Here is a 57,631-nt window from a genome sequence, read left to right as displayed (position 1 = left end):
TCCGGAACCGGACGCACGACCTGCCGACGTCGAACCGCTTCCCGGTCGCGCGGTACGCGGCCTCGAATGCCTCACGGGTCGCCTCCGACATGTAGATGCCGGTGAGGTACACGGCCATGTGGTTCTTCTGTGAGGCGAGCGCCGCGTACATCAGCGGCTGCCCGTTGTACGTGTCCGGGTACCGTTCGAGCGGAACCTGGTAGGCGATCATCCCCCAGTTCATCGCTTCCTCGTAGCCCTCGGGGAGGTTCTCGAGGATCGTCTCCCTCACGGTCTCGAGGGCCGACCTGCGATCCTCCGGCAGGTCGGACAGGTACTGTTCCACGGTCAATGCATCGGAGCGCATCGGGCTCCTCCCACTCAGGAGTCGGTCCGGGCACCGCTCTCCTCGCCGGGTGCGTCGCGTGGCCCGGCGATAAGGCGCTCGGTGAACTCGAGTCTCTCGTTGAAGTCGGCGGACCGTTCCTGAAGGGCCAGGATCTCTTCCTGGAGCTGCTCGACCGCGTGCTCGAGCCGATCCACGGCGTCGGGGTCGCCGGCCTTCTTCAGGCGTTCCTCGTGCCTGTACTGCATTCGCTGCCCGATCAGGATCGCGCCGGAGATCCCGACGAGGAGCATGGCCAGAAACAGGATCACAGACGGCGGCATCGACTCCTCCGGCTACGTGATGAGATCGGTCCGCGCCAGATCGGGAAGCCCTCCGCTCGTCCGATCAGCCCGGCCACAGCCACCCAAAGGCACCGGCCGTGAGGAGCGCGTAAATGAAGCCGTCGAAGGTGTTCTTGAGCGTGGTGCTCCAGGCGCGGCGATACCAGATGGATGCCTGCCACCCGGCCACCGTGTAGCAGAAGAACGCCGTCGCCCCGGAGAACCGGAACACGTCGAGGTACTCGGGGCTGGCGCCCACCGCCCGGCTGGTGATGTACGCCGCGAAGACGCCGACGATCAGGCTGTACACGAACCACTGGAAGAGCTGGCCGCCCATCTTCGGCGGCCCGGAGGGCAGCACGGTCATGAAGGCCATCGGGCCCTTCTCCATCTTCGCCACGAATTCCGGCTGGCTCATCTCCTTCATCGAGTGGGCCTTCGGCATCACGTACTCGCCCGGGGGAAGGTCGAAGGGCCGCAGGGCGTCCATGACCGCATCCTCGTTCGGCACCCCCGTGAAGTCCCCGGCATGGTATCCGAGAACCATGTGGATGAGGGAGCTGGCCACGAATACGAGAACGGCGGCCACGAGGATCGGGAGCCAGAGGGACAGGATCGGTACCATGGTGCCTCCTGGGAACGGGTCGCAGGCGTCCGACCCATCGTAACCAGAAATCCCGTGAACGAAAGGCCGCCGGGCCGCAGCGGTTGACGGGACGGGCAGACCGTGGTTCCCTTCCATTGGAGCCGAGCCGGGCCCCGGCCCGGTACACGCAACGCCCGAGAGGTACTCCCGTGTCGATCGCCTTTCTCGCCCTGCAGTCCGCGCCGCGACTGGAGATCCCTTCCTTCGTGGACCTGCTCAACGGCCTCCTGAGCCTCACGCCTTCCGCGGTCACGCTGATCCTGATCATCGGGCTCGCCGTGTTCCTCAGACGATGGCTCGAGAGCGGGGCGGGGCAGACCTCGGGGCACAAGATGCGCAACCAGCTCATCCTTCTCGGGGTCTCCGCCACCGGCCTCGTCCTCGTCGTCCTCCTGCTCCCGATCGGAGATGCTCTCCGGGGCCAGATCCTCAGCCTCATCGGCATCGTCCTGAGCGCCGGGATCGCCCTCTCCTCGACCACCTTCCTGGGGAACATGCTCGCGGGCATCATGCTGCGGGCGGTTCGTAACTTTCGGATGGGCGACTTCATCGGGGTGGGAGATCACTTCGGGCGGGTCTCCGACCGCGGCCTGTTTCACACCGAGATTCAGACGGAGGAGCGCAACCTCACGACCCTGCCGAATCTTTACCTGGTGACGAACCCCGTCACCACGGTGAGGGCTTCGGGAACGATCGTGTCCGCGACGGTGTCGCTGGGATATGACGTGCCGAGAAGCCACATCGAGCCGCTCCTGCTCGAAGCGGCCGAGAGGGCGGATCTCGAGGACGCGTTCGTGACCACCGTCGATCTCGGAGATTTTTCGGTCACCTACCGCATCGCGGGCCTGCTCACCGAGGTCAAGTCGCTGATCACGGCCCGTTCACGACTGCGGGGCGAGATGCTGGACGCTCTCCATCGGGGGGACGTCGAGATCGTGAGCCCCACCTTCATGAACACCCGACCGCTGTCACCGGAACAGAGGTTCATTCCCGATCCGACGCCGCGCGCCCCGAAGCGCAAGTCCGAGACCCACACGCCCGAGGAGATCCTGTTCGACAAGGCGGAGGAAGCCGAGGAAGCGGAGACCCTCAAGCAGAGGGCGGACTCCCTGGCGGAGCGGATCGACGAGCTCCGAACGCGGGTCAAGGAGGCGGCGGAAGAGGCCGGGCCGGAGCTGGAAGCCGAGATCGCCCGGCTCGAGGCCGAGCGGGAGCGACTGGTCAGCAGGGCCGAAAAGACGCGGGAAAACCTCGCGGCGGAGGGTGAAGGCGCCGGCGCCTGAATGCGGGGGTGCAGCGGCGACCGGTCGAACCGTCAGCCTCCTGAGCGCTTTGCCTCGAAGCCCCGTCGAACCAGCTCCTCGACCAGCGCATCGCGGTGGTCGCCCTGGATCTCGATCGCCCCCTCGCGCACGGTCCCGCCCGACCCGCACTTCTTCTTCAGCTCCCTGGCCAGAGAAGCCAGTTCGTCGGGTGGAAGGGGCAGACCGTTGATCACCGTGACGCCCTTTCCCTTCCGCCCCTTCGTCTGTCTTCCGACCCGGACCTTTCCGTCACCGACCGGTACGCTGCCGGCCGCACTCCGGCAGCGGCACTCGCCCACCGGTCGTCGGCACCGGGGACAGGTGCGCCCCGAATCCGTCGAGTACACGAGGCCACGGTTCCGGGTCATCGGCTCTCCCACATCGCGGCGGCGATCGCTCGTACGGCCTCCAGTTCGTCCTCGTTGACCGTGTGCCCCATACCGGGGTAACGGCGTAGCTCCACTGACGCGCCCATGCCCTCGAATATGGCCGCCGTCTCCTCCACACGGGTCCACGGCACGTGCGGATCCGGGTCGCTGGACCCGAGGAACACCGGCGTCCCCGCGAAGTCGCCCTCGTAGTCCCGCGGCGTGTCATCCGGCCCGATCAGGCCACCCGTGAGCACGGCGACTCCACCGAACCGGGTCGCATGGCGGGCCGCGAACTCGCTCGCCAGGCAGGCCCCCTGGGAGAATCCCGCGATCAGGACGCGATCCGGCGGGATCCCCTCGGACTCGAGGTCGCGGAGGAGACCCGACAGCATCGAGAGCGCCGAAGACAGGCCGGGCTCGTTACGCTCGATCGGGGCGAGGAAGCTGTACGGATACCAGGTGGAGCCCGAGGCCTGCGGGGCGACGCACGCCAGGTCCGGAAGACCCAGCTCGCCGGCCAGCGTGAGAATGTCTCTCGCCGACCCGCCCCGCCCGTGTATCAGGATCGCGGCGGCGGGAGCTTCCCCGGGTGGCGGTCCTACCCTGATCACAGGCCCCCCGGCATGCGGATCGCCGGAGGCAGGATTCGGGGCCGTCACGGCCCGACCGTCAGGGCGGGAAGTGACCGCTCGATGGTCGCGCGCTGGGGCTCCAGCCACTCCGGCAGTTTCAGTCCCGTACCCAGCTCCTCGGCGCTCTCGTCCACGGTGAAGCCCGGGGGGTCCGTGGCGATCTCGAACAGCACACCGCCCGGCTCCCGGAAGTAGATGGAACGGAAGTAGTTCCGATCGAGAACCGGGGTGACGTTCATGCCTCCCGCCAGCAGGATCTCGCGCGTGGCCCGCTGATAGGCGTCGGTCTCGACCCGGAAGGCGACGTGGTGGACGGTCCCCCCGGCCACGATGCCGGTGGGAGCATCCGGTGAGCATTCGAGGTCGACGACCTGTCCCGCCCCCTCCTCGCCAGCGTGGAAGCGAAACCGGTTGCGCTCCTCGCCGGACGGATCGAATCCCAGCCGGTGAACGAGGAGCTCGGCCGTGGCTTCGTATCCTTCCACGCACAGCGTGACGCCGTGAAAGCCTCGAATCGCGTGCTCCTCGGGCACCGGCCCGCTGGGCCAGGCGGGCAGCCCGGCTGCCTCGGCGCGGGCCACCAGCTCCAGCTGGAGTCCGTCCGGGTCGCGTACCCGGATCCCTTCCTCATCGAACCGGTTCACCGTGCCCCCCACCTCGGCGCCCGCCGCCTCCAGGCGATCCGACCAGTAGCCGAGCGAGCCTTCCGGCACGAGGAAAGAGGTGACCGTCGCCTGGCCCGTCCCGTGGCGTCCCGGGCGGATTCCGGGCCACGGGAAGAAGGTCATGATGGTGCCCGGTCGTCCGAGCTCGTCGCCGAAGTACAGGTGGTACGTCCCGGGATCGTCGAAGTTGACCGTCCTCTTGATCAGCCGCAGCCCCAGGGGGCCCGTATAGAAATCGACGTTCGTCTGCGGATCGCCGGCGATCGCCGTCACGTGGTGGATTCCGAGGACCTGTGCGTTCATCGTCACTCTCCGCATTCGGGAAACCCGTCCATTTCCCGAAGAACATAACGCTCCACCGGATGGGTGCGCGCCCGGGCACCGTTCCGTAATGCGTGCCGTCAGGGCGCCGCGATGTCCGTGGGCGTGTTCGCGAGAATGTAGAAGCCGATGGCGATCAGCAGGAAAGGCACCAGCGGACGGGCGATCCGGGTCACGCGGTCTCCGAGCGCGGTGTTGTGCACCAGGTACCGGGCCCCGATGCCCATGCCCGTCGCGCACGCCACGGCGGCCGCGAGAATCACGAGGCCGAAAGGAAAGCGCGTGTCGGCGAACAGCGCCGCGTAGGTCGCGAGAGAATCCATGCCGGTCGCGAGCATGAGGACCGCGACGCCGGTCGCGCCTCGCGTCGGAAACAGATCACCGGACGTATCGGGTTCGGACACCTGGCCGCGCGACAGGCGGACCAGTTGCCACGATCCGAGGGCCATGGGGATCAGTCCGAGATACGCGACCGCTTCGGCCGGGGCCCGGTGCGCAGCGACTGCCAGCAATCGCCCGACCACGACAATGGCCGCCACGGCGCCCACGTACCCGACGAGGATGGCGCGGGGCCGGTGTGTGCGTCCTGCATACAGCCCCAGGAGCAGGAGAAAGTTGTCACCGCTCGTCGCCACGAAGGCCGCCGCGCCGAGCGCGGCGGCCGTGAGCACGGCCGTGGTGGTCGAAAGCATGGCATCCACCTCAACGCGTCCATCGATCGCCGGAGCACTCCATCCCGAGCCGCATTTCGCGCGCCCGACCGTCGCAGTCAGACAATGAGCACGATGCGCTTCAGTCCCGTGACCATCGCGTGAACCAGGTACTCGAAGAACACCATGTCCCGTTCCGCGCAGGCATATTCGATCTGGCCGTCCCTCGGCTCACCATCCGGCTGCCCGGGATTGCTCGTCCGCACCGCGACGTTCCCGATGAAGCCGAGGACGGAGTGCCAGGCCATCTCCTTCCCGCTGTTCCGGTCCATGAGCCTGAACTTCAGGTCCCGGTAGCGCATGTGAATTCTCCCCGTCGCCTTTCCCGCCCGGGATTCGAGCTCGAGCCGCAGGCTGTCGAGTCGTCCTTCCTGGACCTCGACACCGGTCACGTTCGTGGCGAAGCGGTTGGCGGGGAGCAGGGACATGGCGCCGACCGAGGCTTCCACATCGAAGTCGAGCGTCGGAGAGAGGAGGGGGTACCGAACGATCGCCGAGACGGGGGCCTCCCCGTACAACAGGCCGTCGAGCCGCGCGACCGCAGGCGAAGCTACTGTCATCCGCTCCGGATCGTTGGTGAGGTTCGTGAGGAGGGCGTTCACCCCTTCGAACACCAGCTCACCGGGGCGCTCGGACCCCTTCGCCAGCTCCGAGTACCGGATTCGACCGCTCCGGACCTCGATCGTGTCCACGCGAAACGGGATCGGGATGTCCGCGAAACCTGCGTGGTACTCGCAGGGACGCGCCCTCGGCCCCCAGTCCAGGGCGATGTCGCTGTACACGTGCACGTCGACCGAGTCGAGATCGATGCGTCGCACGTGCACGGCCGCATCGCGCACGTAGTCTCGGAAGTCGATTCCCTCGACCCGTATGGGACCGGCGGTCACGCTGAGCCGATCGGCCCGCTTCGGGAGTCTCCCGAAGAACGGGGCCGCTTCGAGGGTCGGTGTGAACCCGACCGAGCCCACCTCGACCACCGAATCGCGGCTGTCTGCCCGGACGTCCGCAGCGGCCACGAAGTAGAGGCTGTCGTCGAGCACGTGATAGACGGTGTCGAAGGCGAGGGTCACCCGCGAGTTCGCGAGCGCGGCCACCGGGTCGGCGAGGGACACGGAATCGATCCGGATCTCCGTGAGGGTCAGGTCGAGGTCGCGGAGAACGGAAGTGAGGACCCCGAGTCTCGTGACCCGTTTCACGTCGATGGCACCGTCGCGAATGCGGACCCGTCGCAGGGTGGTCTCGGGCGGCTCGAACGCCTGCGCCGGGGCCTCCTCCGTCCCGGCCGTTTCCCCGGCGCTCGAGGGCGTATTCCCGGCAGCTTCCGGGAAGTCGAGATAGACCGTGGGCTCTTCGAGGTCCACGGAGGCCACGTAGACCCCTTCTCCGCGAAGCAATGGGAGGAGTCGCAGCCCGGTCACACGGACCCTGGAGAAGTGGGCGTGTCGCACCAGCGCCGGCTCCGCCATCTCGGTCGCTGCCGAGGTGTCGGCCGACACGTCGAGATCGCCCACGCTCACCCCGTTCAGGGCGAAAGCAATGTCGAGGTCGCCGACGGTGACCGAGTAGCTGGCCGCATCGCGTCCACCGACCGCCTCGGCGATCGCGCCGGGCAGCAGCTTCGTCAGCTGCCGATCCGCCACGTACCGAACCGCTCCGTATACCGAAGCGATGCCTGCGACGGCCAGGGTCACCCAGATCGCTTTGCCAGCTTTGCCCTTCATTCTGGATCTCCCGTCTGCTCAGCAAACCTGAAGTGGCCGAGATCGGGCCGACACAAGCGCCCGGGCCCCCTCTTATCGATTTCGCTCTCTATTCCACCCAGCCGAGGACGTTTCGGATGAGCGACCACCGAGGCACCCGTCGTTCCGGCGGGTCCTCGCCCATGATCCAGTAGGAGAAGAAGCGATCGACGGTGCCATCCCGCGTGGCCATCTCCAGCCACGCATCGACGTAGCCGTGCAACGTCGACGATGAGGGATCCATCGCGAAGACCAGGGGCGCCTTCCACTCGGGAAACGGCACCGCCACCGAGTATTGGGGATAGACCAGCGTCCAGGCGGCCGCCTCTTCGGCGCTCAAGAGGAGAGCGTCCACTTCCAGCTCGCCGCGGAAGAAGGGCCGTGGGCTGGTCACGGTCACGATCTCGGCATTGGGAAGGACCCTTCCGAGGTCGCGCCGATAGCGGGCCCCCGGGAATGCGCCGATGCGAAGCTGCTCCCGCTCCGCGAGCTCGGTGCGGTCCGCGAACTCCTGACGCAGGTAATCGCGCACGGCCAGCGCCGCCGTGATGTCCATGTAGGGAACGGAGTATCGAACCACCCGGGCCCGGTTCGGCGTCATGACGAGACCGGACATCACGAGGTCCACCGCCCCCTGGTGGAGTGCGCCGATCGCTTCATCCACCGGGAGGCGGACGAACTCGACGCCCACCTCGAGATCCGCGGCCAGCCCGCGTGCCAGCTCCGCGTCGAGGCCGACCACCGATCCCGCCTCGTTTCGGAATATGTAGGGCAGACGGTCGGGCACGTAGCCCACGCGCAGCCACCCGCGGGCCCGGATCACGTCCAGCCGATCGGAGTCCCGGTCCGCCGGAGAGAGGGCCCGTGCCTGTTCGGAGTCTCGTTCCGGTACGCTGTCGAGGATGGGCGATCGCTCGACCAATGTCCGGTAGCCCACGTATTCCTGGTCGATCGCCAGGCCCATCACTGCCCTCAAGCCGGCGACCGTGGAGAGCATGATGAGGGCGGAGATGGCGAAGGCACGGCCGAGCGGGCCCAACTTCAGTCTGGCGACGCCGGCCAGAGCGGTCACGACGATCAAAGACACGACGACGAGCTGCAGGGCTGCCGCGAGGACCGAGAACCGCCCCGTGATGACGTCCACCAGCGGGTAGAGATCGAAGATGTCGGCGGGAAGTCGGAAGACGTCGAGCAGCGCGGGAATCGCGATCGTCCATCCCCCGAAGGCGGTGACCACGGACAGCGACGCGAACGCCGGGTACTGGCCCGGAGCGAGCGGAGAGCCGACCAGCCAGGCGCCGAACAGCACGAAGCTCATGGTGAGGAGCATGCCGACCGACGGCAGGTTGAAGGCCGTCGGCAGGACGACGTCGACCATGGCCTGCTCGTCTTCGCCATCGATCCCTCGCTCCCTGAGCAACCTCTTGGCAGCCGTCGAGAGCAGCGGCAGCACGACCAGTAGACTTCCGGTCGCGAATCCGGTCACCAGGGCATCGCGAGTGGCGGCGAATACCTGCCGGAACCGGATTCCCGTGATCAGGCCGATCAGCAGAGGCAGGACGCCGAAGACGAGCACCAGCGACATGGCGACGTACCCCCACACGTACACCTGCAGGGCTTTGAACTGGTCCACCCGTATCGTTCCGGCTGCCGCCGCAGCCAGGGCGAAGATCCCGATCGGCGCCGTCTTCACGACGAGGCCGGTCAGCCGCATGACCGCGTCCGCGAGGCTGCCCAGAACCTCGAGGAGCGTGCCCTTCCTCTCCACTCCCATCAGCGCCACACCGAGCAGGATGCAAAAGACGACCACCGCCGGTACCGTGGCCTGGCTCAGGGAAGCGAAGATGTTCCGGGGGATGTAGAGCCCCAGCAGGTCGAGCTCCGGTGGCGGCTGCACGAGCGCCCGGGTGAAGAAGTTGGCCGCTATGCGGTCCGGGTAGCTCAGCGGCATCAGCAACATGGCGCCGACGCCGACCGCCCAGACGACCAGCACCGTCACCGCTCCGACCCCGGCCAGTCGCCTGGCCGTCGCGGGTCGAAGCCGACCGAGACCGTAGACGATGGAGATCACCACGTACGGGAGCACGGTCATCTGAAGAAGCGCGATGTAGGCTCGACCGATGGGAGCGAGAAAGCCGACGGTCTCTCCGAAGAACAAGCCGACGACCACGCCCAGGCCGAGGGCGATCAAAACCAGAGCCGACAGAGACGGCCGGCTCCGTCTGCTTGCTTCGACCGGACTCAGCTGGCGGCTCGTCGGCATGTGCCCCCCGCGTTCGACGCTCTACGGCCCTCAGGGGGCAGCCTCCGGCAGGCCCTCCGCTCCACGCTGCGGGACACTCCAAGCGTGGTCAGGACCCACCCAACGGGAAGAGGGTCTGTACCTGAAGGCGCCACTGCCAGTCGGGGCCCACATCGGGTTTCACCGCGTAATAGTAGCCCTGCGTCTGAACGTTGACCGGGAGCTTCCCTAAGAAGAAAAGCTTCCCGCCACCGGCCCCGAACGGCACCTTCCACTTCTGGCCCTCGTCCGCCTTCCAGTCCACCGTGATGATCGGAGCGCTGTTCAGGTACCAGCCCTCACCGAGCTGGTACACGATGAAGTACTGAACGAGGCCCTTGCTCACGTCCTGGCGGTCGGAGCTTCCGGCGTACGACCACACCTGGTTGGCCAGGATTCCCAGCGTCCAGTTGCCGGGCTGCTTCAGCGCGACACCTGACAGCCCGGCGCTCCATTTCTCACTGCCCCGCTCGGAGCCACCGCTCGGAAACTCGAACACCGGCCCCACTCCCCACATGAATGGTCCGCCTTCCGGCACGTAGAACGTGGTGAACGTGATGTCGGAAAGCCCGGACGAGTAGCGGCCGCTCTCGGCCGAGATGTCCGGAATCCATACGAATGGAAAGATGGTTCGGGTGATGATCTTGCCTCCCGCCAACGGCACGACAGGCTGAATATTCAGCACGCTGGAGTTTCGATCGTACGGTCCGAGCCCGAAGTCGTTGTTGAACTGCAGGGGCAGGCTCGCCATGTGCGCGATCGGGTTCGCCGCCTTCTCCGACAGCTCTTGCTTTCGGTCGCCCGCTTCCTGCGCCCGTAGGGCGCTCGAGCTCCCAATCAGCAGCATCAGTCCCAGCACCGTGGCTCTGTGCATCACGTCGCCTCCGGGCTCAGATACTCGAAATGCATCCGCTCGATCGCTCCGCCGAACGGGAACGGGGCTTCGTCGAAGTAGTCGTCGGCCACCGGGGAAGCGGTGTCGCGACCGATGTCGAAGGTCTCCGATGCCGTGAACGTACCCGGAATGGTGCGATCCACCGTGCCGCTCGCCACCTGCCGGCCATTGATCCAGAAGACGAGCTCGGCGGGGGCAGCGCGCTCCGGCGGGGTCCGCATTTCCATCTCGATCCGCACGTCGCCGGCAGGCAGGCGGCCCACATCGATGTGGGTCCGTCGGATCAGAAGCGAACTGTATTCGTAGCGAAGCTCCCCGTTCCAGACATAGAGCGTCACGCCGCCGGCGTATCCGCCCATGGCGAACAGCACTCCGTTCGCGTTTTGCGGAACGGTCGCATCGATCTCGACCCGGACATTCCCGTTGCGCACGTTGGGCGCCTCGGCTTCTGGAATCCTGATCGTCGGCTCGAAGAAGGTCCACTCCGTGTTCGTGCTCCGCTTCATCTCGGCCGGATTCAACGGAGCGAAGAGCCCTCCGCCGATCGGGAACACCTTGTTCTCCTCCGCCTCGCGCAGGAAGAGGTTCCTCAGTTCGGCAACCCTGTCGGGATCTTCATCCGCGAGGTCGTGAACGAGCGAGAAATCGGTTCGCGTGTCGAACAGCTCCCACGTGTCCTCGGCGGGATCCCAGGCCGAGATGTCCGGCACCTCCGCCACCCAGGGCGTCCGCGGACCGAACACGCGCGCGAACCAGCCCTCGGAGTAGATGCCGCGGCTGCCCATGATCTCGAAGTACTGGTGGTCTTTCCGTCCCGGCGCCGCCGGATCATCGAAGGTATAGGCGAAGCTCACGCCGTCGATCGGGTCCTGCTCGTGTCCGTCCACGACGTCCGGCGGGCGGATACCCAGGATCTCGTACAGCGTCGGCGCCACATCATTCACGTGCAGGAACTGGGACCGGGGCGTCCCGTCCGGAGCTATGCGATCGGGCCACGAAATCACCATGGGGGTCCGCGTGCCCCCGAAGTCCCCCGCGATCAGCTTCACGTAGCCGAACGGCGTATCGCCGGCCCAGGCCCAGGCCGAATGGTACATGTTGTCCATGCGCGGGCCGCCGACCGCCGAGAGCCCTCCGAGTTCATCGGCAACCGCGATGTGCTCGGAGACCGTGGTCGGGATGCCGTTCTGGGCATTGAGCTCCGCGACGCTCCCCTGCATGCCCTCGGCCGAGGCCCCGTTGTCCGATACGATGTAGATGAACAGGGTGTTGTCACGGATCCCCATTTCCTCGAGCGCGTCCACCAGCTTCCCGACCTGCGCGTCGGTGTGCTCCAGGAAGCCGGCGTATACCTCCATGAGGCGCTCCTGGAACGGGCGCTCGGCCTCGGGAATCTCGCTCCAGGCGGGCATTCCCTCGGGCCGCGGTGCCAGCTCGGCGTCCGCGGGGATCCATCCGAGCTCCTTCTGCCGCTCGAACACCCGCTCCCGCATGGCGTCCCACCCGTCGTCGAACCTGCCCCTGTACCGGTCGGCCCATGCACGGGCCACGTGATGCGGTCCGTGCACGGCGCCCGGGGTCCAGTACACGAGGAAAGGCTGATCGGGGTGAATGGCGCGGTGCCGCTGCATCCAGCGGATCGCCTGGTCCGCCATGTCCTCGGTCAGGTGATAGTCCTCGTAGTTCTCCGGGTGCGGCGTGGCGATGGGCGTCGTGTTCTCCCACAGGGTCGGCTCCCACTGGGAAGTCTCGCCGGCGATGAAGCCGTAGAAGTGGTCGAACCCGAGGCCGGTCGGAAAACGGTCGTATGGACCCGTGGCCAGGGCGTCCACGGGCGTGTTGTGCCACTTTCCGAACGCTGCCGTACCATATCCGTAGTAACGGAGCACCCTGGCAAAGGTGGCCGTTGACTTGGGAATTTCTCCCGTGTAGCCGTCCCAGTCGTTCGCGAGCTCCGCGATCTGGCCCGCCCCGACGCGGTGGTGGTTTCGTCCGGTGAGGAGCGATGCGCGGGTCGGTGAGCACATCGCCGTCGTGTGGAACGCGTTGTAGGCGATCCCCTCGTCGGCCAGCCGCGACAGCGTCGGGGTCGCGATGTCGCCGCCGAACGTGGACGGCTGTCCGAACCCCGCGTCATCCAGCATGACGATGACGATGTTGGGCGCGTCCTCCGGCAGGCGGTTGATCTGCTCACGCCATTTGTGCACGGACTGCTGCATCGTCGGGCCGGCCTCACCCCCCATCGGTGGAGGGTCGAAAGGCAGCACGGCGCCGACTTCCGGCGAAACTTGCGCGTCGCGCGGCTCCCCCGTGCAAGCGACCAGCGCCCACGTCAGGGCCGCCGTGGCCAGGAACAAGCTCGCGACCGTGGAAGATGCGCGAGCGTGCGAACCTCGGACTCGCCTCTCCATCAGACCCTCCTGCGACATGGATGGCAGGCACATCGGCTCCCCCGTCCGGGAGGTAGCAGAACCACGAACGGATCTTGCGAATGACCGCGGCGAGCGTCGGCGGGCGTGCAGCCGGAGGTGACACCGGCCGAGGGGGAAGTGCCGTGGACGCTGCCGTCGCAAGCTACGCCAGAATGCCGACTCCGACAACCGGCGATCCTCTTGCAGGCAAACGGCTTGGCCGGATGCGAACCGCTCCTCAGCCGCCCTTGCTCTCGTACCAGCTCCCGCCGACGCCGATGTCGACCCTGAGCGGCACGTCCAGATCGATCGCCCCTTCCATCTCCTCGCGTACGATGGCGCGGGTGGCTCCGATCGCGTCCTCCGGGACCTCCAGCAGAAGCTCGTCGTGCACCTGAAGGAGCATGCGCGCCCCGGCGCCGGTCTCCGCGAGCCTCTCATGCAGCCGGATCATGGCAATCTTGATCAGGTCGGCCGCCGTTCCCTGGATCGGCGAGTTCGTGGCCAGGCGCTCGCCGAACCCGCGCACCCCCGGGTTCCGGGAACGGATCTCCGGGATGTAGCGGCGCCTACCAAGCAGGGTCTCCACGTAGCCACGCTCACGAGCCTGTTCCTTCATCTCGTCGAGGTAGCGCCGGACTCCCGCGAAGCGCTCGAAGTAATTGGCGATGAACTCCTCGGCCTGGCCGCGGCTGATGCCGAGCTGTCCGGCGAGGGCCGCCGGTCCCTGACCGTAGATGGTGGCGAAGTTGATCGTCTTCGCCTGGTCCCGCATGCCGCCGCTCACCGCCTCGGGATCTACGCCGAAGATGCGGGCGGCCGTCTCGCGGTGGATGTCCCGGTCCGACCGGAAGGCCTCGACGAAGGCGGGGTCCTCCGACAGGTGCGCCAGAACGCGGAGCTCGATCTGCGAGTAATCCGCGGACAGGAAGCGGCAGCCCTCCGCCGGGACGAAGCCTTTCCGGATCTCCCGGCCCAGCGCCGTCCGTACCGGGATGTTCTGGAGGTTCGGGTCGGAAGAGGAGAGCCGCCCCGTCGCCGCCACCGTCTGGTTGAACGTGGTGTGGATGCGCCCCGTGTCCAGGTTCACCAGGGCGGGCAGTTTGGACACATACGTCCCATCCAGCTTGTCGAGCTCCCGGTACTCCAGGATGAGCCGCGGAATCTCGTGTCCCTGCTGCGCCAGCTCGGTCAGCACGCTCTCGTCCGTGGACGGCCCTGTCTTCGTCTTCCGGATCACCGGCAGCTCGAGACGCTCGAACAGGAGCTCCCGCAACTGGGGAACGGACCGCAGGTTCACCTCGCCCCCGGCGAGCTTGTAGATCTCCTCTTCGACCTGCTGGATCTCGCCGCGGAAGCGCTTGCCCAGCGCCTCGAAGAACGCGAGATCGATGCGGATGCCGGTGTTCTCCATGTCCGCCAGCACCGGCACCAGCGGCATCTCGATCTCTTCCAGCAGATCGAGCATCGCGTGTGCTTCGAGATCATCCCTGAGCCGGCCATACAGACGGAGCGTGTAGTCCGCGTCTTCGCCGGAGTAGGCGGCCGCCTCCTCGAGCCCGACCTCGGAGAACGGGATCTCCGAACGCCCGGACCCGGCCACATCCGCATAACTGGTCAGCTTTGTCTGGAACCGGTCGAGCGCCAGGATGTCCAGCCCGTGCTGCCGCTTGCCCGGGTCCAGTACGTACGAGGCGAGCGATGTGTCGAAGTGGACGCCGCCGAGCGACACGCCCGCCCGCTCGAGCACGCGCCAGTCGTACTTGATGTTGTGGCCGACCTTCCACACCCCCGCATCGGACAGCAGCTCGCGGAGCGGCGCCATCGACTCCGAGCTGATCGGCGGAAGGTTCGGCACCGGTGTCGTCTCTTCGAGCATGAGCACCGGGTTTCCCTCCGAGTCCGTCGCCGTGGACGGTGGCGTGTGCCCGAAGGGCAGGTAGTACGCAGTCCCCTCCATTCCGGACAGGGAAACGCCCACCAGTCGGGCGCGCATCGGATCCAGGCTCGTCGTCTCCGTGTCCACCGCGATCACCTCGGCGGCGCGAAGCTCGCCGACCATCTCGGGCACCCGCGTCGGGTCCGTGATCAGGGCATATACGGGACTCTCGGGTGCACCGTCGGTCGGCTCGCTCCCGGGGGTCTCCGGGTCGGTGACCACGGTGGCCTGTTCGGGTGCCGGCGTGTGGTCCGGCGCCCAGTCCCGAGCCAGCCCGTGGAACTCCAGCTCCAGGAAGATCCGGCGCAGACGCTCGCGATCCGGCTCGACGAGGGCCAGCGAGTCAAGGTCGAGCTGAACCGGAGCGTCCAACCGAATCGTCACCAGGTCCTTGGAAAGACGCGCCTCGTCCGGGTGCTCCAGGAGGGCGTTTCGAACCCTCTTTCCATCCATCTCCCCGGCGTGGGCCAGGATCGCCTCCAGGTCCCCGTACTGCTCGATCAGCGCGGGGGCCGTCTTCTTCCCGATCCCGCGCACCCCCGGAACGTTGTCCGACGAATCCCCGATCAGGGCCAGGTAGTCCGTCACGTGCTCGGGCGCGACGCCGAGACGCTCGGAGGCATTGGCCGGAGTGACGCGCTCCTCGTCCACCCCGGCGGGGCCTCCGCGCCCGGGATTCAACAGGTGCGTCATGTCGTCGATGAGCTGGTAGAAATCCTTGTCGCCGGACACGATCACCGTTCGGACGCCCTGTGGCGCCGCCTGCCGGGCCAGGGTACCGATCACGTCGTCCGCCTCCCACCCCTCGATCTCGAGCACCGGGATCCGGAAGCCTTCCACGATCTCGCGCACCCGGGGCAGGGAAGCGGCCATCTCCTCCGGCATCTTCTCCCGCGTCGCCTTGTATTCGGGGAAGACTTCCGTCCGGTAGCTGTCGCCCGCGTCGAGAACGAAACCCACGTAGTCCGGGGCATGGTCGTCGATCAGGCGGACGAGAAAACGGGCGATGCCGAACGGGGCCGAGGTGTTCTCGCCGCTCGAGGTGGTGAGCGGCCGGCTGATCATCGCGAAGAACGCGCGGTAGATGAGAGCGTGACCATCCAGGAGGAACAGCGTCGGCGTGTGCGGGGTGTCGGTCAAGACGGCGGCTCCGACGGAGTGAGTAGACCTCTCGATGCGCCGGCGCCCCGACCGATCCGGTCCGGGGCGCCGCTGACAGCTTCTAGTGGAGGCGGGGAGCTAGACCCGGGTGACGTTGGCCGCTCGCGGCCCCTTGTCCCCGTCGGTCAGCTCGAACTCCACCTCCTGACCCTCGGCCAGTGTCTTGTAGCCCTCGATGTTGATGGCACTGTAGTGCACGAAGACGTCCTTGCCGTCCTCGAGCTCAATGAAGCCGTACCCCTTGGCATCGTGGAACCACTTGACCTTGCCTCTGGACATTCGGTGCCCTCCTGAAGAAGAAACGACGGACGGCGGGACGCCGGGCGGCATCCCATGTCGTGAATCCTACCCGAGCGCAAAGTTGGAGTCAACCGGGATTTCCGCCGAGGCCGTAGAGCCTTGAATAGATGTATCGATAGGAGAGAATTGCCTTCACGTAACGGCGCGTCTCGGTGAACGGGATCCGGTCGATCATCAGGTCCGTGCTGGCCGAGAATTCCGGGAAGCGGCGCCACGCGGCATATCTGTGAGGCCCGGCGTTGTACGAGATCAGCGCCGGTACGAGCGCTCCATCCCGCCGCTCCAGCAGCTCCCGCAGGTAGCGGCTTCCGAGGGCCAGGTTGACCTCGGGAACCACGAGCTGCCGGGAGTGGAAGTCGCCGATCCGCAGGCGCCGGGCCACTTCCGCTCCCGTGGCTGGCATGAGCTGCATCAACCCGGTGGCCCCGGCGTGCGATACGACGTCCCGATCGAACTGAGACTCCCGCCGCGTGAGAGCGGCCACCAGGTTGGGGTCGAGGCGCTCCGCAGCCGCTCTCTCGAGCAGCACGGGCTCGTAGACAAGGGGGTACACCGCCCTGAGGAGGTCCTCGCTCCAGATCCCCGATCGCGCACGGTAGACGCCCCAGGCGATCGAGGTGCCCTGCCACGAGAACCCGCTCTCGTTGAGCCCGATGGCGAGCGCCAGGCGATCGTCCCGCGACTCGCGCGGACCGCTGCGGGCAGACAGCTCGCGCAGGGCCCGCCCCTTCCAGCCCAGTTCCCGCAGCTGCTTCATCCGCTTCAGCAGCGCCGCGTGATCCGGGCGCAGGGCGACCGGCGGGGTATCCCGCATCTCGATGTAGTCCCAGGCGTCTTCGCCCAGCCAGCCGGCCGCCTCGATTCCGTAGAAGCCGAGCGGATCGTCACCCAGAACCTGCCGGTAGAGGACTCGGGCCCGGGCGCTGTCCCCGGCGGCGTCCCGCGCCCGGGCAGCCCAGAAGTTGGCTGCTCCGTACCAGTTCCCGCCGGGAAACCTGCGACGGTAGCCGTCGAAGTGCAGCGCCGCCTCGTCGGGCTTCTCCTGGACGAGATCGATCATCCCGAGACGGATCAGGGCATGACCCGCGTACGAGGAACGGGGGAATCGCGCGACCGTCGCCTCGTACCCTTCCCGCGCGGCCTGCAGGCGACCGCGGTCGTGCTCGATATCGGCCAGCAGAAAGGATGCATACGGCCCATCCGGCGCGAGGGGATCGGAAGCCACGACTTGCCACAGAGAGGCCGCCTCCGTGCGCAGACCTCTCCTGTAGAGCGCCCGGCCGGCGAGAAAGCGCATGCGCTGTTCGAGGAGGCGATCCGGCCGGTCGGCCGGATCGTCGAAAGAGCCGTCGATCCAAGGTTCGAGCAAGCGCTGAAGCTGAGCATACTGGCGCTCCACGAACAGGGCCCCTGCGAGCTCCATCGTCAGCTCGGGCCGCTCGTCGTCCGTCGCCGCTCGCAGGGCCGCCCGGAGCATGTCGATCGCGCGCTCGGACCTTCCCTCCCGAAGCTCCACATCGGCCAGCCGCCGCAGGTTGCTCACGGACGAGTCCTGCAGGAGCAGGTACTCCGTCACGCCGGGGCCTACCCCGGAATACCGTATGGCGGACTCGGCTTCCCGCTCCGCCTCGGCGGAGTCCCCGAGGGCGACCAGTGCGGGCACGACCCAGTCGGCGGCCAGACGCGCCCGGGCCCGGCGGCTCAGCGAGTCCGCCATGGCCAGCCCCGTAGACGTGTCCGCGGCGACGAAGAAGGCTCGGGCCAGCTCCGAGAAGGTCGAATCACGCCAGACCGTGGGGTGCGAACCGAGCCCGTCGGCGGCCGCCGCCGCGCTGTCCGGGATACCGGCTTCGGCCCACGACTCGACGGCCGAGAGCCGGAGCCAACCGGAGAGGGCCGTGTCTCCCTCCGCCGCCTCGACGTACTGGCGCGCCGCATCGGCGGGGCGCCCGCCCCGTCTCAGCGCGCGGGCATAGGCCACGCGATCTCCGGTCGAGAGACGCTCCGAGCCGGCGTGCTCGTACTCGGAGACGGCGGCCTCCGGATCTCCCAGCTCCAGGTAGGCCCGGGCGAGAAGAAGGCGCCCGGCCCCCTCCCCGTCGGTGTCCAGCCACGATCGATCCTCCAGCAGCCGCCGCACCGCATTCCACGCCAGCATGTCCGCGCTGGCCCGCGCCGCGAGAAGGATCATCCGGGGAGTGGAGGCCCCCGGGTCGACCGACAGGCGACGGGATGCCTCCCGGGCCGCCGTGAGCGGAAAGCCTGCCCGCAGCTGTTCCTCGATCGACCGGACGGCCGGGTCGTCGAGGAAGACCGAATCCGCCGGCCCCTGCACTCCTTCGACCCGGGCCTCCGAAGCGGGACGGCCCGGGCTCTCCTGCGAGCCCGCGGGTCGCGGGACGAGCACAAGCAGGCCCACCACCAGCAGCGAGAAGCATCGGCCGGCCGACAGCCCTGGCCTGCAGCGATGCCCTGCAGCTGCTTCGTTCATGGATTGCGCGTCCGCGGATCCCCGCATCTTCCTCTTCAACGTAGACCTTGTGTCCTGCGATTCTTCGTCCGGTTCGGACCTCGACGTCTCCGAGCCTCGTCGCATGGACGAGCCGCGACCTCAAGTCCAGCCGGAAGACTCAACCTGCTCTCATCCACGTAATGCGGCATGGCCGTGATGGGAAGGGGGCCGACGGACTGCCGGGGGCCGCACGCACGGGCGGGGCGCCAACCCGAAGGTCGGCGCCCCGCGTGTCGATCGGCCGAGGGGCGGGTCTTACATGTTCCAGATGAGCCGCACGACGGAGTAGCGACCCATCTCCGGAACTCCCACGAAGCTCTGGTAGCTGTTGTTGAAGATGTTCCCGATGTCGAGCTGCAGCGAGAGCCCGCTCCGCCCCGGGAAGGTGTAGCCCACGTTGAGATCGAATACGGAATACCCTTCCACTTCGCCGACGTACACGCCCGAGGCCACCGGGAAGCCGTCGATGAAGCGCCCGCGGACGGCGCCGTTCAGGCCGGAGGTGGGTGAGCGGTAGCCCAGGGTCGCAGACCCCTTCCACATCGGCGCGTTGAGCGCGACGACGTCCCCCTCCTCCGTCACGAAGCTGTCCTTTTCCACCCAGGAGAGCGTGCCCCCCAGCTCCCAGCGATCGTTGAACACGTAGGTGAGCGAGGCGTCGGCGCCGAAGAAGTTGAAGTCGCCCAGGTTCGTGTACGTCAGGATGATCGGGGCCGCGGTCGTCCCGCCGGCCGTCGTCGGAACGATCGAGCCCAGGGGCACCTGTCCGATCTGGCCCGCGAGGACCGCCGCGGTGGCGCGAGCCGTGGCTTCATCCGGGAACGCGATTCCCACCAGAGGCAGGAACTGGTCGACCAGGTAGGCCTCGGTCTGGGCCGCGGGAAGGAAGATGTTCGGCGTGAACGGCTCCAGCGCCGATACGAAGTTGTCGACCTGCGTGTAGTAGGCGTTCGCGCCGAGCAGCAGGTTGTCGCCGAGCAGCAGACCCTTGTACCCGACCTCGAACGTCTGCCAGATCGTCGGCTCGAGGTTCGGCACGTTCCCGATCGTGCTCAGGTCGGTGATCGGCTTCACGAACTGCTGCGAGTCGATGTCCAGCGTCGCACCGATCACCGGGATGTCCGCGGCCGACGGCACGCCGATCTGGCTCAGAAGTGCTCCCGCCTGCGGGTTGGAGGCACCGACCACCGCCACGGCCTCCGACCACACCTGTTCGGTCGTGGAGGGCAGGAACTCGCGCTGGCTCCCCGGATTGGTCTGCCCGGCGCAGGATGCCGGGTTCGACAGGCAGACGAGCGGGTTGAAGGGCGACATGTGCATCGGCACGTCGTTGGCGTCCCGCATGAACGAGAAGCCATCGTTGTTCCCCTGTGCCCGGGCATCGTAGTAGAACGGAGAGTCATCGCCCAGCGGAATCGCGAGGGCGGAGATGTCCAGGAAGAGGTTCAGCGTATTGGGTGTCGAGAAGGCACGGTTGTAGCTCGCCCTCAGGCTGCGCTCGGGGGTGGGCTTGAACACGATCGCCGCCCGGGGCGAGAAGACCAGGTTGTCCAGGCGCGAGTGGTCGTCCAGGCGCGCGGCCGCCACGAGGTTCCACTGGTCCGTGAGACGGCCGTCGTACTGGACGTAACCGCCGATCTCCGTCACATCGTCGTCGTCCTCGTTCTGCCCGTTGATCGAGCTCTGGGACTGCGGCACCGTGTGGAGGAAGTCGAGGCCGTACGTGAGGCCGTTCCGCGGGTTGATGTCGAAGCCGTGCTGCAACTGCGCGACCGTCTGGTACGACTTGTCGGTCAGCGGTCGGCCGGAGCGCAGCAGGTACGTCTCATCGTTGTCGTTCTTGTTCCAGAACACCTGCGCGAACAGGCGCTTCCAGTTGAACCGGGCCTGCGCGAACCAGTACACCCAGTTCTGCACCTGCCCGGCCCCGATCCCCGTCAGGTCCACGCTGTTCACGGCATCCATCCGGCCGCCGGCCAGTACCAGGGAGGTCTCGGCGTTCGGTCGGAAATCGGCGCGCAGGTCGAGGCCCCAGCGCTGCAGGTCGTAGTCCCGGCCGCCGGCCACGTTGTTGACCCGCGTCTCGAGGGCTGCCTGGTCGCTCGGATTCGAACAGCCTGTCAGGGGATTACAGCTGGAGAGGTCGCCCGCGAAGTTGAAGCACGCCGGGTTGGACGCCGAGTAATCGGCCGCGATGCACGCGTTCGCGATCCCCTGCTGCTCCACTTCCGTCGGGTCGTTGTACACGTAGTCCGTGCCGCCGAAGTACTGCCCGGAGAGCTTGATTCCGAAGGTCTCAGCCTCGTTGGCCCACGCCACGCGCCCCTCGGCCTGGAAGGTGCCTTCGGTGGAGGACGGGACCGCATCCGCCGTGTTGGCGCTCTGATTCCGCAGTCCGCCGGTGAGCGCCAGGTTGATCCCCGGGTCGTCGATGGGGGACTGCGTCAGGTAGTGGATCACGCCGTTCGCCGCGTTGGGCCCGTACAGCGCGGAGCCCGGCCCCAGCACGACCTCGACCCGGTCGAGATCCGAGTTGGTCGTCGGGTTGAAGTGCGAGATGTTGACGCGCAGCGACGGAACACGGGAAATCCGGTAGTCGGTCAGGTTGAGTGTGGCGCCGGAGAAGATATTGTTGAACCCGCGCACGACGACGTAGTTCTGCTGCAGGCCCGTGTTGACGAAGTCGACGCCGGCCTGCTCCTTCACGTGGTCCACCGGCGTCACGGCCGGACGCTGGGCGATGTCCTCGCGCGTCACCACTTCCACGGCCGCCGGGGCCTCGAGCGCCTTCTCGACTCGCTTCGACGCCGTCACCGTGATCGGGTTCAAGTTGAAGCTTCGCTCGGTCATCGTGACGGTCAGGCTCGTCGTACGGCCCGACTCGATCGTCACTTCAGGGTCGCCCTCCGGAACCGTCCACCCCGGCAGAGAGAAGGAGACGGTATAGCTGCCCGCCGGAATGCCCTGCAGCCGGAAGGTGCCGCTGCCGGTCGTGAACCCTCCGATCGCGACGCTGCCGTCCGATCTGAGCACCTCGACCTGCACCGAGGAAAGGCCGACTCCGCTCGTGCCATCCAGCACGGTACCGGCGAGAGCTCCTTCCTGGGCGCTCGCGGGCAGAGCGGTGATGAAGAGAAGAGCGAGAGCGGGAACGATCGTCCACCAGAACCTGACCGGGTGTCTGCTCATGACGTCGCCTCGTGTGAAGTGAACGCCGGAGGGCCGTGCCTCGAGAGGCCCCGCAGTGTGGCGCGAAAAATCAACCCATACTCGACGATTCGCAAGTCGCCCCCCGACGTCGGCCGGGGAAGACGGCGTGGATGAAAAAAGGCCCGGGGCATACCCCGGGCCTTTCCATGAGTCTCGCGGCGGCTCGCCGTGAGGGGCACGTGCGGGTCAGACGCCCGTGCGCTCCACGGCGTGCACGGCATCGATCATCTTCTGCGCACTCTCCTCCATGTCGATCACGATGCGATCCACGCGGTCGACGAAGTAGTTGTGCGCAATGCTGATCGGAATGGCGATCGTAAGACCTGAAGCCGTGGTGATGAGGGCTACCTTGATCCCGCCGGCGACCAGTGTAGCCTCGACCTCGCCGGCGATCTCGATCGCCTGGAAGGCCTGGATCATCCCGATCACGGTGCCCAGGAAGCCGAGCAGAGGCGCCACGTTCGACAGGGTGGCCAGCCAGACGAGCCCTCGCTCCAGCTTCGAGACCTCGATCGCGCCCGCGTTCTCCACGGCCTGCGTGACTCGCTCGGTGCCCTCTCGATACCGCTTCAGGCCCGCGGACAGAATGTGCCCGGCCGGCGCCTTCGACTCCTCGCACAGCGCCAGGGCCTGGTCGAGACGCTGCTGAGCGATCATCCCGTCGACCTCGCTCAGGAGCTTCTTGTTGCCGAGCGCCTTGGACAGGAGGTCGAAGAACTTCCAGATGATGATCAGGATTCCGACCGCGAGGCAGAAGCCGAGGGGCCACATCATGAAGCCGCCGGCATCCCAGATCTCGTTGAGCTTGAGCTCCTGTCCCGCGCCGAGCGCCTGCGCATCCTGGAGCAGCATGAGGGCTGAAACGGTCAAGCTTGCCAAGGTGTCCTCCGCCGTAGTCGTTGTTCTCTGGGCCCCCCGGTCCGGTCTCAAGGCCTCCCGGTCGGGGGTGGGAAGCTACCCGCCCGTTCGCCGGAATGTCAAGGGAAAGCGCGGTGCCGGCCCAACCGCTCCCCACGTCCTTCCCGGCTGCTCATTCAGCCCCCCGCCTCCTCCGCATCGTGCTTCCACCAGCGGGCGACGTTCACCCAGTCGCCGCGCGAGTCCATCCGCAGCCCGAACACGCCCGAGCGGGCGAGCGCCACGCGATCCAGGTAGTACAGGAACGTATATGGCTGGTCCGCCGCGATGAGCGTGTGATACCGGTGAATCAGCGAACGCAGACGCTCGCGGTCCGCGGTGAGCGGGATCGAGTCGAGCACCGCGTCCAGCTCCGGGTTGCAGTAGCTCGTGAACTGGAACGGCTGTCCCAGCTGGTCGCACGCCCACAGGTCCACGTCGTTCAGCGGGACGTCCCGGACCCACCCGAGGATCAGGGCGTCGAACCGCCGGTCAGGCCCCAGGACCAGGGGCATGAGTGCCCCCGGCTCCCGGACGACGGGCTCGACCTCGACGCCGACCTGACCCAGGGAGGCCTGCACGAGCGTCTGGATCGCCGCCCGGTCCGGCCGCGGCGTGGCGAGGATCTCGAACCGGAAGGGCTCTCCGCTTCTGTCCCGAGTCCCGTCCCCGTCGGAGTCCGTCCACCCCGCCTCGTCCAGCAGCTTCGCGGCTTCCTCCGGGTCGTACGGAAGCGGCTGCCACGTGGAGTCGTAGGCCCAGTGCCACGGGCCGACGGGCCCCGTCGCCACCGTTCCCGCCCCGCCCAGCACCGCGTCCACCAGGGTCTGGCGATCGATCGCCATCGTCAGTGCCCGACGCACCGTCGGATCCGCGAACTCCGGGCGCTTGGAGTTCCACGCGATGAAGGCGTATTCCGGCGCGGCATATGCCGTGGAGTAGACGGACGAGTCGCCCTGCACCTGTTCGACCATTCCGGGAGAGGCATCCAGTACGACATCCGTCTCGCCCGTCCTCAGCGCCGCGGTGAGCGCGAAGTCATCCGCGATCGGCCGGTACACGAGGCGGTCCAGATACGGAGGCCCGCCCAGCTCCTCGGGAAAATCCGGGTTCGCCTCGAACTCCCACCGGTCCCCCGGTACCCTCGCCACGAAACGGAACGGCCCGCTTCCGACGGGGGACGTCGTCCCGAACGCGGCGGATTCGAGTTCTCCTGGCGGAACGGCGCCGAGAATGTGCTCGGGCATGATCGCCGTTCGGGTCCACCCGTACAGAGCGTCGGAGTGCGGCCGAATGTAGAAGCGTACCGTGACCGGGTCGAGCACCTCCACCGCATCCCAGGAGTCGAAGTAGGATGGGTTGGCGAACGGGACCTCGGGATCCTTGAGGCGTTCGAAGGTGAAGGCCACGTCGCGAGCCGTCACGGGCGCCCCGTCGTGCCACTCGAGGTCGTGTCGGAGGTGGAAGACGACCTCGCTCGTGTCCGCATCGAACTCCCACGACCGGGCCAGATACGGCTGCGGCTCGTAGTCCGCGTCGCTCGCCACGAGCGTGGCGAAGAGGACGTAGATCTGCAGCTGCACGCTCTCGTAGTCGGTCGCCACCAGTGAGTTCATGGACACCGGATCGTTGCGGCCCGCCACGACGAGCGTCCCCCCGTGGCGTTCCGTCTCCGGGACATCCGGCTCGACGCGAGTCGAGGGCGTCCACCCCGGCGTCGTCTCACGCTCCGGGGCCCGTTCCCCACAACCCACCCAGACCAGCGTTGCCGCCACGAGAATCGGAAGCGATCGCATGGACCTCGCCTGTCTCATTCGCTCTCCCCGATCGTCAGCGACGCCACGTCCAGGCGTCGTCCTCGTACCGACGCCTCTTCTTCTCTGCAGCATCGCGCTCATCCGCTTGCAGGCCCTCCCAGGCCAGGTCACGTCCCAGCTCTCGCGAGAACGCCGCTCCCAGCGCGTCGGCCAGTTCTTCCGGTCCGGGCACCGGCTCCACGAACTCCGCCAGACTCGAAGCCGGCACTTCGCGCACCGGTGCGCCACCGACCCTCAATTCCTCCACCGCGGCCTGGTCGTTGTGGAGGAGCAGCGAGCCGTGCTGCAGCAGCGCCCCTGTCTCCCGCCACTGCGCGCTCCCGATCAGCTTCCGGCCACCGGCGACCACTTCCCCCGGAAGCGGGTCCCGAAAGCAGGCGCGCGCCGTGGGCCCGGGAGTCGGCCCGGCCCGCTCCCTCGGCGCCACGGAGGCGGGAACGCCGAGATCCCGAAGACCGGCTGCCAGGGCCGAGTTGATCCGGTTATACGCATCCCGCAGCCCGCCCCACTCTTCGGCCGGTGCCGTCACGCTGTAGGTGATCTCCCTGTGGTGGAACACGGAACGGCCGCCGGTGGGCCTCCGGACTACATCGATGCCGCGAGCCGCAGCCCGCTCCGGGTCGTACTTCCCGCGTGCGCGCTGGTTGCGACCGAAAGAAAGGCAGCCGGGCTCCCAGCCGTACAGTCGGAGGGTCACCCGGCCGGCCCGGGCGGCGTCCATCAGAGCTTCGTCCACCGCCATGTTCCATGCACCGGGCGCCGGGTCGTGGCGGATGCCGCGCAGCCGGGTCTTCAGTCCTCGCCGTCCTCCGGAAAGCTCCACCTGAGGTCCAGCTGACGTGCCGCACGCCCCTCGTCCAGACGCCGTACCGGCGTGGTGTGGGGCGCCGTGGTCACCAGCTCCGGGTCGCTCTCGGCTTCGCGCGCAATCGACTTCATCGCTTCGGCGTAGCGCTCGAGCTCCTGTCGCGTCTCGGTCTCGGTCGGCTCCGTCATCAGCGCCTCGGGGACGATGAGCGGAAAGTACACCGTGGGAGCGTGGAACCCGTAGTCCAGTAAGCGCTTGGCGACATCCATCGTCTTGATGTCCGTGCGTTTCTTCAGAGACGTCCCGGAGAACACGGATTCGTGCATGCCCCTGCCGTACGGAAGGTCGAAGTCGTCCTCGAGGAGGGCCGTCAGATACGCGTTGTTCAGCACCGAGGCCTCGGCCGTCTCGCGAATCCCCTGGCGGCCGAGCATCCGGATGTACGTGTAGGCTCGCACCATGACCCCGAAGTTGCCGTAGAACCCGTGAAGCTTGCCGAAGGACTCGGGCCGGTCCCAATCGAGGCCGTACGACCCGTCGTCACGCCGCACCACCTTCGGAACCGGCAGGTACGGGGCCAGGTGTGCTTTCACGCCGACGGGGCCCGAGCCCGGACCGCCCCCGCCATGCGGGGTGCTGAACGTCTTGTGCAGGTTGAAGTGGACGATGTCGTAGCCCATGTCCCCGGGCCGCGTGACGCCCATCAGCGCGTTCAGGTTCGCCCCGTCCATGTACATGAGGCCACCCACCTCGTGAACGAGGCGAGAGATTTCCAGGATGTCGGACTCGAAACGGCCGAGCGTGTTCGGGTTCGTGAGCATGAGCCCCGCGACCGTCTCGTCGAGCCGCTCACGGAGCGCTTCGAGGTCGACGCGGCCCGACGGATCGGACGGGATCTCCTCCGCGTCGAAGCCCGCCATCGCCGCCGTCGCGGGGTTGGTGCCGTGCGCAGAGTCGGGAAACAGCACGCGTCGCCGGGTCTCGCCTTCGCCCCGGGCCTCGTGGTAGGCCCGCATGAGCAGAACGCCGGTCATCTCTCCCTGCGCTCCGGCGGCCGGCTGCAGGGTCACCTCGTCCATCCCGGCGACCTCCTTCAGCAGCTCGGCCAGCTCGTACATGAGCCGCAGGGCGCCCTGGGCGCTCGCCTGAGGCGTGAAGGGATGCAGGCCCGCGAAGCCGGGGAGGCGGCACGTCGCCTCGTTCACCTTCGGGTTGTACTTCATCGTGCACGAACCGAGCGGGTAGAGCGCTCTGTCCACGTGATGATTCTTGAGCGACAGCTCGGTGTAGTGCCGCACCACCTCGTTCTCTGGGACTTCCGGAAGCCGCGCCGGCTTCTCACGCAGGTAGCGCCCCGGAATGAGGTCGTCCAGCGGACGGGCATCCACGTCGCTCCGGGTCATCCGGGTGCCGCGTCGCCCGTGTTCGGACTTCTCGAATATGGTGGGCGTCGTCTCGCCCTTGAACGGAAAGCCGGCCATCGCCTGCCTCTCCTTCGTCAGAACTCGTAGCTGTCGCCGGGCTCGAGCACGACGACCTCGGCCCTCGGCTCCACCCGCCCCCGGAACTCCTCCGGGTCCTGTTCGATCAGCGGCCAGGTGCCGTAGTGAATCGGGATCACCACCCTCGGTCGGATCATTTCCACCGCGCGGGCCGCATCCTCCGGCCCCATGGTGAAGTTGTCGCCGATCGGGAGCAGCGCCACGTCGACCTGCCCCTCGAGCAGCGCCATGTCCGCGATCAGTGCCGTGTCACCGGCGTGATAGATGCGGCGCCCGTCGAGCTGCATCAGGAAACCCGCCGGAACGGTCGTGTATCCCTCCGCCCCCTCGCCCGCCACCTGCCCGCCGTGCAGGGCAGGCGTCATCTTCACCCGCCCGAACGGAAAGTCGAAGCCGCCCCCGATGTGCATCGGGTGGACCTTCTCGTGCCCGAGGACCTCCTGGGCGTACGAGACCACCTCGAAGGAGGCGATCAGGGTCGGATTCACCTCGGACAGCAGCGGCCACGCGTCGGCCACGTGGTCGTAGTGACCGTGCGTGAGCAGCACGTAGTCGAGCCCGTCGTGAAAGTGCTCGCGGCCGACGTCGGCCACCGGGTTGTCCGTCAGGAACGGGTCGACCAGGAGCCGTGTGCCATCGTCCGTGCGGATCTCGGTGCACGACTGCCCGTGAAAGATCAGCTTGCCCATCGGTCCCTCCTCATCCGGCTCATCCCGCGAGAACATCGATCAGGCGATCGATCTCCCCGCGGCTTCGCTTCTCCGTGAACGCGAGCAACAGTCCGTCCGGCGCCTCGAGCGACGGGAACCGGCTCAGCGACACCCCGGCGAGAACCCCGGCTTCAAATCCACGCTCCAGTATGGCCCGGGAGTTCTCCTCGGTGGCGACGGCGAACTCGCGGGCGAACGGGGTGTCGGGATAAAGCGGCGTCACTCCCTCCACCGACTGCAGTCGGTCCCACGCATAGTGGGCGTTGCGCACCGAGGATTCCGCCACCTCGCGCAGCCCCTCCCGGCCGAGGAGGCTGAGGTGAACCGTTGCGGCGAGCGCGTTGAGCCCTTGATTCGTGCAGATGTTGCTGGTGGCCTTCTCTCGCCGGATCTGCTGCTCTCGGGTCTGGAGCGTCAGCACGTAGCCACGTCGGTCCTCCATGTCGACGGTGGCGCCGACGATGCGCCCGGGCATCTTGCGCACCAGCTTCTCCCGGGCCGCGAACAGGCCGACCACCGGACCGCCGAAGCTCGGCGCGTTCCCGAACGGCTGTCCCTCGGCCACGACCACGTCGGCTCCGAGCTCGCCCGGAGACTTCAGGAGCGCCAGCATGACCGGGTCCGCCACCACCACGAGAAGCGCGCCCGCCGCATGCACGGCGTCCGCGATCGGTTCGAGGTCCTCGATGCAGCCGTAGAAGTTCGGGTACTGCACCATGACGCAGGCGACATCGTCCCCGAGGGCGGCGTCGAGCGCGTCGCGGTCGAGCCGTCCGTCAGCGCCCGGCGGCACTCTCTCCAGCTCCGCGCCGAGGCCCCACAGGTACGTGTCCGTCACCTTTCGGTAGTGGGGATGCACGGTGCGGGCAGCCAGCACCCGCTCCCGCCGCGTCACGGCACGGCACATCACGGCCGCCTCGGCGGCAGCGGAGGGCCCGTCGTACATCGAGGCGTTTGCCACGTCCATCCCGGTGAGCTCGCAGACCATCGTCTGGAACTCGTAGATCGCCTGCAGCGTGCCCTGCGCGACTTCCGGCTGGTACGGCGTGTAGGCGGTGTAGAACTCGCTTCGCCGCACGATGTGATCCACGGCGGCGGGCACGTGGTGGTCGTACTGACCGGCGCCGGCGAAGCACACGAGGCCACGGTTGGCCTCGGAAAGAGCGCTCAGCTCGCGCACCGCCTCCCACTCCGAAAGCGCCTCCGGAACCTCGAGATCCCGGTCGAGCAGGAGCTCATCGGGCACGTCGGCGTAGAGCTGGCGAAGATCGGAAACGCCGGCCCGGGCGAGCATCGCGCGTCGGTCGGCGTCGCTGTGTGGAACGAATGACATCGGTATTCCTGCCGTCGTTAGGGCCTGCCGGCACCCCGTGCAGGCTTCGGTCGGTTCGGCGTCGCGCCCCGCCGGACCGCGGGGCGCAGCGAGCCGGGCGGGCTGCCCGGGCGCGTCAGTCCTCGATCAGGCTGCTGTAGGCTTCCGGAGCGAGCAGATCGTCGAGCTCCGAGGGGTCGTTCGCCCGGATTCGAACCATCCACCCCTCACCGTAGGGATCCGAGTTCACCAGCGCCGGGTCCTCCTCGAGGGCCTCGTTCACTTCCACGATCTCGCCGGAGATGGGGCAGTAGAGATCGGATACCGCCTTCACGGCCTCGATCGTACCGAACACCTCCATCTTCTCGAACGAGTCGCCCTTGGCGGGAAGCTCCACGAAGACCACGTCGCCCAGCTCACCCTGGGCGTAGTCCGTGATACCGACCAGGAACTCGCCTTCCGCATCCGTCTCTCGGACGTACTCGTGTTCCTCGGTATACCTGAATCCGTCGGGGATCGCTGACATGGCAGTCCTCGCTGTCGTTCTCGCGTGGTCGCAGGCCGGCCGCGTTGCCGGCCGGGAGGGGAGAATACGGGGCCGCGGCCCGCCGCTCAAGACGAGGTCGCGGTCGTGCGGGAGGACGGGGCCGCGCGGGCCCTCCGGCAGCTCTATCCGTCCGATCCGCGCTTCAGCTGCCGGCGTTCCTTGCGCTCCAGCCGGCGACGCTGGCGAGCCTCCTTCGCCGTCTCGCCCGGAAGACGAACCGTCACCTCGACACCGCCCATCACGGCCATGCCCCGAATGACCAGGCGCGGAGCGTCGGGCTCGCGAGAGTCCCCCGCCTGGTCGAGGGCCTCGAAGCCCCCCATGAGGCCGAAGCCGTGCGTCTCCACCGCGAGGCCGGGAGGCACGATGATCTCGACGCCTCCCATCATGGCGAGGACGTTCACCTCCGTTTCGCCGGGCGGCATCCGTGCCTCTCGAAAGTCGAGGCCCGCACCGCCCATCAGGGCGAGCGTATAGAGCTTCCGGGGCGGGACCCAGGCGCCTTTCCGCTCGGACCCGCTCATGATCGCGATCTGGACGTTGAAGTTCCGCACCTGCTCGGCCGGTACGGTGGCGATGGGAGGGTGCGCGACGGCATCGCGTTCTCCGTCCGACCGGAGAGCCGGAAGGCCCGCGACGAGGGCATCCAGGTTTTCGAGGCTCGTCGCCGTGTACGCGGCGTCGAGACGTGCCTCGAATTCCTCGACCGTGAGGTTGTCGGCCGCATAATGATCGATGAGCCGCTCGATGGTCTGCTCGCGCTCCCTCTTCAGCGGCACGGGGACCTGGCCCGTACTGTCCGGCATCCACCGACTCCTTGGCTTCGCGTTCCTCCCGTCGCACGGAGAGTCGCCCCAAGATAGGCCGGTGCGCCACATCCCGCACCGAGACGTTTCGGCCTTCTTCGGCCCGTTGCGCGTCCGAACCACGGACGCGAGTTTCGGGAATGCCGTGCCGCTGCGGCGGACTCGGCACCGGTGTTGTGCCCGATGTCTCACTCTTCGAAGGGAGGTGATCCAGTGTCCAATAGACCCGAGCCTGGCTCGACATGGGCGAGCGGTCGCCTCGGCGTGAGCCGCTGAGGGAGCCTGGCTTCCTCCGCGCCTGCTGAGCGCGCGTATGCCTGACGAGCGGAGCCGCCGTGCGCCGCGTCGAGTCAGGTCGAAGAGAGGGCCGTGGACTCGAATCGGGTCCGCGGCCTTTTCCGTGAGAGCACGGTCGGGCGAAGCGCCCCTGCCGTGAAGCCGGTCACTCTGTCACGGAGACCCTGCCGTGGAATTCGGAAAGTATACGGGAGCCGGAAACGACTTCGTGATCACCGAGGCGCGCTGGCCCGACGAGGAAGGCTCGCCGGTGGCCCGCCACGTGTGCTCCCGGGAAACCGGAGTGGGCGTGGACGGACTGGCCCTCGTGTGGCGTCTCGGGGACGGTCGCGTGGGTGTCCGCTTCTTCAACCCGGACGGCTCGGCCTTCGGTACGTGCGGAAACGGCACGCGCTGCGCCGCCCGCTTCGCCGTGGATCGCGGCCTCGTCCCCGGCTCGCCCTTCACCATCGAGACCTCGGACTCCGAAATCCGGGCCGAGGTGGACCCAAAGGCGGACTGGGTGGACCTCGAGTACCGCATGCCCGTGGAGGTCGAGCGATCGATTCCGGTGGAGGGCCCGTTCGGGCCGGTCGAGGGGTGGCTGGTCCGGATCGGCGTGCCGCACTTCGTGGTCCCTCTCGACCGCAGGCCGGACGGATCGATCGAGGAGGTGTGCAGGCGAATCCGCCATGACCCGGTCCTCGGGCCCGAGGGAGCGAACGTGAACCTGGTCAGCCTCGAGAGCCCGGAGCGGGGCTCCATCCGGACCTTCGAGAGGGGGGTCGAGGGAGAGACGCTGGCGTGCGGCAGCGGGGCGATGGCATCCGTGTTCGCGCTCCGGGCCGCGGGTCTGTGCGACTCCGAACTGGACCTGCGGGTGATGGGAGGCTGCGACCTGCGAATCCGCGTCCCCGATGCTCCAGACCCGGACGGGGATCATCGCCTCCACCTCGCGGGCCCCGCCCGTCATCTGTTCGACGGACGCTTCGCCGAGTCTCAGCCCGGCCTGACCGCCTCGAGCGGCGGGGCACGGTGATCGAAACCGTGGCGACCGAGAGTTGACGGACCCGGTCCACGCGCTCCTCCGCTGGTTCGAAGGCCGCGAGCGGTTCGTTCCAGGACGAGGGGAGACGGATCCCTATCGCGTCTGGGTCGCCGAGGTCATGGCCCAGCAGACCCGCATTTCGACGATCATCCCGTACTACGAGGCCTTCCTGGAGCGCTTCCCCGGAGTCGAGGCGCTGGCCGCGGCGCCACTGGACGACGTCCTGAAGGCGTGGGAGGGAATGGGTTATTACGGCCGGGCAAGGAATCTACACCGGGCGGCGGCCCTGATCCGTGAACGGTACGGCGGTCGCCTCCCGGCAGACCCGGACGAGCTTCGGTCACTGCCTGGAGTGGGACCGTACACGGCCGGAGCGATCGCCAGCATCGCGTTCGATCGACCGGAGCCGGCCGTGGACGGCAACGTACGTCGTGTGCTGTGCCGGCTCCACGACCTCGCGGACCCCACACCGGCGCGTCTGGACTCCCTGGCCAGGGAGTGGATCGAGCGTGCCGGGGGGGCCGCGAGAGAGATCAACCAGGCGCTCATGGACCTCGGCAGCTCCATCTGCGGTCCCCGCGCTCCGCGGTGCGAAGAGTGTCCGCTGGCGATGGCCTGCGCCGCCCGGGAGCTCGGGACCGTTGCGCTGAGGCCGTCCTCGCGCCGGCGCCCCCCTCTCCCTCACCACGACATCGCCGCGGCAGTCGTGTGGCGCGGGCCCCGCCTCCTCATCGGCCGGCGACCCGAGGAAGGACTCCTCGGAGGACTGTGGGAGTTTCCCGGGGGCAAGGTCGAGCCCGGCGAGACGCCGGCCGAGGCGGCCCGCCGCGAGGTGAGGGAGGAGGCGGGGATCGACGTGCGTGTCCTGGGTCCGATCGGGGAGGTGCAGCACGCCTACAGCCACTTCCGCATCACCCTGCACCTGTTCCACGCCCGGTGGGTCGCCGGCGGCATCGACGACGTGCCGTCGGCCTCCCGGCGGTGGGTGCTGCCGGCGGAACTGAAGGACTACGCGTTCCCGGCCGCCAACCGTGATCTCATCCAGCGGCTGATTCGGGGGGAGGAGCGTCCTCCGGCCGATCCCGGCCCGGCATGAGACGCACCCACCCGGCCGCGACCGCGATCAACACTCCCCCGGCCACGAAGCCGAGCCCCGCACCGAGCGCGCCGTAGGCCCAGCCGGCTGCCACCGGTCCGATGACCCTCGCCAGCGCACTGGCCGACTGGTTCACGCCGAGCACCTGGCCCTGTTCGTTCGCCATGGCGCGGCGCGACACGAGGCTCTGCAGCGAAGGAGCGAGGAGGCCCCACCCGAGCCCGACCACGATCAGCGCGACCACCGTCGCGGTGATGACGTGGACCAGCCCCATCGCCACCACACCGACGGCCAGGAGGGTCCCGCCGATCATCGCCGTGGTTCTCTCCCCGTACCGTTCCACGGTCGGTCCGATGATGGCTCCCTGCACCGTCGCCGAGACCATTCCGACGAGGGCGAACATGCCTCCCGCGTGCAGGGCGCTGAGGCCGAGGGGGTTCTCCAGAAACAGCGGGAAGATCGTCGTGAACCCGGCGAACCCCATCGTCCCGACGAAGAAGACGCCGATCGGATCCCTCAGGCGCTTCCGTCGCAGCACCGCGGCCACGGCCCTCGCCCTGCCCGTGATCGCGGTGAGCGCTCCGGCGCCCTCGCGTGTGCGGTTCTCCGGCGCCAACGACTCCGGCAGCCACCGCCACGCCGCCAGCGCGGCGCTGAGGCTGAGTCCGGCGGCCACGAAACCGGGAAAACCGTATCCCCAGGGACTGAGACCGCCACCGATGGCCGGTCCGAAGATGAAGCCGAGTCCGAAGGCCGCTCCGATGAGCCCCATGCCGCGCGCTCGCTTCTCCGCCGTCGTGGAGTCCGCGATGTACGCCTGCGCTACCGGGATGTTGGCACCCATCACGCCGGCGATCACCCTCGAGAGCAACAGCACGCCGAGCGATCGGGCGAGCCCGAACACCACGTACGACGCGGCAGACCCGAACAGACCGACCAGGAGCAGCCGGCGGCGGCCGTATCGATCCGACAGGGAGCCCCACACGGGGGCGAAGAGGAACTGCATCCCCGAGTACGAGGCGATGATGAGACCGACCTGGAAGGGCGAGGCCCCGAGCTCCGTGGCGTAGAAGGGCAGCAGCGGCAGAACGATTCCGAATCCGACCAGGTCCAGGAAGACGGTGAGGAAGATGATCCCGAGCGCCACCGATCCGGCGCGGCGGCCCCGGCTCTCGCTCCCCGAGCCGTCATGCGACGGCGGCCCCGGCGGCATGCTCGGATCCCTCCCTGTCGAGCTCACGCTTCTTCGGGCTCCGCGATCGTGTCGTCGAGGCCGGGAAGCGGCGGCACGTCCTCGCCGAGCGCCCGCATGTGAACGAGGTGAGCCCGGATGGAGGCCCGCGCGGCGCCCTGGAGACCCCCGGTCAGGTCGCCGTATACCCTCCGGGTGAGCTCCTCCACGCTGCGGGCGCCGCCATGAAACGCCCGGGCGACCTCCGCGTGCCGCTCGAGGCGGTGGTTCCTGTATTCCTCCAAGCGCGCCACTCCATCGTTCACGGGGGGACCGTGTCCCGGATAGAGACGAGTCGGTCGAACGGACAAGACACGGGCAAAGCTCGCCAGGCAAGCCCCGACGTCGCCGTCCGGGTGCAGGACGGCGCTGCTTCCCGTTCCGAGGACCAGGTCTCCGGTGAACACGGCGCGCCCCGGCGTCAGCAGGAAGGCCGTGTGGTCGGAGGAGTGCCCGGGCGTGTGCAGGGCCCGGAGGTGTCGTTTGCCCCCATCGAGCGGGATCGTGTCTCCCTCGGCCAGCGTCCGTCCCCGCACCCCGATCCGCGCGAGGGTCGCAGCCGAGGCTGCCACGGGCGCGGCGAAATGCTCCGCGGCGGCCGGGGCCACGCCGGAATGGTCCCGGTGGGCGTGGGTGAGCGCGATCGCCTCGACCGGCCTCCCGGCAACCAGCTCGGACAGACGTTCCAGCTGCCCGGGCAGCGCCGGACCCGGATCCACGAGCACGATGCGTGATTCACCCGCCGCATAGCACCGGCTTCCGTCCAGCGTCAGGGGCCCCGGGTTCGGCGCCACGAGCCAGGCGACCGGCAGCGGGGGCGCCACGTCAGTCGGCCTCTTCGTACTCCGGATCGCCCGGAAGCACGGGACGCACGGAATCCCCCTCAACGACGAGCCGTGGCTCGATCGGCTCGGGCCGCCGGCCGTGGCATCGCCGGATCAGCTCGTCGAGATCCGGCTCATCGGCGAGGCTCTGTAGGGTGCGACGGGTCGGAAACAGCATCGGCAACTGACCGGCGGCGAACCGGCGAACCGCCTCCGCCGGCTCGAGCCACACGTACCCATCCAGCTCGTCGGTGAGCGTGGGGTCCGGTGCGGCATCATCGCCGAGCACCGTGAGAAAGAAGCGGGTGTCGTAGCGCCGCGCGAAACGGGCCGGCGTAACCCAGCGGGCAAGGTAGGCCGCGCGCAGCGTGTGGAAGCTGGCGTCGAGACTCTCGACCGCGGCTCCGAACCCCAGGGCTCCCTTCAGCAGATCCTCGCGGACCTCGGCCGCCACATCCCTCTCCACCGGACGGTCTGCCGGGAGGATGCCCGTTTCCTCGAACAGCTCCCGCAGGGCCGCCACGGCCGCCGGACCTTCCTCTCCCCTCAGCGAGTCCGGCAGCCGCTCGAGAGCTCTCGGGTCGGCATCGGACCGATCGATGACTCCGCCCGCGAACACGTGAGCGCCAGCGGCGAATCGGGTGGTCTCCGGCCTGCGGAGGAGCAGCACCCGGGGGAGTGGCCCGAAACCGGTCGAGGCCAGCACGATCGTGGCGGCGGGTCGGGGTTCGGCGGGGCGTTCGCCCGGCTGGATGTGTCCCCGCGCGAACTCTTCGCGCTCGATCCGCTCGGTGACGCGCCGCAGGTCGGTCACACCGGCAATCCGGCCATGACCGAGAGGGCGACGACCACGAACACCAGCGTCATCAGGAGAAGCAACATGAGGACGATCGGGAGCAGCACGATGGCCGCCGCGCGGCCGGTCGACACCGAATGCGCCTCCCGGATCCCGATGACCACCACGACGACGTACCACACCTGGACGGCGATCACGGTCGACGCGTAGGCCAACAGGTAAAGGCCGCCGAGGATGCCTGGCGGAACCCCCGCCGGGCCGAACGCCGGCGGCAGGATTCCCGTCAGAAGACCGATGCCCGCAGCGTAGCAGAGCACCATCGATGTCGCCTTGAGACCTCGTCGCCGGGGGGCCAGCAGGACCGCGAAGAGGTGCTGAAGCAACGCGATCAGGCCGAGAGCGACCACGACCACGAAGGGCGTGAGGAAGAAGCTCAACAGCTGGATCTCGAGCGTCAGCCCGAACGCATCTCCGACCCCCCAGGGGCCCCACACGAACCAGAACAGTCCCGTGAGCCCACCGAGAACGGCCATGACGAGGAAGTAGAGGAGCACCCGGGAAAAGGGACCCTCCCAGTGGAGACGCGAGAAGAAGCCGGCCGGCGAGGTCAGACACTCCCACCAGGTGAGTCCCAGGTTGGCGGGAAACGGGACGTCGGGGTCCTCCCACGGCACACGGCCGGTCGGGTTGCTCACCAGCCCCGTTCCTTCTGTGAGTCGGCCGGGCCGATGCGGAAGCGCGCGTCCACCGCCATGCTGCCCTGCCCCTCGGGGAAGGCGAGGAACGGGTTGATGTCCATCTCGCGGATCTCGGGGTGCTCGCCCACCAGCTGGCTCACCCGTTCGATGACCTCCGCGAGCCCATCCAGGTCGACGCCCTGCTCGCCGCGTACGCCTTCGAGGATGCGGTACCCTCTCAAGGAGCGGATCATCTCGAGCGCGTCGACGGTGCTCACGGGCTGAACCCGGAACGCCACGTCGCGCAGCACCTCGACGTACACGCCGCCGAGGCCGAACATCACGATCGGCCCGAACGCCGGTTCCATGGTCATTCCGACGATCGTCTCCCGGCCCCCGGTCCACATGCGTTGCACGAGGACGCCAGCGGCCCGTGCCTCGGGACCCTCCGTCTCGAGGGCGGAGGCGATCTCCCTCCATGCGCTCCGGAGGTGCTCTTCATTCCGCAGGTCCAGCTTCACGGCGCCGGCCTCGGTCTTGTGAACGATGTCCTGCGAGACCGCCTTGAGAACGATGGGATACCCCACCTCGTCGGCCGCGGCCACGACCTGTTCCTCCTCCGTGGCGATCCGGAACGGGGCCACCGGGATTCCGTAGCACTCGAGCACTTCGAACGCCTCGGGAACGGTGAGGCGCTCGCGATCTTGGCGGAGCGCCCGGCCGATGATCTCGCCCACCCTGCGCGCATCTACGTCGAATGTACGTACCTCGGCCACCGGCCGGTCCAGCCACTGCCGGTACTTCCACATCGCCCCGAGGGCCCGGGCTGCAGACTCCGGGAAGCGATAGGCGGGAATCGGCGTGTCCTTCAGCTCCGCCATTCCCTGCGGCAGCCCTCGCTTGCTCATCAGAACCGCGAGGACCGGTTTTCCACAATCCTCCGCGCCGCGGTTGATGGCAGCCGCAATCACCGGTGCCTCCAGGCCGAGTGGCACGTAGGAAGCGATCACGGCGTCGATCCCCGGATCAGCCGCGATGATGCGCATGGCGCTTTCCACCTGCTCCGGGGTGGCGCTGGCGATCATGTCGACCGGGTTGGCCACGCTCGCCTCGGCCGGCAGGTGCTCGCGCAGCCGCGCCTGCGTCTCGTCGGAGAGCGGGGCCACCTCCAGACCGAACCCCTCGCAGGCATCCGCGATGATGATACCGGGCCCGCCGGCGTTGGTGAGGATGGCCACACGGCGGCCGCGAGGGAGCGGGGCCTTGCTGAACGCGATCGCCGCGTCGAAAAGCGCCTCCACCGTATCGGCCCGCAGCACCCCGCACTGCGCAAAAAGCGCGTCGGTGGCGATGTCCACCTGTGCCAGGGCGCCCGTGTGGCTGGAGGCCGCCTTCGCGCCGGCTTCCGTCCGCCCTGCCTTGACCGCCAGGACCGGTTTCCGTCGTGTCGCCCTCCGGGCCAGGGTCGTGAAGTGGCGGGGGTTCCCGAACCCCTCGATGTACATCAGGATGACCCCGACGTCCTCGTCATCCTGCCAGTATTCGATCAGGTCGTTCCCGGAAACGTCCGCCTTGTTGCCCATCGAGACGAACTGGCTGATCCCGATGCCGTACTCCATGGCGTAGTCGAGGATGGTCATGCCCATCGCGCCCGACTGGCTCATGAACGCGATCCCGCCATGCGGCGGCATCGCGGGCGCGAACGTCGCGTTCATGGAGACCGACGGCGCCGTGTTCATCACGCCCATGCAGTTCGGCCCGACCATGCGGAGGCCGTTCTCCCGGACGAGAGCCAGCAGCTCCCGCTCCAGGGCCACGCCGTCGCCGCCCACCTCCCGGAAGCCTGCGGTAATCACCACGATCCCCTTGACCCCGGTCTGGACGCATTCCCGGACCACACCCAGAACCAGCTGCTTGGGAACCACGATCACGGCGAGATCGGGCACCGCGGGCAGGGCCGACAGGGAGGGAAAGGCGGGAACGGAATTGACGGCGTCCGCCGTCGGGTTGACCGGATAGACGGGGCCGGTGAACCCGCTTCCCACCAGGTGCTTGAGCATTCCGTTGCCGATGCTCCCGGCGCGGCGGCTCGCTCCCACCACGGCGATCGACTTCGGGCGCAGGAGACTGTCCAGCATGGCGATCTATCCCCTCTCCGCGTTTCGCTGCACGCGGCAGTCGTTATCTTCTGGCATGTCCAGCGCGAACCTCACCCGGGCCGTCGAGTTCCCGGCCGGTCACCGTTATCACCGTCCCGACTGGGACGCGGCGCGGAACCGGGCCGTCTTCGGACCGTGCGCCCGGGAGGGCGGACATGGTCACAACTACCGGGTCGAGGTCACCGTCCGGGGCGAGATCCATCCAGAGACGGGCATGAGCCTGGACCTCGGGGCGCTGGACGACCTTCTGCGCCTTCACGTCCTCGATCCGATGGATCACGCGTTCCTGAACGAGCTGCCCGAGTTCGCCGGCGGCGCCATTCCCACCACCGAGAACCTGGCACGCGCCATCTGGGAGAGACTGGCCGGCGCCCTGCCTCCCGGCAGCGACCTCGTCCGGGTGCGCGTCCTCGAGGACCGCAACCTCTGGGCGGACTACACGGGGTGAGAGTTATCCCGTCCCGGGTCTTCTTGCTCTCCGATCAGTCCAGCAGGCGAAGCGGCATCACCAGGCAGAGGTAGTCGAGCTCACCGCCGGCCGGCTTGAACGTGGCGGCCCGCTCCGGGGCCTTGAACTCCACCAGCACATCGTCACCGGGCATGTACCGGAGCACTTCGAGCAGATAGTTCGCGTTGAACCCGATCTCTAGAGGCTCTCCGTCGTAGTCGACGGCCATCTCTTCCTCCGCCTCTCCGAGATCCGGGGTCTGCACCCGGAAGCCGAGCGTCCCTTCCGCGAACCGCATGCGCACGCGATGCGTCTGATCGCTGGCCACCACCGCCATTCTCCGGATCGCCGCTGACAGACCGTCCCGGTTCGCGATCGCCTTCTTGTCGTTGTCGGTCGGTATGACCTGCTGGTAGTTCGGGTACGGGCCCTCGATCAACCGGGTGAAGACGCTGCGTTGCGGTGTGCGGAAGGCAAGGTGGTTCTGCGATCGGGCGACGGAGATCTCACCCTCCTTCTCGAACAGTCGCGCCACCTGCTGCAGAGCCTTCGGCGGAACGATCAGATCGGTCTCCGGAGCTCCTCCTCCTTCCATGGGCACCGTGAGCCGCGCCAGCCGGTGGCCGTTCGTCGCCACCATCGAGGCCGATCCGGAGCCGAGCTGCCACAGGACACCGTTCAGAATGGGACGGCTCTCCTCCGTCGATACTGCGAAAGACGTCTTCCCGATCAACTCGTGCAGGTCCGCCGCCTGCATCGTCCAGGCGTCTCCCGAGTCCACTTCGGGAAAGCTCGGGAACTCCTCGGTCGGCAGGCCGAACAGCTTGAACCGGCTCTTCCCGCTCTCAATCCGGATCTCCACCCCGTCGGCGCGGATGTGAACCGGGGCCGCTGGAAGCTCCCTGGCGATCTCGGCGAACTTCTTCGCCGGAATCGTCACGGATCCTTCCGTCTCGACCTCGGCTTCGATTCCCACGGAAACGGAAATGTCGAGATCCGTGCCGCTCAACGTGAGCGTACCGTTCTGCGCGCGCAGGAGGATGTTCGAGAGCACGGGCAACGTGGTCTTGGTGGGAATGGTGGCGGCTACCGCACCCAGACCGGTGTGAAGGCTGTCTCGTGTGACCGATAACTTCATGGAGATCCTCTTTCGCTCTTTCGACCGGATACGGACCGGGGAAAGTCGTTCTCTCCTACTCTTCTAATATCTAACTTAGAAGTAACAGTAGGGGCCGTGGAAACGTGGAGAACCTGGCTCCCGGGACCGGATGCCCGCGAACGCAAAGAACATTTGGACTCTACGCCTCCTTAAGACATCCGGGAAAACTAGCTGGGACGTCCACATCAATCCACCGTTGGACCGCCGGAGGCAGAACGAATGCCCGGCCTTCAACGATCTTTCAACAAAGGACGGGGGACAACTTCGGAATCCACCAGAGCCGAATCACTGGGCCAGGTCATCCTGAAGTCGTCGGACGCGAGCCCTGAATTCCGCGTCCGACGCCATGTCCGCCTCCACCTTGTTCACGGAGTGAATCACCGTGGAGTGATCCCTGCCCCCGAACAGGGCCCCGATCTCCGTGTACGGCAGGTCCAGCGTCGTCTTGATCAGATACATCGCGACCTGTCGGGGCACCGTCAGCGGACGGTTGCGCCGCTTGGAAACCAGATTTTCTACCGTAACGCCCCAGGCGTCCGCCGTCCTCTGGCGAATCTCTACCGGCGTGACTCGCGCGCCGATCTCCTCCTCGAGGCGAGGGCCCAGTGCCTCACGAGCCAGGTCCAGCGAGATCTCGCGCCGCGTCAGCGAGCTGTACGCCAGAAGCTTGATGACCGCCCCCTCGAGCTGGCGAACCGAGGTCTTCCGGTTTCGGGCGATGAACTCGATGACGTCTTCTTCTATGGTGAGTCGATCCTCCGCGGCCTTCTTCTGCAGGATGGCGACACGCGTCTCGAAGTCCGGCGGCTTGATGTCGGTGACGAGCCCCCACTCGAACCGCGAGACCAGGCGCTCCTGCAAACCGGGGATCTCCTGCGGAGGACGGTCGCTGGTGATGACGATCTGCCGGTGGGCGTCGTACAGGGAATTGAAGGTGTGGAAGAACTCCTCCTGGGTGCCTTCCTTGTTTCCCAGGAAGTGGACGTCATCCACGAGAAGCACATCGATGCGCCGATAACGCTGACGGAAATCCGACGTCCGGCCGCTCTGGATGGCCGCGATCATCTCGTTCGTGAACTGTTCGGACGGTACGTAGGCGATCTGCGTGTCCGGAGATCGGCTCAGAATCTCGTGCCCGATCGCGTGCATGAGATGTGTCTTGCCGAGGCCCGTGTCACCGTAGATGAACAGCGGGTTGTAGAGCTGAGCCGGCGAGTCCGCGACGCCGCGGCAGGCCGCGGCAGCGAGCTGGCTGTTTCCGCCGATCACGAAGCGGTCGAAGGTGTACCGCTCGTTCAGTCCCGCCTCGCGCGCGCCCTCCGCCGCGGATCGCAGCTCGCTGTGAACGACCGGCTCGGCGGGAAGCTGCGGACCGTCCGGGGTCCCCACGGTGTCTCCGCCGAGCTCCGGGAACACCAGGCGCTCGGGCGTGCCCTGGTGCTCGAAGCGAAGTCCGATCGGGCGACCGAGGGCCTTTCCGGCCAGGTCCCGGAGCAGGTCTCCGTACTTGTCCTCGATCCACTCCACCGCGAATCGGGTTGGAGCGGCCACGACGAGCGTGTCGTCCGAAATGGCGACCGCTTCGGTAGAAGCAAGCCACGTGCGGAACGTCTGCTCGGGCAGAGCGCTCCGCGCCGCGCTCAGTATCGAGCTCCAGACTTCGGCAGCCGTCAGCTCCATGGACGTCCAATGCCAATGGGGAGGTCAACGGGGCCGTCCATTCTAGAGACCACGCCAGACACTGTCAATTAATGAGAGAAGGTCGGTTCGCGGGTCGTGAGAGAGGGCGGGAATTGATTGACAGGGAACGCGATCCGGCCTACTCTTAGAGGCTATCTGTCAAATGAGCGGGGACCTGCCGGCCCCGCGTGCGAAGCGAGAAGAGAATATGCAGCCGACGTTCAGAAAGCCGAGCCGACGCAAGCGGCTCAAGGACCACGGTTTCCGAGCCCGCATGAAGACGAAGGCGGGTCGCAAGGTCCTGGCGCGCCGCCGTCGCAAGGGTCGCCACTCGCTGACCGTGAGCGACGAGTTGCGCCCGAAGCACCGCCGCTAACCTCCCGAACGACTCACCCTCGCCTTGGGTGACGGGCTCCGCTTCCGGTATCCTCGCTCGGCCCGCGTGCGAAGCGGGCCGGAGATACGGGCCCTCCAGCGAAAGGGCTCCAGACGCCGGTGCGGGACGCTCGAGGTGATCCGCCGACCGTCCCCGACGCAGATGGCGCGAGCCGGGATCGTGGTTCCCCTCCATGGACGGAGCGCCGTCGAGCGCAACCGCCTGAAGCGGCGCGTCCGCGAGTTTCTGCGTACCGAGTGGCTGCCGCAGGCCTCGCGGGAGACACCGGCGCCGGAGGTCCTCGTGCGTGCTCGGCCGGGGGCCTACGGACTGACGCCCCGAGGGCTCCATCGCGCGCTCTCCGACTGTCTGGAGGTGTCGCCGTGAAGACGCTCCTCCTGTTGGCGATCCGAGGATACCAGGCCGCGATTTCACCCATGCTTCCGCCGAGTTGCCGCTTTACCCCGAGCTGCTCCGAGTACGCGAGGCACGCCGTGGAGCAGCACGGTGCGGCGAGAGGAAGCTGGTTGGCCCTCAGGAGGATCGGCCGGTGTCACCCGTTTGGCGGAAGCGGTTATGATCCGGTGCCGGAGCCTGCTGGCCAGGCGCCGCAGCGTTCAAACGACCCAAGATCGGGCGGAGAATAGATGGAGAAGCGAGTGGTCCTCGCCGTCGTCCTCACGATCGGCGTGATCTATCTGAGCAACCTTCTGTTTCCGAGCCCGGAGCCCCCGGCCGGCTCCGTCCCCGCGGACTCGGCCGTCACGCAAGGCGCGGCGGCCGACGTCGCCGCCGACTCGGTGGTTCGCGACACGGGCGAGGCCGGGATCTCCGGGCTGGAGCCGTCCCCGGGGGCCGTGGATGCGGCGGAGCCACAGATCCCGGGAGTCGAGGCGGAAACGGCGGGCGCGCCGGTCGGAGACACGGCGATCGTGATCAGCGACCTGGTGCGACTGCGATTCTCGACCGTGGGAGCGGTGCTGACATCCGCCGAGATTCTCGAGTACGAATCGTATACGCCGAATGGCGCCGGTGATCACCCGGTGGAGCTCGTCCGGCCCGGCGATCGCGTTTTCGGGTTCCGGGTGGCCATGGGTGGAGACACCGTGCGACTCGAGTCCCAGGTATTCGAGGCGGATCGGCTGGAGGTCGAGCTGTCGCCGGACCATCCCACCGACTCCCTGGTGTTCCGGTATCCGTTCCCGTCCGGCAATGCCGAATTCGTGGTGACCTACGGCTTCCAGCTGGACAGCTACCTGGTGAGCGTCGCCGGACGTCTGGAGGGAGTCGGCGACCGGGGGTACTCGATCCTCACATCGCTCGGAGAGGGACTCCGAACGAACGAGAAGGACCCCGAAGATGACTACCGGCAGCTCGCGTACGCGGTGCGGGGACGCGATGGAGGGATCGAGTCCCGGACCCTGGACAAGATCGAGCCGAACACCGTGCAGGCGGCGGAGGGCGGACCGTTCGACTGGGTAGCCGTGAAGAGCAAGTACTTCGTGATCGCGTTCGTGCCGCCCGAGGAAGGCCCGGCGTTCGGTGGCCTGATCGTCGCCGGGCAGCCGGCCGAGCACTCGGCGCGGATGGTCGCATCGCTGCCGGCGCCGGCCGGCGCCGGGTTCCGCTTCCAGGCCTACGTGGGTCCGCAGGAATACGACCGGTTGGAGGCGGTGGGGCGGTCCCGCGACCTGGAGCACGTGAACCCGTACGGTTGGCGGTGGATGCGCCCCATCATCAGGCCTCTCGTGGGCATCGTGATGGTGATTCTGGAGTGGCTGCACGGCTTCCTCGGTCTCGCCTACGGATGGGTGCTCATCGTGTTCGGGGTGGCCATGCGCGTGGTGCTGTTCCCCCTCTACCAGAAGTCCATGCGTGCCCAGCTGGCGCAGATGCAGGTCCAGCCGCTGATGAAGGAGCTGCAGACCCGCTACAAGGATGAGCCGCAGAAGCTCCAGTCGGAGATGATGAAGCTGTACAAGGAGCACAACGTGAACCCGCTCGCCGGGTGTCTTCCGATGCTGCTCCCGATGCCGATCCTGTTCGCGCTGTTCTTCGTGTTCCAGAGCACGATCGAGTTCCGCGGCGTCCCGTTCCTGTGGCTCCCGGACCTGTCCTTGAAGGACCCGTTCTACATCATCCCGCTCCTCATGGGGGCGTCGATGTTCCTGCTGTCCTGGATCGGTCAGCGCGGGATGGAAGCCAACGCGCAGATGAAGATGATGACCTACATGATGCCCGTCGTCTTCACGGTGATGTTCGCGAACTTCCCGTCGGGGCTGAACCTGTACTATGCGACGAGCAACCTCGCTTCACTCCCGCAGCAGCTCTACCTGTCGAAGGAGCGCAAGGCGGCGCGCCAGAAGGCCGACCAGAACAAGGCCCGGGCCGCCACGGAGCGAGGGGGCGGCTAGGAGCGGGCGGAGTCCGCTGGACGGGGGGACGGTGGCCGCTTCATGAGCCTCGAAGACACGATCGCCGCGATCTCCACTCCACCCGGCAGGGGTGCGCTGGCCGTGGTGCGCGTCAGCGGACCCGACGCGGACGCCATCGCGATCCGACTCGGTCTTCCGGAAGCGGAGCCGAGGGCTGCCGTTCATGCCTCGCTGTGTCACCCGACCTCGGGCGAGCAGCTCGACGACATAGTGGTGGTCCGGTACGAAGCCCCCGCCTCGTACACGGGCCAGGACATGCTCGAAGTCAGCTGCCACGGCGGACCCCTGGTGCCCCAGCTCGTTCTGGCCGCCGTATGCGAAGCAGGCGCGCGACCGGCCGAGCCGGGGGAGTTCACGAAGCGGGCCTACCTGAACGGCAAGATGGACCTCGTGCAGGCCGAGGCCGTCGCGGACGTGATCGAGGCGCGCTCTCCCGCCATGCATCGGGCGGCTCTGTTCCAGTTGGAGAGAGGTCTTTCCAGGAGGATCGAGGAACTCCGCGAGGAGCTGATCGGGCTCCAGGCCCTTCTCGCCTACGACATCGACTTCCCGGAGGAGGATGATGGCCCGGTTCCGGCAGCGCGCATCGATGCCGTGGGCGGCCGGTTGCTCCTCCAGCTGCAATCGATGCTGGAGCTGGCACCGGAAGGCGAGTTGTTGAGGGACGGCGCGCTGACCGTGATCGCCGGCAGGCCGAACGCTGGTAAGTCTAGTATTTTCAACACTTTACTGGGTATCGAGCGAGCGATCGTCACGGAGGAGGCGGGTACCACACGCGACGCCATCGAGGCGGAGATCACGGTAGCCGGATACCCGTTCCGTCTGGTGGACACGGCGGGTCTCCGCAGCGATGCGGAGCGCATCGAGGCGATGGGGATCGACGTGGCACGCGGCTACCTTCAGAGGGCGGACCTCGTGCTTTTTTGCGTCGAGGCGGGGCGGCCTCCCGGCCCGGACGAGCTGGAGTTTGTCACCGCTCCCCTGAAGTCTGCGGAGGGACGGGTGGTGATTCTGAGGACGAAGAGTGACCTGGCGGAAGAGGTCGAGGGTTCGATGACAGGGCCCCTCGAGCTGGCCGTTTCGGCCGTGACCGGCGAGGGCTTCCCGGAGCTTCGGGAAGCGATGCTGGAGAAGGTCTTTGCCGGCCTTCGGGGCGCCGAAGAGACGCCCGTGGTCACACGCGCGCGTCAGGTAGCGGGTCTGCGGCGGGCCCTGCAGGAGCTCGAGGCGTTTCTGGAAGCGCGCAGCGATGGCGTGCCCGCAGAGATTGCGGGCACACATGTTCAGGACGCGACGCTGGCGCTCGAGGACCTCCTCGGCGTGGTGACGACCGAGGACGTGCTGGACCGCGTGTTCGGCGACTTCTGCGTCGGCAAGTAGCGCCAGGCCGCCCGAGCTTCAGTTCGTCACGCAGCTCGCTGGCAGCGCGGACACAGATAGGTCCGCCTGCCCACCAGGCTCAGCGACTCCAGTTCCGTGGTGCAGCGCGGACAGGTGTGTCCGGGGCGCCGCCGATTGATCAACCACCCGGGATCGGAGTGGGCTGCCTGCCAGTGCAGGGTTGCCCGACGGAGGACACGGCGCAGGTATCGGTGCACCAGGGCCAGCTTCTCGTCGGACAGGTCGGAGACCTTCGAGTCCGGTCGTATGCTGGCCTGGAAGCAGATCTCGTCGGCGTACTCGTTTCCGATGCCGGCAACGACTTCCTCGTTCATCAGGAGGCCCTTGAGCGTGCTGCGGCTGCGCTTCCGGGCGAGTTGGACGAATCGCTGGGCCGTCAGCTCATCGCTGAGCGGGTCCAGGCCGAGGTTGTCGAGCACTCCGAGACCGCTGAAGTCATCGCCCTCTACGAGGTAGACGTCGGCCGCGCTACCGCTGGAAGCGAAGCGAAGCTCTCGGCCGGCGGCGAACTGGAGACGGATCTTGCTGGTTTCGCGAGGCGGCTCCGTCTGCGACTCCAGGTAGATCTCACCGTCGATTCCCATGTCGAAGATCAGGCCGACATCGGAGCGGAAGCGCAGCACGACGTATTTTCCGTGCCGCTCCACGGTGTCGATGGCATGACCTTCGATCTTCTCGGATGCGCGCTCGGCGTCGAGGTCTACGGTCTCCTCATCGTCGACGATCACGACGGACACGGTCTTTCCCGTGGCGTAACCGGCGAAGGAGTCGATCATTCGCTCGACGTCTGGAAGCTCGATCATAAACCCCTCTTCGTGAATTGCCTGCTATGCGGACAGGCGATCAGCGCAGTCCCACGGTGCGCATATTTCGCCGTATACCACCTCAGTACACGGAATGACCGAAAAAGTGCCACTCAAAAGATGATGCGGAAATCCTCGGGAAGGGCCGCCTCCGTTTCGATGCGACGGGTCCGTGAGACCGATGCGGAGGGAGGTCCTGTTCGAACGTCTTCGAGAAACCGATGCAGGGCCACTGCCGGGCCGGCCGCCTGAAGCTCCACGGAGCCGTCCGGGCGGTTGCGGACGGTCCCTCGAACACCGTGGCGCCGGGCGGCTTGCAGCGTCCACCAGCGAAAACCGACACCCTGAACGTGGCCTTCGAGGACGAGTCCGACTCGTCGGTCCCCGTGATTTGGCTCCATCGGTGTTCACGTCCTAACTTTGCGGGCCTCCTCGCAAGGGGCGAGGAGGCTTCGGAGCAGCCAGGCGACCCGGCGGCGAGATGCCGATCGGCGCAGCGGTGCAGCAAACCAGGAGGAGAATGTACTACGACGTCATCGTCATCGGTGGAGGGCATGCGGGAAGCGAGGCTGCGAATGCCGCAGCCCGGCTCGGTGCGCGCACCCTGCTGGTGACCTCCTTCCTCGCCCGGGTGGGACAGATGTCCTGCAACCCGGCGATCGGCGGTGTGGCGAAGGGCACGGTGGCGCGCGAGGTGGACGCGCTGGGCGGGCTGATGGGGCGCGCAGCGGACAGGACCACGATTCACTTCCGCATGTTGAACCGAAGCAAGGGCCCGGCCGTCTGGGCGCCGAGGGCCCAATGTGACCGCGGCGCGTACTCGAGAGAGATCCGCCGTCTCCTGGAGCTCCGGTCCGGTCTGGATCTCTACCAGGGTACCGTGGCGGCGCTGCGCGCCCAAGGGGAGCGCGTGAGCGGCGTTCAGTGCGCGGATGGGAGCGAGTTCCGCGGGCGGACGGTCGTTCTCACGGCCGGTACGTTCCTTAGAGGCAGCATACGAATCGGTGCCGAGAGACAGGTCGGCGCGGGTCGGGCGGGCGATCCCCCCGCGATCGAGCTGGCAGATCAGCTACAGGAGCTGGGCCTCGAAGCGAAGCGGTTCAAGACGGGCACGCCGCCCCGGGTCGATGGACGAACCGTGGACTATGCGCGGCTCGAGCGGCAGGAGGGGGAGTCGGGAGGACACCGGTTTTCTCATTGGGAGCGTTCCGGGGGGCTGCCGCGCAGGCCGTGCTGGATCTCTCGCGCCGGGGGCGAGGTGAAGGAGATCGTCGAGAGGAATCTCGATCGATCAGCCCTGTACGGAGGCGCGATCGCGTCACAGGGCCCTCGTTACTGCCCGTCGATCGAGGACAAGATCGTGAAGTTTCCGGAAGCGTCCGGACACCAGGTGTTTCTGGAGCCGGAGGGGCTGGAGACGGCGGAGCTGTACGTGAACGGGCTTTCGACTTCGCTTCCACCCGATGTTCAGCGGGAGTTCCTCGCCGTGGTTCCGGGTCTCGAGAAGGCCCGAATGACCCAGGCCGGGTACGCGATCGAGTACGACTATTTCCCTCCCCTGCAACTCGGCCGCACGCTCGAGTCGAAGAGCCTGAAGGGTCTCTACCTGGCGGGGCAGGTCAACGGTACGACGGGCTATGAGGAAGCGGCAGCCCAGGGAGTCGTGGCAGGGGTGAACGCGGCCCATGCGGCCCTCGGTCGGGAAGCGTGGATCCCGGCACGGGATGAAGCATACATCGGAGTGCTGGTCGACGACCTCGTCACGAGAGGTGTTGACGAACCGTACCGCCTGTTTACCTCCCGGGCGGAATTCCGGCTCCTACTCCGTCAGGACAATGCTCTGGCGCGCCTCGGGCCGGTCGCGGCGGAGCTGGGCTTGCTGACCGAAGAGGAGAAGACGAGCCTCGACCGGCACATGGACGATCTCGACAGGGCCCGAGAATGGGTGCGCGAGGCCCGGGTCGACCCGTGCACGACCAACCCTTGGCTCGTCGAGCGGGATACCGCGCCGCTGTCGGAGCGGCAGCCACTCGACCGCCTGCTGCGCCGGCCGCAAGTGTCCCTGGAGCGCCTGGTGGCCGAGGACGGACCCCTGGACGACCCGGGGGTAGGGGTGGACGCGCTGGCGGTCGTCGAGATGGAAATCAAGTACGCCGGCTACATTCGCCGCGAGGAAGAGCGGGCCCGTGCGCTGGCGCGTCGGGAAGACCAGCCACTCCCGTCGGATGCGCCGTACATGGAGTTCCGGAGCCTGTCCTACGAGGCGAGGCAGAAGCTGGACTCGGTGCGACCGGCCACGATCGGACAGGCGGCGCGCATACCGGGCGTATCGCCTTCCGACCTTCAGAACCTCCTCGTCGAAGTGCGAAAGAAGGCGAGTTTGCAGCGGTGAGCCGATTCAAAGCTTCCTGCGAGTAGTCGCCGCGTCGACCCGGGCCACCATGTTTCACGTGCAACATCCCCGTCGGTGCCTCCGTGATGTTTCACGTGCAACACGGTCGCGCTTGGCGCTCGCCCCGGTCCAGGCGTATATTCCCGACCCCCAACCAGCGGGCGTATCCGGCGGACGGGTGGAGGTGGCCTGAGGCGGCCGTGAACGAGAGCGCGCCTGATCGCGTAACTTGTTTTTTAGCAACACAATACGACAGAGAGTCGCGATGTCGCGCGTGATCGCTATTGCGAACCAGAAGGGCGGTGTGGGCAAGACCACTACCGCGATCAATCTGGGAGCGTCCCTCGCGATCGCCGAACGAAGAACCCTCGTCGTGGACTGCGACCCACAGGGGAACGCCTCCAGCGGACTCGGCATCTCGCGCGAAGGTGAGCACCCGGACGTCTACGACTGCCTGGTCAACGGACGCGAGATCGAGGAGGCGATCCGCCCCGCAGTGCACTTTCCGATGCTCGACGTGGTTCCGGCGAGCCGAGACCTGGCCGGTGCCGAGGTGGAGCTGATCGAGCGCCCGCGGCGCGAGCGCATCCTCCGGGAAGTCGTGAAGCCGGTCCGGGACCGATACGAGTACATTCTGATCGACTCGCCCCCTTCCCTCGGGCTGCTCACCCTGAACGCACTGGTGGCGGCGGACACCGTGTTGATCCCCATCCAGTGTGAGTTCTATGCGCTCGAAGGGTTGAGTCAGCTCCTGAACACGGTTCGAATCGTTCAGAGGAGCATCAACCCGGACCTGGGCATCGAGGGCGTGCTGCTCACCATGTTCGATTCGCGTCTCAACCTCTCGAAACAGGTTAAAGGAGAGGCGGAGGAGTACTTCGGGGCCAAGGTTTTCAAGACGTGGATCCCGAGAAACGTGCGTCTGGCGGAGGCACCGAGCTTCGGCCAGCCGATCGCCCTGTACGACGTCCTGTCGACGGGCGCGCGCGGCTATCTGAGCCTCGCCTCGGAGATCGTTCGTCGGGATGCAGAGAAGAAGGGAGCCGCCGTTGGCCAAACCTGATTCGCGTCGACTTGGAAAAGGGTTGGGAGCTCTGCTGGGCGAGTACCTCGAGGAACCCGCCACGAGCGACGTTCCGGTGCGGGAGCTGGAGGTGGCGCGCATACGCCCGAACCCCTTCCAGCCCAGGAGGCAGTTTTCCGACGGCGCCCTCGATGAGCTCGAAGCGTCCATTCGCGAGAACGGTCTCCTGCAGCCCCTGGTCGTTCGGCCTGCCGGGCCGGATTTCGAGCTGGTGGCCGGAGAACGTCGCTGGCGGGTGCTGAAGCGTATTGGCCGGGAACGGGCTCCGACCATCGTCCGATCGCTCAGCGATGAACAGATGCTCGTGGTCGCGCTCGTCGAGAACCTGCAGAGAGAGGACCTTGGGCCGCTGGAAGAGGCCGTGGGGTATCAACAGCTGATCGACGGATTCGGCCTGACGCAGAAGGAGGTGGCGAAGCGGGTGGGGCGCGATCGCTCGACGGTGGCGAACGCGTTGCGATTGCTGACGTTACCAGCTGCCGTACGAGAGCTGCTCGGTGCGGGCAAACTGACGGCGGGTCACGGACGGGCCATTCTCTCGCTCGACGGCGAGTCCGAACAGGTGGCGCTGGCCCACGAAGCGGTCGAGCGGGGCTGGTCGGTGCGCGAGACGGAGGCGCGCGCCCGGCGGGGTGCGGAGCGCAAGCGGGCTCCGGGTCGAAAGGGACCGCAGCCCGAGGACCCGGTGGCCCGGAAGGCCGCCGTGCTGCTGTCCCGCTCATACGGGACGGACGTGAGGGTGACGCTGCGTTCGAAGACGAGCGGCGAGATTCGCATTCCGTTTCGCGATGCGGAGGATTTCGAGCGAGTGGTTCGCGAGCTTCTCGGCTCCGGGGACGGCGACGAGCTGTTCGGCGGCCAATGACCTCGGAAGGCCCCCGTCGGTGGACGGTGATCGTGATGCGCCAGGGTCAGGTCGGGTCACGTACTCTGGCCCTGTCGCTCCGGCGAGCGATGGTTCTCGGTGGCGTGGTTCTGGTGGTTCTGGCCACCGCGTTCTTCCTGGCCGGTCGGTGGACTGCAGCGCTGTCGTCGAAGGCGTCCACGCGGGCGCTGGAAGCGGAGATTCTGGATCTGCAGCGCGAGAATGCGACTCTCGGCAGGGTGGCGGAGCGGGTGGCCGGGCTGGAGGCGCAGTACGAACAGTTGAGGAGCGTGATGGGTGGCGAGGCGGGGGCGTCGCGTCGGGACATTCTCCTTCCACCGCTTTCGGAGGAGGACGCGACCCGGCGTGAGCGGGAGGAGAACGATGAGGCCGGCTTTATCTGGCCGGTCGTCGGTCGAGGCTTCATCACCCGCACGTTCGAGGACACCATTGCGGCGCCCTTCGAAGAGCACGCGGGCCTGGATATCGCAGTGCCGGTAGGGTCGTACGTCCGTTCCGCGCGGGACGGGGTGGTGACCGAGACGGGTGAGGACGAGGAATACGGTCTCTTCGTCCGGGTGGCGCACGACGAACAGATCAGCAGCCTGTACGCGCACAACGCATGGCTGTTCGTGTCGCCGGGCGATTCCGTGGAAATCGGCGAGGTGATCGCCCTGTCCGGCAACAGCGGCCGGTCCACGGCTCCACATCTTCACGTGGAGATCGAGCTCGCGGGGGTGACCGTGGATCCCCTCGACTACCTGGTGGAAGGCACGTGAAACACGGCTTGCGGCAGGTGAAGGGCGTGACGGAGATCGAAAGGGACGGTGAAAGGAAATGAGTGACATGTCGAAGAACAGGGGCCGGACGGACGGTGCGGCTCGGGACGTGGGCGACGTCGTCTCGATCGTGGGTCCGGGTATGAAAGTGGTGGGCGACTGCTCGAGCGATGGAACGATACGGATCGAGGGTCAGGTCGAGGGGTCGGTAAAGGCTGCGAAGAGCGTCGTCATCGGCAAGGACGGCGTGATCCTGGGCGATGTCGTCACCCAGGACGCGATCGTGGCCGGGCGGGTGAACGGCAGCGTGAGCGCCGACAGCCGCGTCGAGCTCCAGGCTACCTGCCGGATTCAGGGCGACATCCGAAGTCGCCGCATCAAGCTCGAGGAGGGGGGCCAGGTAGACGGACAACTCCACATGGGCGGGCGCGGTTCCGACCGGTCCGTGGACGTGCCCAAGAGTGGGGAGAAGTCCGAAGCCCGGTCGCACGCGGCGACACAGGGCCAGACCGCTTGAGGCGTAAAGCGTGTGTTAATAGCGTGTTACGTGTCTGCGTCTCGAGTGACGACTTATCCACAGTTGTCCACAGCGACCCCGTGCGCCCTCATCCGCGCGGCCGGGTTATCCACATCGGCCTCGCAAAGCCGGTGAGCGTGCCGTGGTCCTGGTAGAGGCCCTTCTCTTCCTGGTGGGCCTGACCTCGCTCACGCTGGGCGCGGACTGGCTCGTCACCGGGGCATCTCGAGTCGCCGAGCACCGGGGCGTGAGTCCGTTGCTCGTCGGGCTCACCGTCGTGGCCTTCGGTACATCGGCGCCGGAGCTCGTGGTGTCCAGCGCCGCGGTGCTTCGCGGTCAGCCGGGGATCGCCGTCGGAAACGTCATGGGGTCCACGATCGCCAACGTGGGCCTGATCGTGGGGCTCGGGGCGCTGGTCCGGCCGATCAACGTGCACCGCAAGCTGCTGCATCGGGAAGCTCCGCTGATGGTCCTCGTGCTGGCGGCCGTGATGGTGTTCGCATCGAACGGGACGATCGGGCTCGTGGACAGCATCGTGCTCGTCGGCGGCTTTACCGTCTACATGCTGTATCTGATCCGGTGGGGACGATCGGAGACGGAGACCGGACAGTTCCAGGCGGCGAGGATCGACGCACACCTTCCGGACGGCCGGGTCGATACACGGCGACCGTACCTGAACTGGCTCCGGGTGGGCTTCGGGACGGCCCTGCTCCTCGCCGGAGCGTCGTGGATGATCGATTCGGCCGCGGACATCGCCACCGCCTACCAGGTTCCCGAGGAGGTCGTCGGGGCGACGATGGTCGCTGTCGGGACCTCGCTTCCGGAGCTCGCGTCGACCATCGCCGCGGCCGCGCGGGGACTCGGCGACATCGCGATCGGCAACGTCATCGGATCGAACATCTTCAACCTCGGTCTGGTTCTCGGGGTCGCTGGCCTGATCGATCCCCTGCAGCTGAGTTCCTCGACCGTGGTGACCCAGGTCGTGCCGGCGATGATCTTCTGCCTCATCCTGATCCCGCTCGCCTACACGGGAGAGCGAGTCAATCGATGGGAAGGCGGGCTGCTCCTTCTCGGCTACTCGTTCTTCCTGTACCGGGTTCTCTAGCGCCCGGCTCCCTCCCCCGCACCGCCCTTTCGCCATCGGCCAGACGGCGTAAAGTTGTTACGTAAAGTGCAACGGGAGGCGTTCGGTGTCGGCATCCGTCAAGATGAGCAGCAAGAACCAGATCGTGGTTCCCAAGGAGGCGCGGGAGGCACTGGGCCTGCGACCGGGAGACCGGCTGATCGTGACGGTGACGGGCGACGTGATCGAGATGCGTGCCCGTCCCCGTGATGTGGTAGCGGAGCTCGAGGGACTGCTATCCGGGTCGGTCGGGGCTGGCGGTGCACTGTGGCCCGAGGTCAGAGGTGAGTAGGATCGCGGCCTTCCGCCGGGCGATCGCCGAGGCGGGAATCGTTTATCTCGATGCCTCGGTGCTGGCCCTTCACCTCGCGGGCGACTCGACGTACCTGCCCCTGACACGCCTCGCTCTGGGCGGGATCCGGGACGGTGAGATCTCGGGTCGGACCTCGGCGCTCAGCGTCTACCAGCTACTGGTCGAGCCCTATCGGTCCGGCGCGGAGGGTGCGGCGGAGCGGATCGAGCGGCTTCTTTCAGGGCTTCCCGGCCTGGAGATCGTGCCGCTCACGCCTTCGATCGCCGCGCAGTCGGCACAGGTGAAGGCGCAGATCGGCGGAAGTCTCACCCGGGCCGTCCAGATCGCCACGGCGCTGGCGAGCGACGCCGAGCTCTACGTTACTCCACGCTCGGCGCTTCGACGGATCGCGGGCCTCGGCGTCATACAACTCGACGCATACCGGGCGTCGGGCTCGGAAGGATCGGACGGGCCGGGTTCCTAGTCCACGAAATCGACGGACACGGGGCCGGGGATGATCCCGGCCTCCACGCCGCGCTGCAGGAAGAGCCGCACGGCCCGTCGTCCGTCCGGACCGTAGTCCAGAGTTCGCTGGTTCACGTACATGCCGACGAACTCGTCCGCCGTGCCGCGGTCCAGCCCGCGGGCGAATCCCATCGCGTAGTCCATCGCCTCCTCGCGGTGGTCGAGGGAGTAGGCGATGCTGCGGTGGAGATAGCCGGACACCCGGGTGATGAGCTCGGGGCCTAGATCGCGACGGATCACGTTGCCTCCGAGGGGTAGCGGCAGCCCAGTTTCCTGCGACCACCACCGGCCGAGGTCCTCCAGCATCACGAGTCCGGCGTCCCGATAGGTCAGCTGCCCCTCGTGAATGATCAGACCGACCTCGATCCGTCCATCGCGCACGGCCTCCATGATCTCGTCGAACGGCATGGCGACGGTGTGCACGTCCGGCTCCCAGAGCCTCAGCGCCAGGTGAGCCGATGTGAGCTCACCTGGAATGGCGATCGTTACCTCTCGAAGGGCCTCACGGTCGAGCGGCCTGCGGCTCACGAGCCGCGGACCATAACCCTCTCCCATGCTCGCGCCATGCGGGAGCAGGGCATACCGGTCGGCGAGATACGCATAGGCGTGGATGGACACCGCCGTGACCTCCAGTTCTCCCCGAAGAGCGCGCTCGTTGAGCTCCTGGATACCCTGAAGCTCGTGCTCGAACCGCAGATCACCGGTGTCGATGGCGCCACTGGCCAGCCCGTAGAACATGAAGGCGTCATCGGAGTCGGGGCTGTGAGCCACCCGGATGAGCCGCCGCTCGTCCACCGCCCTGGAGTCATCTCTGGTCGTGTTCATGGCGCCCGAAGGTATGCGGGAGCCCCGGCCGCGGCAAATGCGCCTCGTCCGGCCGCTCGGCCGTCGGCCGGACAACTCTCAGAGCGGGCGGAACAGCAGGCCCGAGGGGATCTTCGGCTCGAAATATGTGGACTTGGGAGGGAGGCGTCCGCCCCGCTCCGCTGTCGCCCAGACATCATCCAGGGATACGGGCGGAAGAATGAAGCCGCAGCCTCCGTCCGGCGGATACACGGCGGCATCGGGTTGTCGCGAGTACGCGAGGAGACCGTCTCGGGCCGCCTCGTCGGCCGCGACACCGTAGAGCCCACCGAGAACGAGCTGGTCGAACACGACGGGTGCGATCCGCGCGCGCTCCGGTGAGATACCCGCTTCCCGCAGGGCGCGCGAGCGGGCGGTAGCCATCCGAAACGCATGGCCGCCGCCGGGGGCGACGATGAACGAGCCCGGAGGTCCGGCAGCGGCGGCCCGTTCGAGCTCACCCGCCGACCCGTGCTCGAGCTCCTCGAGCTCGAAGGCCTCCGCCAGGTTCCCCAACCAGTCGCTCGGACCTCCCGGTTCGGGGGGTCGCACGAGGATGCGGTGCGTGGGACGGACGTCGAGTCCGGGATCCTGCTGGCTGACGACACAAACCAGCAGAAACGCGGCCTTTACGTTGTCACCAAGGACTTCTGAGGCGGCGAGGGCCGTCTCGTACCGGTGGTGTCCGTCCGCGATCAGCAGCGGGTGCAAGGCGGCGGTGGCGAGGAGAGCGGTCGCCTCGGTTCCCGCCACCTCGAACAGGTCGTGGCGCGTTCCCTCTGCGGTGACGGCCCGGGCGGCGGGCGACCGTTCGAGCGCCCGGCGCTCCGCCTCGTACAGGGAAGAGCCGGGGTCTCTGGACACCATGAAGACCGGCGAAAGCTGGGTGCGGGTGGCCATGGTGAGCGCCAGCCGGTCCTTCTTGGGCCCGGAGTGGGTCCTCTCGTGGGGCAGGACCTCGCCTCCGTCGAGCGGGACGAGACGCAGGGCCGCGAAGGTGGCCAGGCGTTCGCGGGATGCGCCTCCAACCTCGAACGTCTGGCGGTAGACGTACGCTCGCGGGCCGGAATCCGCCGCCAGGATTCCACTCGAAGTCCAACGCTCAAGTGTATCGGCGGCATGAGTATAGCGGTCGGCTTCGGAGCCCTCGGGGAGGATGAGCCGGACGCAATTGTACTGGCTTCGGCTCCTCAGCCGTGCCGCCGCGTCGTCATCGATCACGTCGTAGGGTGGGGCGAGCAGGAGCGACAGGTCGCCGGCGATCTCCGTGAAGCGAAGAGCGGCAAAGGGGACGAGCTCGGGCACGGTGACGGTCCTCGTGTTCGGGTCGGTTGCGGCACCCGCTGCGCGAATCGATAGTACCGAAGGAGGAGCGCCGCCGGGGCCGCGGCGCTAGGATCGCGGGCGCGGCGACGGTCGGCAAGGGGCGGGGTGGTTGGGCGTATGCGGCCGGAAGAGGCCGCGTAGGTCGAGTCACGGACAGGTCGTAATCCTGGAGCGCGGGAGCATGCAGGGAATCGAGGCACTTCTGATCGATCTGGACGGCACGGTCTACATGGGACGTGATTTGATCCCGGGCGCCCGCGAGGCGCTGGATACGCTCCGTGAGGCCGGGGTGCCCTTTCTCTTCACCACGAACACGAGCCGCATGTCCCGGGCCGACATCGTGTCGGGGCTCGCCGAAAAGGGCCTCACCGTGAGAGCCGCCGAGGTGTTCAGCGCGCCCGTGGCCGCCGCCCGGTGGCTTCGCTCCACGGGGGTTCGGCGCATTCACCTGCTCGTTTCGGACTCCACCCGGGCGGATTTCGACGAGTTCGAGATCACCGAGGAATCGCCCGATGCCGTCCTGGTCGGCGATCTCGGGTCCGGCTTCACGTTCGAGCGCCTGAACGGAGCCTTCCGGAGCCTCCGCTCCGGTGCCCGTCTGGTCGCGATCCACCGAAACCGATTCTGGCTTCCGGAGGAAGGGCCAACGCTGGACGCGGGGCCGTTCGTCGCCGCCCTCGAGTATGCCAGCCGAAGCGAGGCCACGCTCGTAGGCAAGCCGGCCCCCGCCTTCTTCGAGACCGCTGCGTCGATGCTCGACGTGCCGCGCGAAGGGCTCGCCGTGGTGGGGGATGATCCGGAAACGGACATTCGGGGCGGACGAGCCGCCGGCCTCCATACCATTCAGGTGAAGACGGGAAAGTTCGACGACGCGCTGCTGCGCGAGCTGCCGGGCGACGCGAAGCCCGAGTACGTCGTGGGGTCTCTGGCCGATGTTCCAGCCCTTGTGCTCTGAGGTGCCGGGCCGGGGCCCGATCGCCTGCCGCACGCGTCGCCCCGCGGGGAGCCGGATACGCCGCCTTCTGGCCGGACTCGTCCTGGCATGTGCGGCGTCCCTGCCAGCCGGCGGCCCACTGGACGCCCAGGAGCCGAGCGGTTCCGCCGCCGTCCGGCTGCCGCCCGATCCACCGGAGGCCTTCCTCGGCTTCCACCCCGGCGCCGACCGAGAATTGGCGGACTGGGCGCAGATGATGGGCTACCTGGAGGTCCTCGCCCGCCGGAGCGATCGGGTGCGCCTCGACACCATCGGGCGGAGCACCCTCGACCGTCCCATGCTCCTCCTGACGGTCACGGACACGAGCAACCAGAGAAGATTGCCGGAGATCCGGGTCC

52 protein-coding genes are annotated in these 57,631 nt (G+C 67.5%); 18 read left to right on the top strand and 34 right to left on the bottom strand.

Features of this window, described 5'->3' with window-relative positions; all coding sequences use genetic code 11:
- The 3 genes from AC36XV_RS02835 to AC36XV_RS02825 form a co-directional block, all read right to left on the bottom strand.
- The coding region (locus AC36XV_RS02835) for a DUF1801 domain-containing protein (RefSeq protein ID WP_492202158.1) at nucleotides 1-346 on the bottom strand (346 nt) is incomplete at its 3' end.
- Nucleotides 347-360: 14 nt separating this feature from the next.
- Nucleotides 361-648 carry a hypothetical protein gene (locus AC36XV_RS02830; RefSeq protein WP_492202157.1) on the bottom strand — a complete coding sequence of 96 codons (288 nt, stop codon included), beginning with the start codon at nucleotides 646-648 and terminating at the stop codon, nucleotides 361-363.
- A 64-nt stretch (nucleotides 649-712) separates the two neighbouring features.
- Nucleotides 713-1,273, bottom strand: coding sequence for a hypothetical protein (locus AC36XV_RS02825; protein ID WP_492202156.1), 561 nt, complete (start codon nucleotides 1,271-1,273; stop codon nucleotides 713-715).
- Nucleotides 1,274-1,443: 170 nt separating this feature from the next.
- On the opposite strand from AC36XV_RS02825, the gene AC36XV_RS02820 reads away from it, so the two are divergent.
- Entirely contained in the window at nucleotides 1,444-2,577 is a 1,134-nt protein-coding gene (locus AC36XV_RS02820) for a mechanosensitive ion channel domain-containing protein (protein WP_492202155.1), read from the top strand.
- A gap of 32 nt (nucleotides 2,578-2,609) precedes the next feature.
- Here AC36XV_RS02820 and AC36XV_RS02815 read toward each other — a convergent pair whose 3' ends face one another.
- The 20 genes from AC36XV_RS02815 to AC36XV_RS02720 all read right to left on the bottom strand — a co-directional run bounded on the left by AC36XV_RS02815 (nucleotide 2,610) and on the right by AC36XV_RS02720 (nucleotide 30,144).
- Nucleotides 2,610-2,966, bottom strand: coding sequence for a translation initiation factor Sui1 (locus tag AC36XV_RS02815; protein ID WP_492202154.1), 357 nt, complete (start codon nucleotides 2,964-2,966; stop codon nucleotides 2,610-2,612).
- A complete protein-coding gene (locus AC36XV_RS02810; protein ID WP_492202153.1) occupies nucleotides 2,963-3,580 on the bottom strand; it encodes an alpha/beta hydrolase in 618 nt (205 codons plus the stop codon). The genes AC36XV_RS02815 and AC36XV_RS02810 overlap by 4 nt, the downstream gene beginning before the upstream one ends.
- Nucleotides 3,581-3,624: 44 nt before the next feature.
- A complete protein-coding gene (locus AC36XV_RS02805) occupies nucleotides 3,625-4,569 on the bottom strand; it encodes a ring-cleaving dioxygenase (protein ID WP_492202152.1) in 945 nt (314 codons plus the stop codon).
- A gap of 98 nt (nucleotides 4,570-4,667) precedes the next feature.
- Nucleotides 4,668-5,279 carry a cadmium resistance transporter gene (locus tag AC36XV_RS02800; RefSeq protein ID WP_492202151.1) on the bottom strand — a complete coding sequence of 204 codons (612 nt, stop codon included), beginning with the start codon at nucleotides 5,277-5,279 and terminating at the stop codon, nucleotides 4,668-4,670.
- A 77-nt stretch (nucleotides 5,280-5,356) separates the two neighbouring features.
- Entirely contained in the window at nucleotides 5,357-7,018 is a 1,662-nt protein-coding gene (locus tag AC36XV_RS02795; protein WP_492202150.1) for a hypothetical protein, read from the bottom strand.
- 88 nt (nucleotides 7,019-7,106) lie between these two features.
- On the bottom strand, nucleotides 7,107-9,299 hold the full coding sequence (locus AC36XV_RS02790) for a cation:dicarboxylate symporter family transporter (protein ID WP_492202149.1): 2,193 nt from the start codon (nucleotides 9,297-9,299) through the stop codon (nucleotides 7,107-7,109).
- Between the two features lie 88 nt (nucleotides 9,300-9,387).
- Complete coding sequence (locus AC36XV_RS02785) at nucleotides 9,388-10,194, bottom strand: neuromedin U (protein ID WP_492202148.1); 807 nt, start codon at nucleotides 10,192-10,194, stop codon at nucleotides 9,388-9,390.
- Nucleotides 10,191-12,623: an arylsulfatase gene (locus tag AC36XV_RS02780; protein WP_492202147.1), complete on the bottom strand. Its 2,433-nt coding sequence runs from the start codon at nucleotides 12,621-12,623 to the stop codon at nucleotides 10,191-10,193. The genes AC36XV_RS02785 and AC36XV_RS02780 overlap by 4 nt, the downstream gene beginning before the upstream one ends.
- A 238-nt stretch (nucleotides 12,624-12,861) precedes the next feature.
- Nucleotides 12,862-15,702, bottom strand: coding sequence for a DNA polymerase I (gene polA, locus AC36XV_RS02775; RefSeq protein WP_492202146.1), 2,841 nt, complete (start codon nucleotides 15,700-15,702; stop codon nucleotides 12,862-12,864).
- Nucleotides 15,703-15,801: 99 nt separating this feature from the next.
- Nucleotides 15,802-16,002: a cold-shock protein gene (locus AC36XV_RS02770; RefSeq protein WP_492202145.1), complete on the bottom strand. Its 201-nt coding sequence runs from the start codon at nucleotides 16,000-16,002 to the stop codon at nucleotides 15,802-15,804.
- Nucleotides 16,003-16,090: 88 nt separating this feature from the next.
- Entirely contained in the window at nucleotides 16,091-18,514 is a 2,424-nt protein-coding gene (locus tag AC36XV_RS02765) for a transglycosylase SLT domain-containing protein (RefSeq protein WP_492202144.1), read from the bottom strand.
- A 276-nt stretch (nucleotides 18,515-18,790) separates the two neighbouring features.
- Nucleotides 18,791-21,724 (bottom strand): TonB-dependent receptor, encoded by a 2,934-nt coding sequence (locus AC36XV_RS02760; protein ID WP_492202143.1) that lies wholly within the window; start codon nucleotides 21,722-21,724, stop codon nucleotides 18,791-18,793.
- A 207-nt stretch (nucleotides 21,725-21,931) separates the two neighbouring features.
- Nucleotides 21,932-22,624, bottom strand: coding sequence for a MotA/TolQ/ExbB proton channel family protein (locus AC36XV_RS02755; RefSeq protein WP_492202142.1), 693 nt, complete (start codon nucleotides 22,622-22,624; stop codon nucleotides 21,932-21,934).
- Between the two features lie 155 nt (nucleotides 22,625-22,779).
- Nucleotides 22,780-24,456 (bottom strand): ABC transporter substrate-binding protein, encoded by a 1,677-nt coding sequence (locus AC36XV_RS02750; RefSeq protein WP_492202141.1) that lies wholly within the window; start codon nucleotides 24,454-24,456, stop codon nucleotides 22,780-22,782.
- 16 nt (nucleotides 24,457-24,472) lie between these two features.
- On the bottom strand, nucleotides 24,473-25,201 hold the full coding sequence (locus AC36XV_RS02745; RefSeq protein WP_492202140.1) for a lipoate--protein ligase family protein: 729 nt from the start codon (nucleotides 25,199-25,201) through the stop codon (nucleotides 24,473-24,475).
- 50 nt (nucleotides 25,202-25,251) lie between these two features.
- Nucleotides 25,252-26,748, bottom strand: a complete 1,497-nt coding sequence (gene gcvPB / locus AC36XV_RS02740; protein ID WP_492202139.1) for an aminomethyl-transferring glycine dehydrogenase subunit GcvPB — start codon at nucleotides 26,746-26,748, stop codon at nucleotides 25,252-25,254.
- Between the two features lie 17 nt (nucleotides 26,749-26,765).
- The gene (locus AC36XV_RS02735; RefSeq protein ID WP_492202138.1) at nucleotides 26,766-27,458 is read right to left on the bottom strand and encodes a metal-dependent hydrolase; all 693 of its coding nucleotides are present in this window, start codon (nucleotides 27,456-27,458) and stop codon (nucleotides 26,766-26,768) included.
- Nucleotides 27,459-27,477: 19 nt separating this feature from the next.
- Nucleotides 27,478-28,812: an aminomethyl-transferring glycine dehydrogenase subunit GcvPA gene (gene gcvPA, locus AC36XV_RS02730; RefSeq protein ID WP_492202137.1), complete on the bottom strand. Its 1,335-nt coding sequence runs from the start codon at nucleotides 28,810-28,812 to the stop codon at nucleotides 27,478-27,480.
- A gap of 115 nt (nucleotides 28,813-28,927) precedes the next feature.
- A complete protein-coding gene (gcvH, locus tag AC36XV_RS02725) occupies nucleotides 28,928-29,317 on the bottom strand; it encodes a glycine cleavage system protein GcvH (protein WP_492202136.1) in 390 nt (129 codons plus the stop codon).
- A gap of 143 nt (nucleotides 29,318-29,460) precedes the next feature.
- Entirely contained in the window at nucleotides 29,461-30,144 is a 684-nt protein-coding gene (locus AC36XV_RS02720; protein ID WP_492202135.1) for a DUF1707 SHOCT-like domain-containing protein, read from the bottom strand.
- Between the two features lie 466 nt (nucleotides 30,145-30,610).
- On the opposite strand from AC36XV_RS02720, the gene dapF reads away from it, so the two are divergent.
- Both dapF and AC36XV_RS02710 read left to right on the top strand, forming a co-directional pair.
- Complete coding sequence (gene dapF, locus AC36XV_RS02715) at nucleotides 30,611-31,459, top strand: diaminopimelate epimerase (RefSeq protein WP_492202134.1); 849 nt, start codon at nucleotides 30,611-30,613, stop codon at nucleotides 31,457-31,459.
- Between the two features lie 22 nt (nucleotides 31,460-31,481).
- Nucleotides 31,482-32,564, top strand: coding sequence for an A/G-specific adenine glycosylase (locus AC36XV_RS02710; RefSeq protein ID WP_492202133.1), 1,083 nt, complete (start codon nucleotides 31,482-31,484; stop codon nucleotides 32,562-32,564).
- On the opposite strand, the gene AC36XV_RS02705 is transcribed toward AC36XV_RS02710, so the two are convergent.
- From AC36XV_RS02705 to AC36XV_RS02685, 5 genes are read right to left on the bottom strand one after another with little or no spacing between them, the layout of a single operon-like run.
- Nucleotides 32,506-33,804, bottom strand: coding sequence for an MFS transporter (locus AC36XV_RS02705; RefSeq protein WP_492202132.1), 1,299 nt, complete (start codon nucleotides 33,802-33,804; stop codon nucleotides 32,506-32,508). The genes AC36XV_RS02710 and AC36XV_RS02705 overlap by 59 nt on opposite strands.
- The gene (locus AC36XV_RS02700; RefSeq protein WP_492202131.1) at nucleotides 33,801-34,619 is read right to left on the bottom strand and encodes an MBL fold metallo-hydrolase; all 819 of its coding nucleotides are present in this window, start codon (nucleotides 34,617-34,619) and stop codon (nucleotides 33,801-33,803) included. Before AC36XV_RS02700 ends, AC36XV_RS02705 begins: the two co-directional genes overlap by 4 nt.
- A gap of 1 nt (nucleotide 34,620) precedes the next feature.
- Nucleotides 34,621-35,433, bottom strand: coding sequence for an NUDIX hydrolase (locus AC36XV_RS02695; protein ID WP_492202130.1), 813 nt, complete (start codon nucleotides 35,431-35,433; stop codon nucleotides 34,621-34,623).
- Complete coding sequence (locus AC36XV_RS02690; RefSeq protein WP_492202129.1) at nucleotides 35,430-36,110, bottom strand: YIP1 family protein; 681 nt, start codon at nucleotides 36,108-36,110, stop codon at nucleotides 35,430-35,432. The genes AC36XV_RS02695 and AC36XV_RS02690 overlap by 4 nt, the downstream gene beginning before the upstream one ends.
- Nucleotides 36,107-38,230 carry an acetate--CoA ligase family protein gene (locus AC36XV_RS02685; protein WP_492202128.1) on the bottom strand — a complete coding sequence of 708 codons (2,124 nt, stop codon included), beginning with the start codon at nucleotides 38,228-38,230 and terminating at the stop codon, nucleotides 36,107-36,109. The genes AC36XV_RS02690 and AC36XV_RS02685 overlap by 4 nt, the downstream gene beginning before the upstream one ends.
- On the opposite strand from AC36XV_RS02685, the gene AC36XV_RS02680 reads away from it, so the two are divergent.
- On the top strand, nucleotides 38,229-38,699 hold the full coding sequence (locus AC36XV_RS02680; RefSeq protein ID WP_492202127.1) for a 6-pyruvoyl trahydropterin synthase family protein: 471 nt from the start codon (nucleotides 38,229-38,231) through the stop codon (nucleotides 38,697-38,699). The genes AC36XV_RS02685 and AC36XV_RS02680 overlap by 2 nt on opposite strands.
- Nucleotides 38,700-38,733: 34 nt before the next feature.
- Here AC36XV_RS02680 and dnaN read toward each other — a convergent pair whose 3' ends face one another.
- Together dnaN and dnaA are read right to left on the bottom strand one after the other, a co-directional pair.
- Nucleotides 38,734-39,837, bottom strand: a complete 1,104-nt coding sequence (gene dnaN / locus AC36XV_RS02675; protein WP_492202126.1) for a DNA polymerase III subunit beta — start codon at nucleotides 39,835-39,837, stop codon at nucleotides 38,734-38,736.
- Between the two features lie 306 nt (nucleotides 39,838-40,143).
- A complete protein-coding gene (dnaA, locus tag AC36XV_RS02670) occupies nucleotides 40,144-41,538 on the bottom strand; it encodes a chromosomal replication initiator protein DnaA (protein ID WP_492202125.1) in 1,395 nt (464 codons plus the stop codon).
- Between the two features lie 208 nt (nucleotides 41,539-41,746).
- On the opposite strand from dnaA, the gene rpmH reads away from it, so the two are divergent.
- From rpmH to mnmE, 5 genes are all read left to right on the top strand, one after another.
- Nucleotides 41,747-41,914, top strand: coding sequence for a 50S ribosomal protein L34 (gene rpmH / locus AC36XV_RS02665; protein ID WP_492202124.1), 168 nt, complete (start codon nucleotides 41,747-41,749; stop codon nucleotides 41,912-41,914).
- 66 nt (nucleotides 41,915-41,980) lie between these two features.
- Complete coding sequence (locus tag AC36XV_RS02660; protein ID WP_492202160.1) at nucleotides 41,981-42,301, top strand: ribonuclease P protein component; 321 nt, start codon at nucleotides 41,981-41,983, stop codon at nucleotides 42,299-42,301.
- 50 nt (nucleotides 42,302-42,351) lie between these two features.
- Nucleotides 42,352-42,561 (top strand): membrane protein insertion efficiency factor YidD, encoded by a 210-nt coding sequence (gene yidD / locus AC36XV_RS02655; protein WP_492202159.1) that lies wholly within the window; start codon nucleotides 42,352-42,354, stop codon nucleotides 42,559-42,561.
- A complete protein-coding gene (yidC, locus tag AC36XV_RS02650) occupies nucleotides 42,562-44,328 on the top strand; it encodes a membrane protein insertase YidC (protein WP_492202123.1) in 1,767 nt (588 codons plus the stop codon).
- Between the two features lie 42 nt (nucleotides 44,329-44,370).
- Nucleotides 44,371-45,729 (top strand): tRNA uridine-5-carboxymethylaminomethyl(34) synthesis GTPase MnmE, encoded by a 1,359-nt coding sequence (gene mnmE / locus AC36XV_RS02645; RefSeq protein ID WP_492202122.1) that lies wholly within the window; start codon nucleotides 44,371-44,373, stop codon nucleotides 45,727-45,729.
- Between the two features lie 26 nt (nucleotides 45,730-45,755).
- Here the strand turns inward: mnmE and AC36XV_RS02640 are convergent, their stop codons facing one another.
- Nucleotides 45,756-46,553 carry an Fpg/Nei family DNA glycosylase gene (locus tag AC36XV_RS02640; protein ID WP_492202121.1) on the bottom strand — a complete coding sequence of 266 codons (798 nt, stop codon included), beginning with the start codon at nucleotides 46,551-46,553 and terminating at the stop codon, nucleotides 45,756-45,758.
- Between the two features lie 113 nt (nucleotides 46,554-46,666).
- A complete protein-coding gene (locus AC36XV_RS02635) occupies nucleotides 46,667-46,954 on the bottom strand; it encodes an acylphosphatase (protein ID WP_492202120.1) in 288 nt (95 codons plus the stop codon).
- 119 nt (nucleotides 46,955-47,073) lie between these two features.
- Between AC36XV_RS02635 and mnmG the strand changes: the two genes are divergently transcribed.
- From mnmG to AC36XV_RS02595, 8 genes are all read left to right on the top strand, one after another.
- Entirely contained in the window at nucleotides 47,074-48,945 is a 1,872-nt protein-coding gene (gene mnmG, locus AC36XV_RS02630) for a tRNA uridine-5-carboxymethylaminomethyl(34) synthesis enzyme MnmG (protein WP_492202119.1), read from the top strand.
- 265 nt (nucleotides 48,946-49,210) lie between these two features.
- Nucleotides 49,211-50,008, top strand: a complete 798-nt coding sequence (locus AC36XV_RS02625) for a ParA family protein (protein WP_492202118.1) — start codon at nucleotides 49,211-49,213, stop codon at nucleotides 50,006-50,008.
- A 22-nt stretch (nucleotides 50,009-50,030) separates the two neighbouring features.
- Entirely contained in the window at nucleotides 50,031-50,894 is an 864-nt protein-coding gene (locus AC36XV_RS02620; RefSeq protein ID WP_492202117.1) for a ParB/RepB/Spo0J family partition protein, read from the top strand.
- A complete protein-coding gene (locus tag AC36XV_RS02615) occupies nucleotides 50,891-51,673 on the top strand; it encodes a M23 family metallopeptidase (RefSeq protein ID WP_492202116.1) in 783 nt (260 codons plus the stop codon). The genes AC36XV_RS02620 and AC36XV_RS02615 overlap by 4 nt, the downstream gene beginning before the upstream one ends.
- A gap of 67 nt (nucleotides 51,674-51,740) precedes the next feature.
- Entirely contained in the window at nucleotides 51,741-52,190 is a 450-nt protein-coding gene (locus AC36XV_RS02610; protein ID WP_492202115.1) for a bactofilin family protein, read from the top strand.
- A 142-nt stretch (nucleotides 52,191-52,332) separates the two neighbouring features.
- Complete coding sequence (locus tag AC36XV_RS02605) at nucleotides 52,333-53,295, top strand: calcium/sodium antiporter (protein WP_492202114.1); 963 nt, start codon at nucleotides 52,333-52,335, stop codon at nucleotides 53,293-53,295.
- Between the two features lie 85 nt (nucleotides 53,296-53,380).
- Nucleotides 53,381-53,605: an AbrB/MazE/SpoVT family DNA-binding domain-containing protein gene (locus tag AC36XV_RS02600; RefSeq protein WP_492202113.1), complete on the top strand. Its 225-nt coding sequence runs from the start codon at nucleotides 53,381-53,383 to the stop codon at nucleotides 53,603-53,605.
- Nucleotides 53,598-54,089, top strand: coding sequence for a type II toxin-antitoxin system VapC family toxin (locus AC36XV_RS02595; protein ID WP_492202112.1), 492 nt, complete (start codon nucleotides 53,598-53,600; stop codon nucleotides 54,087-54,089). The genes AC36XV_RS02600 and AC36XV_RS02595 overlap by 8 nt, the downstream gene beginning before the upstream one ends.
- Here AC36XV_RS02595 and AC36XV_RS02590 read toward each other — a convergent pair.
- Nucleotides 54,086-54,955 carry a menaquinone biosynthesis family protein gene (locus AC36XV_RS02590; RefSeq protein WP_492202111.1) on the bottom strand — a complete coding sequence of 290 codons (870 nt, stop codon included), beginning with the start codon at nucleotides 54,953-54,955 and terminating at the stop codon, nucleotides 54,086-54,088. The two genes, AC36XV_RS02595 and AC36XV_RS02590, sit on opposite strands and share 4 nt — an antisense overlap.
- A 78-nt stretch (nucleotides 54,956-55,033) precedes the next feature.
- Nucleotides 55,034-56,278: a DUF1015 family protein gene (locus tag AC36XV_RS02585; protein WP_492202110.1), complete on the bottom strand. Its 1,245-nt coding sequence runs from the start codon at nucleotides 56,276-56,278 to the stop codon at nucleotides 55,034-55,036.
- A gap of 202 nt (nucleotides 56,279-56,480) precedes the next feature.
- On the opposite strand from AC36XV_RS02585, the gene AC36XV_RS02580 reads away from it, so the two are divergent.
- Nucleotides 56,481-57,254 carry an HAD-IIA family hydrolase gene (locus AC36XV_RS02580; protein ID WP_492202109.1) on the top strand — a complete coding sequence of 258 codons (774 nt, stop codon included), beginning with the start codon at nucleotides 56,481-56,483 and terminating at the stop codon, nucleotides 57,252-57,254.
- The last annotated feature ends 377 nt before the right edge of the window (nucleotides 57,255-57,631 follow it).

This window comes from Candidatus Benthicola sp., from assembly GCF_058719085.1.
This window is presented reverse-complemented; position numbering and strand designations above follow the sequence as displayed.

Coding starts and splice junctions, on each gene's coding strand:
- AC36XV_RS02830 (WP_492202157.1), bottom strand. CDS start 648: ATGCCGCCGTCTGTGATCCTGTTTCTGGCCATGCTCCTCGTCGGGATC.
- AC36XV_RS02825 (WP_492202156.1), bottom strand. CDS start 1,273: ATGGTACCGATCCTGTCCCTCTGGCTCCCGATCCTCGTGGCCGCCGTT.
- AC36XV_RS02815 (WP_492202154.1), bottom strand. CDS start 2,966: ATGACCCGGAACCGTGGCCTCGTGTACTCGACGGATTCGGGGCGCACC.
- AC36XV_RS02805 (WP_492202152.1), bottom strand. CDS start 4,569: ATGAACGCACAGGTCCTCGGAATCCACCACGTGACGGCGATCGCCGGC.
- AC36XV_RS02800 (WP_492202151.1), bottom strand. CDS start 5,279: ATGCTTTCGACCACCACGGCCGTGCTCACGGCCGCCGCGCTCGGCGCG.
- AC36XV_RS02795 (WP_492202150.1), bottom strand. CDS start 7,018: ATGAAGGGCAAAGCTGGCAAAGCGATCTGGGTGACCCTGGCCGTCGCA.
- AC36XV_RS02790 (WP_492202149.1), bottom strand. CDS start 9,299: ATGCCGACGAGCCGCCAGCTGAGTCCGGTCGAAGCAAGCAGACGGAGC.
- AC36XV_RS02780 (WP_492202147.1), bottom strand. CDS start 12,623: ATGGAGAGGCGAGTCCGAGGTTCGCACGCTCGCGCATCTTCCACGGTC.
- AC36XV_RS02770 (WP_492202145.1), bottom strand. CDS start 16,002: ATGTCCAGAGGCAAGGTCAAGTGGTTCCACGATGCCAAGGGGTACGGC.
- AC36XV_RS02765 (WP_492202144.1), bottom strand. CDS start 18,514: ATGAACGAAGCAGCTGCAGGGCATCGCTGCAGGCCAGGGCTGTCGGCC.
- AC36XV_RS02760 (WP_492202143.1), bottom strand. CDS start 21,724: ATGAGCAGACACCCGGTCAGGTTCTGGTGGACGATCGTTCCCGCTCTC.
- AC36XV_RS02750 (WP_492202141.1), bottom strand. CDS start 24,456: ATGAGACAGGCGAGGTCCATGCGATCGCTTCCGATTCTCGTGGCGGCA.
- AC36XV_RS02745 (WP_492202140.1), bottom strand. CDS start 25,201: ATGGCGGTGGACGAAGCTCTGATGGACGCCGCCCGGGCCGGCCGGGTG.
- gcvPB (WP_492202139.1), bottom strand. CDS start 26,748: ATGGCCGGCTTTCCGTTCAAGGGCGAGACGACGCCCACCATATTCGAG.
- AC36XV_RS02735 (WP_492202138.1), bottom strand. CDS start 27,458: ATGGGCAAGCTGATCTTTCACGGGCAGTCGTGCACCGAGATCCGCACG.
- gcvPA (WP_492202137.1), bottom strand. CDS start 28,812: ATGTCATTCGTTCCACACAGCGACGCCGACCGACGCGCGATGCTCGCC.
- gcvH (WP_492202136.1), bottom strand. CDS start 29,317: ATGTCAGCGATCCCCGACGGATTCAGGTATACCGAGGAACACGAGTAC.
- AC36XV_RS02720 (WP_492202135.1), bottom strand. CDS start 30,144: ATGCCGGACAGTACGGGCCAGGTCCCCGTGCCGCTGAAGAGGGAGCGC.
- AC36XV_RS02680 (WP_492202127.1), top strand. CDS start 38,229: ATGGCGATCTATCCCCTCTCCGCGTTTCGCTGCACGCGGCAGTCGTTA.
- AC36XV_RS02685 (WP_492202128.1), bottom strand. CDS start 38,230: ATGCTGGACAGTCTCCTGCGCCCGAAGTCGATCGCCGTGGTGGGAGCG.
- dnaN (WP_492202126.1), bottom strand. CDS start 39,837: ATGAAGTTATCGGTCACACGAGACAGCCTTCACACCGGTCTGGGTGCG.
- dnaA (WP_492202125.1), bottom strand. CDS start 41,538: ATGGAGCTGACGGCTGCCGAAGTCTGGAGCTCGATACTGAGCGCGGCG.
- rpmH (WP_492202124.1), top strand. CDS start 41,747: ATGCAGCCGACGTTCAGAAAGCCGAGCCGACGCAAGCGGCTCAAGGAC.
- yidD (WP_492202159.1), top strand. CDS start 42,352: ATGCTTCCGCCGAGTTGCCGCTTTACCCCGAGCTGCTCCGAGTACGCG.
- yidC (WP_492202123.1), top strand. CDS start 42,562: ATGGAGAAGCGAGTGGTCCTCGCCGTCGTCCTCACGATCGGCGTGATC.
- mnmE (WP_492202122.1), top strand. CDS start 44,371: ATGAGCCTCGAAGACACGATCGCCGCGATCTCCACTCCACCCGGCAGG.
- AC36XV_RS02640 (WP_492202121.1), bottom strand. CDS start 46,553: ATGATCGAGCTTCCAGACGTCGAGCGAATGATCGACTCCTTCGCCGGT.
- AC36XV_RS02635 (WP_492202120.1), bottom strand. CDS start 46,954: ATGGAGCCAAATCACGGGGACCGACGAGTCGGACTCGTCCTCGAAGGC.
- mnmG (WP_492202119.1), top strand. CDS start 47,074: ATGTACTACGACGTCATCGTCATCGGTGGAGGGCATGCGGGAAGCGAG.
- AC36XV_RS02625 (WP_492202118.1), top strand. CDS start 49,211: ATGTCGCGCGTGATCGCTATTGCGAACCAGAAGGGCGGTGTGGGCAAG.
- AC36XV_RS02615 (WP_492202116.1), top strand. CDS start 50,891: ATGACCTCGGAAGGCCCCCGTCGGTGGACGGTGATCGTGATGCGCCAG.
- AC36XV_RS02610 (WP_492202115.1), top strand. CDS start 51,741: ATGTCGAAGAACAGGGGCCGGACGGACGGTGCGGCTCGGGACGTGGGC.
- AC36XV_RS02590 (WP_492202111.1), bottom strand. CDS start 54,955: ATGAACACGACCAGAGATGACTCCAGGGCGGTGGACGAGCGGCGGCTC.
- AC36XV_RS02580 (WP_492202109.1), top strand. CDS start 56,481: ATGCAGGGAATCGAGGCACTTCTGATCGATCTGGACGGCACGGTCTAC.